At 59.3% G+C, this 55017-nt stretch carries 56 protein-coding genes, 1 tRNA gene, 1 other RNA gene and 1 riboswitch (1 of these 59 only partly in view); of the genes, 31 read left to right on the top strand and 27 right to left on the bottom strand.

Annotation, left to right across the window (positions count from 1 at the left end; translation table 11 throughout):
* Positions 1-56, bottom strand: a riboswitch (Lysine riboswitch) (it extends 109 nt beyond the left edge of the window).
* Between the two features lie 18 nt (positions 57-74).
* On the bottom strand, positions 75-845 hold the full coding sequence (locus Q6E04_RS04010) for a class I SAM-dependent methyltransferase (RefSeq protein WP_303249515.1): 771 nt from the start codon (positions 843-845) through the stop codon (positions 75-77).
* Positions 846-970: 125 nt separating this feature from the next.
* A complete protein-coding gene (locus tag Q6E04_RS04005) occupies positions 971-2665 on the bottom strand; it encodes a SulP family inorganic anion transporter (protein WP_303249514.1) in 1695 nt (564 codons plus the stop codon).
* Positions 2666-3033: 368 nt separating this feature from the next.
* Between Q6E04_RS04005 and ssrA the strand changes: the two genes are divergently transcribed.
* Positions 3034-3401: a transfer-messenger RNA gene (gene ssrA, locus Q6E04_RS04000) on the top strand.
* Between the two features lie 140 nt (positions 3402-3541).
* Here ssrA and Q6E04_RS03995 read toward each other — a convergent pair.
* Positions 3542-4666, bottom strand: coding sequence for a hypothetical protein (locus tag Q6E04_RS03995; RefSeq protein WP_303249513.1), 1125 nt, complete (start codon positions 4664-4666; stop codon positions 3542-3544).
* Between the two features lie 335 nt (positions 4667-5001).
* Between Q6E04_RS03995 and murI the strand changes: the two genes are divergently transcribed.
* From murI to rdgB, 3 genes are all read left to right on the top strand, one after another.
* A complete protein-coding gene (gene murI, locus Q6E04_RS03990) occupies positions 5002-5910 on the top strand; it encodes a glutamate racemase (RefSeq protein WP_303249512.1) in 909 nt (302 codons plus the stop codon).
* Positions 5911-6151: 241 nt separating this feature from the next.
* Entirely contained in the window at positions 6152-6880 is a 729-nt protein-coding gene (rph, locus tag Q6E04_RS03985; RefSeq protein WP_303249511.1) for a ribonuclease PH, read from the top strand.
* A gap of 23 nt (positions 6881-6903) precedes the next feature.
* Positions 6904-7494 carry an RdgB/HAM1 family non-canonical purine NTP pyrophosphatase gene (rdgB, locus tag Q6E04_RS03980; RefSeq protein WP_123197713.1) on the top strand — a complete coding sequence of 197 codons (591 nt, stop codon included), beginning with the start codon at positions 6904-6906 and terminating at the stop codon, positions 7492-7494.
* 98 nt (positions 7495-7592) lie between these two features.
* Here the strand turns inward: rdgB and Q6E04_RS03975 are convergent, their stop codons facing one another.
* The gene (locus tag Q6E04_RS03975; RefSeq protein ID WP_303249510.1) at positions 7593-7871 is read right to left on the bottom strand and encodes a hypothetical protein; all 279 of its coding nucleotides are present in this window, start codon (positions 7869-7871) and stop codon (positions 7593-7595) included.
* 124 nt (positions 7872-7995) lie between these two features.
* A complete protein-coding gene (locus Q6E04_RS03970) occupies positions 7996-9321 on the bottom strand; it encodes a DNA repair protein (protein WP_303249509.1) in 1326 nt (441 codons plus the stop codon).
* 234 nt (positions 9322-9555) lie between these two features.
* Here Q6E04_RS03970 and Q6E04_RS03965 point away from each other — a divergent pair, with 234 nt between their 5' ends.
* Entirely contained in the window at positions 9556-11514 is a 1959-nt protein-coding gene (locus Q6E04_RS03965) for a fructose-1,6-bisphosphatase (RefSeq protein WP_303249508.1), read from the top strand.
* A 172-nt stretch (positions 11515-11686) separates the two neighbouring features.
* Here Q6E04_RS03965 and Q6E04_RS03960 read toward each other — a convergent pair whose 3' ends face one another.
* Both Q6E04_RS03960 and guaA read right to left on the bottom strand, forming a co-directional pair.
* Positions 11687-11983, bottom strand: a complete 297-nt coding sequence (locus Q6E04_RS03960) for a hypothetical protein (RefSeq protein ID WP_303249507.1) — start codon at positions 11981-11983, stop codon at positions 11687-11689.
* Positions 11984-12061: 78 nt separating this feature from the next.
* Positions 12062-13045 (bottom strand): glutamine-hydrolyzing GMP synthase, encoded by a 984-nt coding sequence (guaA, locus tag Q6E04_RS03955; protein ID WP_123197709.1) that lies wholly within the window; start codon positions 13043-13045, stop codon positions 12062-12064.
* 314 nt (positions 13046-13359) lie between these two features.
* Here guaA and Q6E04_RS03950 point away from each other — a divergent pair.
* The 3 genes from Q6E04_RS03950 (at position 13360) to Q6E04_RS03940 (ending at position 17642) form a co-directional block, all read left to right on the top strand.
* Positions 13360-13436 (top strand) — tRNA-Pro (locus Q6E04_RS03950).
* Positions 13437-13709: 273 nt separating this feature from the next.
* Positions 13710-14450, top strand: coding sequence for a hypothetical protein (locus Q6E04_RS03945; protein ID WP_303249506.1), 741 nt, complete (start codon positions 13710-13712; stop codon positions 14448-14450).
* A 51-nt stretch (positions 14451-14501) separates the two neighbouring features.
* Positions 14502-17642, top strand: a complete 3141-nt coding sequence (locus Q6E04_RS03940) for a discoidin domain-containing protein (RefSeq protein ID WP_303249505.1) — start codon at positions 14502-14504, stop codon at positions 17640-17642.
* A gap of 113 nt (positions 17643-17755) precedes the next feature.
* On the opposite strand, the gene Q6E04_RS03935 is transcribed toward Q6E04_RS03940, so the two are convergent.
* The 3 genes from Q6E04_RS03935 to Q6E04_RS03925 all read right to left on the bottom strand — a co-directional run bounded on the left by Q6E04_RS03935 (position 17756) and on the right by Q6E04_RS03925 (position 19913).
* On the bottom strand, positions 17756-18889 hold the full coding sequence (locus Q6E04_RS03935) for a DUF1648 domain-containing protein (RefSeq protein ID WP_303249504.1): 1134 nt from the start codon (positions 18887-18889) through the stop codon (positions 17756-17758).
* Positions 18886-19308: a GntR family transcriptional regulator gene (locus Q6E04_RS03930; protein ID WP_303249503.1), complete on the bottom strand. Its 423-nt coding sequence runs from the start codon at positions 19306-19308 to the stop codon at positions 18886-18888. Before Q6E04_RS03930 ends, Q6E04_RS03935 begins: the two co-directional genes overlap by 4 nt.
* 179 nt (positions 19309-19487) lie before the next feature.
* Positions 19488-19913 carry a molybdopterin-binding protein gene (locus Q6E04_RS03925; protein WP_303249502.1) on the bottom strand — a complete coding sequence of 142 codons (426 nt, stop codon included), beginning with the start codon at positions 19911-19913 and terminating at the stop codon, positions 19488-19490.
* A 258-nt stretch (positions 19914-20171) separates the two neighbouring features.
* On the opposite strand from Q6E04_RS03925, the gene Q6E04_RS03920 reads away from it, so the two are divergent.
* From Q6E04_RS03920 to Q6E04_RS03905, 4 genes are all read left to right on the top strand, one after another.
* Entirely contained in the window at positions 20172-21125 is a 954-nt protein-coding gene (locus Q6E04_RS03920) for a helix-turn-helix transcriptional regulator (protein WP_303249501.1), read from the top strand.
* 93 nt (positions 21126-21218) lie between these two features.
* On the top strand, positions 21219-22205 hold the full coding sequence (locus tag Q6E04_RS03915) for a YafY family protein (RefSeq protein WP_303249500.1): 987 nt from the start codon (positions 21219-21221) through the stop codon (positions 22203-22205).
* Between the two features lie 168 nt (positions 22206-22373).
* Positions 22374-23234: a 4Fe-4S binding protein gene (locus Q6E04_RS03910; RefSeq protein WP_303249499.1), complete on the top strand. Its 861-nt coding sequence runs from the start codon at positions 22374-22376 to the stop codon at positions 23232-23234.
* Between the two features lie 74 nt (positions 23235-23308).
* On the top strand, positions 23309-23656 hold the full coding sequence (locus Q6E04_RS03905) for a helix-turn-helix transcriptional regulator (RefSeq protein WP_303249498.1): 348 nt from the start codon (positions 23309-23311) through the stop codon (positions 23654-23656).
* On the opposite strand, the gene Q6E04_RS03900 is transcribed toward Q6E04_RS03905, so the two are convergent.
* The 3 genes from Q6E04_RS03900 to Q6E04_RS03890 form a co-directional block, all read right to left on the bottom strand.
* Positions 23653-24357, bottom strand: coding sequence for a TetR/AcrR family transcriptional regulator (locus Q6E04_RS03900; RefSeq protein WP_303249497.1), 705 nt, complete (start codon positions 24355-24357; stop codon positions 23653-23655). The genes Q6E04_RS03905 and Q6E04_RS03900 overlap by 4 nt on opposite strands.
* A 71-nt stretch (positions 24358-24428) precedes the next feature.
* On the bottom strand, positions 24429-25388 hold the full coding sequence (locus tag Q6E04_RS03895; protein ID WP_303249496.1) for a DUF5692 family protein: 960 nt from the start codon (positions 25386-25388) through the stop codon (positions 24429-24431).
* A gap of 66 nt (positions 25389-25454) precedes the next feature.
* Positions 25455-26477, bottom strand: coding sequence for a DUF5692 family protein (locus Q6E04_RS03890; RefSeq protein ID WP_303249495.1), 1023 nt, complete (start codon positions 26475-26477; stop codon positions 25455-25457).
* A gap of 268 nt (positions 26478-26745) precedes the next feature.
* Here Q6E04_RS03890 and modD point away from each other — a divergent pair, with 268 nt between their 5' ends.
* Positions 26746-27642, top strand: coding sequence for a ModD protein (gene modD / locus Q6E04_RS03885; protein ID WP_303249494.1), 897 nt, complete (start codon positions 26746-26748; stop codon positions 27640-27642).
* A 510-nt stretch (positions 27643-28152) separates the two neighbouring features.
* On the opposite strand, the gene Q6E04_RS03880 is transcribed toward modD, so the two are convergent.
* The 4 genes from Q6E04_RS03880 to Q6E04_RS03865 are packed head-to-tail and all read right to left on the bottom strand — an operon-like array spanning position 28153 to position 31235.
* Positions 28153-28794 carry a ferric reductase-like transmembrane domain-containing protein gene (locus tag Q6E04_RS03880; RefSeq protein ID WP_303249493.1) on the bottom strand — a complete coding sequence of 214 codons (642 nt, stop codon included), beginning with the start codon at positions 28792-28794 and terminating at the stop codon, positions 28153-28155.
* A complete protein-coding gene (locus tag Q6E04_RS03875; RefSeq protein WP_303249492.1) occupies positions 28794-29603 on the bottom strand; it encodes a cytochrome b/b6 domain-containing protein in 810 nt (269 codons plus the stop codon). Before Q6E04_RS03875 ends, Q6E04_RS03880 begins: the two co-directional genes overlap by 1 nt.
* Positions 29604-29612: 9 nt before the next feature.
* On the bottom strand, positions 29613-30029 hold the full coding sequence (locus Q6E04_RS03870; RefSeq protein ID WP_303249491.1) for an iron hydrogenase small subunit: 417 nt from the start codon (positions 30027-30029) through the stop codon (positions 29613-29615).
* 9 nt (positions 30030-30038) lie between these two features.
* Complete coding sequence (locus Q6E04_RS03865; RefSeq protein WP_303249490.1) at positions 30039-31235, bottom strand: [FeFe] hydrogenase, group A; 1197 nt, start codon at positions 31233-31235, stop codon at positions 30039-30041.
* Between the two features lie 324 nt (positions 31236-31559).
* On the opposite strand from Q6E04_RS03865, the gene Q6E04_RS03860 reads away from it, so the two are divergent.
* Positions 31560-32240, top strand: a complete 681-nt coding sequence (locus tag Q6E04_RS03860) for a cyclase family protein (RefSeq protein WP_303249489.1) — start codon at positions 31560-31562, stop codon at positions 32238-32240.
* Here the strand turns inward: Q6E04_RS03860 and Q6E04_RS03855 are convergent.
* The 5 genes from Q6E04_RS03855 to Q6E04_RS03835 all read right to left on the bottom strand — a co-directional run bounded on the left by Q6E04_RS03855 (position 32218) and on the right by Q6E04_RS03835 (position 36686).
* Positions 32218-33273 carry an alcohol dehydrogenase gene (locus Q6E04_RS03855; RefSeq protein WP_303249488.1) on the bottom strand — a complete coding sequence of 352 codons (1056 nt, stop codon included), beginning with the start codon at positions 33271-33273 and terminating at the stop codon, positions 32218-32220. The genes Q6E04_RS03860 and Q6E04_RS03855 overlap by 23 nt on opposite strands.
* Positions 33274-33328: 55 nt before the next feature.
* Positions 33329-33865: an RNA 2',3'-cyclic phosphodiesterase gene (gene thpR, locus Q6E04_RS03850; RefSeq protein WP_303249487.1), complete on the bottom strand. Its 537-nt coding sequence runs from the start codon at positions 33863-33865 to the stop codon at positions 33329-33331.
* A 48-nt stretch (positions 33866-33913) separates the two neighbouring features.
* Complete coding sequence (locus Q6E04_RS03845; protein ID WP_303249486.1) at positions 33914-34783, bottom strand: EamA family transporter; 870 nt, start codon at positions 34781-34783, stop codon at positions 33914-33916.
* Between the two features lie 78 nt (positions 34784-34861).
* Complete coding sequence (gene bsh / locus Q6E04_RS03840) at positions 34862-35818, bottom strand: choloylglycine hydrolase (RefSeq protein WP_303249485.1); 957 nt, start codon at positions 35816-35818, stop codon at positions 34862-34864.
* Positions 35819-35924: 106 nt separating this feature from the next.
* Positions 35925-36686, bottom strand: a complete 762-nt coding sequence (locus Q6E04_RS03835; protein WP_303249484.1) for a metallophosphoesterase — start codon at positions 36684-36686, stop codon at positions 35925-35927.
* Between the two features lie 277 nt (positions 36687-36963).
* Between Q6E04_RS03835 and psiE the strand changes: the two genes are divergently transcribed.
* A complete protein-coding gene (gene psiE, locus Q6E04_RS03830; protein WP_303249483.1) occupies positions 36964-37401 on the top strand; it encodes a phosphate-starvation-inducible protein PsiE in 438 nt (145 codons plus the stop codon).
* On the opposite strand, the gene Q6E04_RS03825 is transcribed toward psiE, so the two are convergent.
* Positions 37388-37831: a hypothetical protein gene (locus Q6E04_RS03825; RefSeq protein WP_303249482.1), complete on the bottom strand. Its 444-nt coding sequence runs from the start codon at positions 37829-37831 to the stop codon at positions 37388-37390. The two genes, psiE and Q6E04_RS03825, sit on opposite strands and share 14 nt — an antisense overlap.
* 300 nt (positions 37832-38131) lie before the next feature.
* Here Q6E04_RS03825 and Q6E04_RS03820 point away from each other — a divergent pair, with 300 nt between their 5' ends.
* From Q6E04_RS03820 to dcm, 8 genes are all read left to right on the top strand, one after another.
* Positions 38132-38641, top strand: a complete 510-nt coding sequence (locus Q6E04_RS03820; RefSeq protein ID WP_303249481.1) for a hypothetical protein — start codon at positions 38132-38134, stop codon at positions 38639-38641.
* Between the two features lie 81 nt (positions 38642-38722).
* On the top strand, positions 38723-39169 hold the full coding sequence (locus Q6E04_RS03815; protein WP_303249480.1) for a hypothetical protein: 447 nt from the start codon (positions 38723-38725) through the stop codon (positions 39167-39169).
* Positions 39170-39324: 155 nt separating this feature from the next.
* On the top strand, positions 39325-40032 hold the full coding sequence (locus tag Q6E04_RS03810) for a hypothetical protein (RefSeq protein WP_303249479.1): 708 nt from the start codon (positions 39325-39327) through the stop codon (positions 40030-40032).
* Positions 40029-40322, top strand: a complete 294-nt coding sequence (locus Q6E04_RS03805) for a hypothetical protein (protein WP_303249478.1) — start codon at positions 40029-40031, stop codon at positions 40320-40322. Before Q6E04_RS03810 ends, Q6E04_RS03805 begins: the two co-directional genes overlap by 4 nt.
* A 105-nt stretch (positions 40323-40427) precedes the next feature.
* Positions 40428-40787, top strand: coding sequence for a hypothetical protein (locus Q6E04_RS03800; RefSeq protein WP_303249477.1), 360 nt, complete (start codon positions 40428-40430; stop codon positions 40785-40787).
* A 110-nt stretch (positions 40788-40897) separates the two neighbouring features.
* Complete coding sequence (locus tag Q6E04_RS03795; RefSeq protein ID WP_368656400.1) at positions 40898-41299, top strand: arsenate reductase ArsC; 402 nt, start codon at positions 40898-40900, stop codon at positions 41297-41299.
* Positions 41300-41555: 256 nt separating this feature from the next.
* The gene (locus Q6E04_RS03790) at positions 41556-43022 is read left to right on the top strand and encodes a MutH/Sau3AI family endonuclease (RefSeq protein WP_303249475.1); all 1467 of its coding nucleotides are present in this window, start codon (positions 41556-41558) and stop codon (positions 43020-43022) included.
* 102 nt (positions 43023-43124) lie between these two features.
* Complete coding sequence (dcm, locus tag Q6E04_RS03785) at positions 43125-44411, top strand: DNA (cytosine-5-)-methyltransferase (RefSeq protein WP_303249474.1); 1287 nt, start codon at positions 43125-43127, stop codon at positions 44409-44411.
* A 93-nt stretch (positions 44412-44504) separates the two neighbouring features.
* Here dcm and Q6E04_RS03780 read toward each other — a convergent pair whose 3' ends face one another.
* The 3 genes from Q6E04_RS03780 to Q6E04_RS03770 form a co-directional block, all read right to left on the bottom strand.
* The gene (locus tag Q6E04_RS03780; RefSeq protein ID WP_303249473.1) at positions 44505-45053 is read right to left on the bottom strand and encodes a transposase; all 549 of its coding nucleotides are present in this window, start codon (positions 45051-45053) and stop codon (positions 44505-44507) included.
* A 447-nt stretch (positions 45054-45500) separates the two neighbouring features.
* Complete coding sequence (locus tag Q6E04_RS03775) at positions 45501-47609, bottom strand: AAA family ATPase (RefSeq protein WP_303249472.1); 2109 nt, start codon at positions 47607-47609, stop codon at positions 45501-45503.
* 13 nt (positions 47610-47622) lie between these two features.
* Entirely contained in the window at positions 47623-48078 is a 456-nt protein-coding gene (locus tag Q6E04_RS03770; protein WP_303249471.1) for a helix-turn-helix domain-containing protein, read from the bottom strand.
* A gap of 217 nt (positions 48079-48295) precedes the next feature.
* Between Q6E04_RS03770 and Q6E04_RS03765 the strand changes: the two genes are divergently transcribed.
* The 5 genes from Q6E04_RS03765 to Q6E04_RS03745 all read left to right on the top strand — a co-directional run bounded on the left by Q6E04_RS03765 (position 48296) and on the right by Q6E04_RS03745 (position 50919).
* Positions 48296-48565, top strand: coding sequence for a hypothetical protein (locus tag Q6E04_RS03765; protein ID WP_303249470.1), 270 nt, complete (start codon positions 48296-48298; stop codon positions 48563-48565).
* Positions 48511-48870 carry an integrase core domain-containing protein gene (locus Q6E04_RS03760; protein WP_303249469.1) on the top strand — a complete coding sequence of 120 codons (360 nt, stop codon included), beginning with the start codon at positions 48511-48513 and terminating at the stop codon, positions 48868-48870. Before Q6E04_RS03765 ends, Q6E04_RS03760 begins: the two co-directional genes overlap by 55 nt.
* Positions 48871-48888: 18 nt before the next feature.
* Positions 48889-49509 (top strand): hypothetical protein, encoded by a 621-nt coding sequence (locus Q6E04_RS03755; RefSeq protein ID WP_303249468.1) that lies wholly within the window; start codon positions 48889-48891, stop codon positions 49507-49509.
* A complete protein-coding gene (locus Q6E04_RS03750) occupies positions 49488-50012 on the top strand; it encodes a hypothetical protein (protein WP_303249467.1) in 525 nt (174 codons plus the stop codon). Before Q6E04_RS03755 ends, Q6E04_RS03750 begins: the two co-directional genes overlap by 22 nt.
* A 388-nt stretch (positions 50013-50400) precedes the next feature.
* The gene (locus tag Q6E04_RS03745; RefSeq protein WP_303249466.1) at positions 50401-50919 is read left to right on the top strand and encodes a hypothetical protein; all 519 of its coding nucleotides are present in this window, start codon (positions 50401-50403) and stop codon (positions 50917-50919) included.
* A 12-nt stretch (positions 50920-50931) separates the two neighbouring features.
* Here Q6E04_RS03745 and Q6E04_RS03740 read toward each other — a convergent pair whose 3' ends face one another.
* Positions 50932-51168, bottom strand: coding sequence for a hypothetical protein (locus Q6E04_RS03740; protein WP_303249465.1), 237 nt, complete (start codon positions 51166-51168; stop codon positions 50932-50934).
* 397 nt (positions 51169-51565) lie between these two features.
* Between Q6E04_RS03740 and Q6E04_RS03735 the strand changes: the two genes are divergently transcribed.
* From Q6E04_RS03735 to Q6E04_RS03725, 3 genes are all read left to right on the top strand, one after another.
* Entirely contained in the window at positions 51566-52609 is a 1044-nt protein-coding gene (locus Q6E04_RS03735; RefSeq protein WP_303249464.1) for a hypothetical protein, read from the top strand.
* Positions 52606-54222, top strand: coding sequence for a hypothetical protein (locus tag Q6E04_RS03730; RefSeq protein ID WP_303249463.1), 1617 nt, complete (start codon positions 52606-52608; stop codon positions 54220-54222). The genes Q6E04_RS03735 and Q6E04_RS03730 overlap by 4 nt, the downstream gene beginning before the upstream one ends.
* A 568-nt stretch (positions 54223-54790) precedes the next feature.
* On the top strand, positions 54791-55009 hold the full coding sequence (locus Q6E04_RS03725) for an excisionase family DNA-binding protein (RefSeq protein WP_303249462.1): 219 nt from the start codon (positions 54791-54793) through the stop codon (positions 55007-55009).
* Positions 55010-55017: the final 8 nt, after the last annotated feature.

The raw sequence follows: 55017 nt of genomic DNA, 5'->3' as shown, positions 1-55017 counted from the left end.
GCGCCGCCCCGGCGCCGGGAGGGGCTACTGATGAAAGGCGCGCCTCTACCAACGCGCGCTATAGTACCGGATTTTTAGCGCACGTGTCCGAAACCGGCGCGATTCGGGAGCGTTCTTTTGATTTTTCGAGGTCGAAGGCGTTTTTTATAGGCGGGCGGCGCTATGCGGAGGCGCCAGGCGCCGGGGTCGTAGCGCCAGATCGAGAAATGCTGCGGATGGTCGTAGACGTGGAACGAGCGTCCCGAGGCGGTGCGGTATGAATGGAATTCGCCCTCGCGCACGAGGCTCCAGCCCGTGCGTCCTATATACGAGTACGTCTCGCCGTTGTCGGACATGTGGACCACGGTCATTTCCCGCGCGGCGTCCTGCTCGATCTTCATGATGAACCGCTCGAGCAGGTTCGTGTCGAAGGGGTTGAAAAGATAGAGGTGGCTGTAGGGGGCAAGCGGAATCTCAAGCGCGTTTCCTTCGATGACGTCGACGCCTTCGAAGGACGAGGTCCACGATGCGGCGAACGCCGCGATCTCGGGGTCGAGTTCGATGCCTGTTGCCCGGCCGCGCAGACGCGTTTCCAGGAAATAGGCCAGCACGCGGCCCGTGCCGCATCCGACGTCGAGGAGATGCGAATCATCCTCGAAGCGCAGGCCCTCGAAGAGGTCTTCCAGGATGAAATACGGGGTGGGCGTCGGGTCGTGGGCGCCGAGTTTGGCGAACCGGGTTTTTCCGGGCTCGGCGAGCGAACGTCCGCATTGCGCGATATCGCGCTGCTCGTCGGCGGCCATCAGGCGGTCTTTGTTCGCTACGTCAAGGCGCTTCGGCGCGACGCCGTGCTTCGTTGCGGCCATGGGTTCCTCCATTCGTGCGGGCGGCTGGGTCGTGCGGAATCGCGAAGGGCGCGCGGTTCGGATTCCGCGCGCCCTTCGGCTGTTCGGTCGGTTCGGTTCGGCGGCGGGTCCGTTTTCGGACGGTATTATCGCGCGCTTTTCTCGCCGCTGCGGTCTTCTTTTTCGAGCAGCGTGCGGGCGTGCGCGATGGCGTCGTCGATGTTGGCGCGGAAGTTGTCCCTGCCGACCAGGTCGACGAAGCCTGCGCGCTCCATGGTCTTCATGGGCTGGTCGTTGACGTGCGAGAAGATGAGGCTCACGCCGTTCTCGTGGCAATATGCGTGCAGATCTTCGAGCGCATTCATGCCGGTGGAGTCGAGCGAGGGCACGCCGCGCATGCGGATGATCAGGTACTTCGTGAACTCCTTCACCGAGATGTCGGCGATGCGGTCGGCCATGCCGAAGAACATGGGGCCGTTGATTTCATACACGCGCACGCTCTTGGGCAGTTCGCGCAGGTGCGTGACCTCGGAGTTCTCATCGCAATAGTAACGCCAGCCTCGCACCTCGGTTTCGTCGCCGACCATCTTCATGAACAGCACCACGGTGATGAGCATGCCGACGGCGATCGCGGATACCAGGTCGAACACGACGGTCAGCGCGAAGGTGACGAGCAGCGTCGCCACGGCGCCGCGCGAGGCGGTCTTGCACAGATGCGCGAAGTTGCGCCAGCCCGACATGTTATAGGCCACGTGCAGCAGGATGGCCGCGATGGTGGGCATGGGAATGAGCGCCGCGTAGGGCATGAAGAACGCCAGCACGGCCAGCAGCACCACGGCGTGCGTCATGGCGGCGATCGGCGTGCGGCCGCCGTTCTTGACGTTGGCGGCGGTGCGGGCGATGGCGCCCGTGGCGGGGATGCCGCCGAAGAGCACCGATGCGATATTGCCGCCGCCCTGGGCGACGAGCTCCATGTTGCAGCGGTGATGCGAGCTGATCATAGAGTCGGCCACCACGCAGGAGAGCAGCGATTCGATGGCGGCCAGGATGGCGATGGTGATGCCGTTCGCCAGCTGATCGCGGAACAGCTCGATGTCGAGCTGGGGAATGTGGAGCTGGGGCATGCCGCCGTTGATGGTGTACAGGTCTCCGATGGTGTTCACATTCATGCCGAAGATGCTCACCATGGCGACGCCCGCGATGAGCGCGATGAGCGAACTGGGGATGCGGTCGTTGATGCGCGGCCAGGCGAACAGGATGAACAGGCATACCGCGCCTACCAGGAAGGCCTCCCAGTTCACCGTGGAGATATTGGAGACGACCGCCTGCAGCTTGTCCATGGTCTCGACCGTAGGGGTGCCCTCGGGGAAGGCGAGCCCCAGGAAGTCTTTCGCCTGACCGATCACGAGCGTGGCGGCGATGCCCGCGGTGAAGCCCGTGGTGATGGTGTAGGGCACGAATCGGATGATGGTGCCCAGCTTCAGAAGGCCCATTAGGATGAGCAGGCCGCCTGCGATGATGGTGGCGGCAATCAAGCCGTCGATGCCATCGGTCGCCACGATGCCTGCAACGATGGCGGCGAAGGCGGCGGTGGGGCCGGATACCTGCACGCGGCTTCCGCCGAACAGCGCGATGAAGAAGCCTGCCACGATCGCGGTGTAAAGGCCCTGTTCGGGGCCGACGCCCGATGCGATGCCCAGCGCGATAGAGAGAGGAAGGGCCACTACGGCAACCATGATGCCCGATACGATGTCGCGGGGGATTTGGCGCTTCAGTTCCTCTTTCGGCGTGTGTTTGATGACGCTGAAAAGAATCGGCTTGATCTTGTCGCGCTGTTGCATGGGGCTCCTGTCTGCTTCGGCACGCGAAGACGAAGCCCCGGGCCGCGCTCGCGCGGCGGAGAGACGTCCTGCGTATTCGGTTGGATGTGTATTGCGAGACGATGATCGTTCGAGGATCGAGACGCGAAGTTCATCAGTATACGCTTCATGTGGGCATATGGCGTGCCGATGTTCGAGGCTTCATGATGACGGTACGAGAAGGGTGCGTCGTGTATGGCGCCTGCGGACGGCGCGGGTTTGACTTCGATGCCATGAAGGATATAATGAAGCGTCCGATGCGCGTGCGCATCGAGGGTATCTTGAAAACCCAGACCGGTGGAGACATTCGCCATGAAGCCCGCGGTTCGGCAAGGCCGACGCGCGCATACGGGGGCGACTGGTTTCGACATGGTACGTTTGAACTGAGGAGCAGGTCGTGGTCTCCTCGCCACGTTAAACAGGGGTACCGTCAAGTTAATTGGCAAATCTAACACTCAGAGCGCTCCGGCGCTCGCCATGGCTGCTTAATTAACGCGGCCCGTCAACCCCGGGATGTTCCCGACTCGGGCGCGACGTCATTTTAGGGAACTGCGACAAGGCACGTAGTCTGTATGGCCTTGGCTAAGATCGAACGGGCTAGAATCGCCTACGCGTGTCCGCGAGCCGCAGCGATTCGAATCCTGACCGCGGAATAAGCTTGTAGAGCCTGAGGGATTGCGTAGTATGGACCGGAGTTCGATTCTCCGCGCCTCCACCATGAATTCCAAAGCCCTCCGAACAGCAATGTACCTGTTCGGAGGGCTTTTTGTTTACCCTGTCCTCTGGATCGATGCAGCTATTGTGCGAGCGGCCTCGGAGCAACGACGCGTTCCGAGGCCGCTCGAGGTTCTGCGGTTGTTAGCCGACGATCGCGGCGCTGCGCGTGCAGTTGGGTTGGCCAACGGGCACGCTTACGTCGGACGGCCAGTACGACATTTCGGGGTCGATCGATACGGCGATGCGTGCGCCGTCCTTGCCGCTCCATGTGGAGGATGCGCCTTGGGGCGAATGCTCGAGAAGCAGCAAGCGTGCGTTGTTCGTGTAGACGCCGGGGCTGCCGTCGCCAGGTCGAGCGGTCACCTGCTGTTCGCCGCCCAGGTCCAGCACCACGTAGGTCGAGCCGTCGTTCGCGCCGGGATAGGGGAGCTGCTCGCCCAGAAGGTCGCAGACGCCCTGGGCGTCCAGGATGCGAAGGGTGCCCGTATGCACTTCGAGGCCCGCCGCGCGTGCGGCCGCAGCGGCGTCGGATGCCTCAGACGCGGCAGATGCCGCAGGGGCTTCGGCGACCGCCGTGGTCTGCCATTCGCCGGCCTTAAGCGTATCGAGCGCCGAGGGGTCGGCCACGTCGATCCAGGTTATCTCGCGGCTCTCTTCCTGCAGGCGTGCGGACTCGGCGGTTTCGCGTCCGATTGAGACGGGGGCGACGAACGTTTCGTCGATGCGGTGGCCGTCGACCGTGATGCGTTTGGCTTCGCCTTCGCCTGTGCCTGCGGAGAACTCGCTGTGGAGCAGCCCGTCGCCGTAGGCGGAATAGGCCAGCGACCCGCGGTAGCCGCCGGCCCCCGCGACGCCGATTTGAATGTCGTGGCCGGGATCGACGAGCGTGTCTTCCTCGGCGTCGTAGAGAACGACGCGCACGATTTCGATGCCGTTCCAGACGGCGGGGTCGCCCGATGCCTTCAGCAGCAGCTGGGGAATTTCGTCTTCGTTCATGTTGACGAATGCATACGAGAACGTCGCCGATGCCGACATCGCTTCTTCGAGCTCGAAGAAAAACGACGGACTTGCCAGAGCCGCATGGTATGCCGACGCTGCGCGCTGGGCCGGGGTTTCGACGGCGGGCGCTTCTTCTTCCGGCACGCTCTCTTCGGCGGCCTCCGCAGGCGCTTCTTCCGGTTTTTCCTGTTCGGAGGCGCATCCCGTGGCGCCGAGCGCAAGCGCGGCCGCAAGGAGCGCGGTTGCTGTCAGATGAGTTCGCTTCATGCGATGTCCTTTCAAGCCGATGGAGGGGCGGTTCGGGGCCGTCGCGTTCGGTTGCGCGCGCGGTTTCGTCGCCTCGTGTCGGGCGGCGTTTTCTGTGGGAGAAATTATAGGGCTCTCTCGTTCGCCGCAGCATGCGCGCCTTTGGCGTTCGGTCCCTTCTCGGCCAACGGCGTCTTTGCCTGCTGGAGCTCATGCGGTTTGCGGCGCATTTCGACATGGCAACGGTTTTATACCGGTTGCTTTCGTCGGGTTTCGGGCTTGCGGGGAAATGGGGTATGCTTGAATGCATGCAGAACTTGAATGAAGACATATCCGAGCGCCCCTGTTCCGAAGGCATGCCTGAAACCGAGGGCGCCAGCGCGATCGATTGCGCGCATGGTCCGTTCGACAACGCTCCGATCGGCATCTTCGATTCCGGCTTCGGCGGCTTGACCGTCGCGCGCGAAATCGTCGAAGAGCTGCCGAACGAATCGATCATCTATTTCGGCGACACGGCGCGCTGCCCGTACGGCCCGCGTTCCCAGGAGGAAGTGGACGGCTTTGTGCAGCAGATCTGCACCTGGCTGGTCGATCGCGGCGTGAAACTGCTGGTCATTGCCTGCAATACCGCCACAGCCGCCGGTCTCGAGCATGCTCAGCGCACGTTTTCCGTGCCCGTTATGGGCGCTGTCGAGGCGGGCGCCCGCGCGGCTGCCCGCGCAACCAAGAACCGCCGCGTCGGCGTGATCGCCACTAAGGGCACCGTGGAAAGCGAATGCTATCCGCGTGCCATTCGCCACATCGACGCTGGCATTACGGTGTTTTCCACGGCCACGCCGAAATTCGTCGATATCGTCGAACAGGGGCTTCGTATCAGCAACGGCCCGATCGAGGACCTGACGAGCAAGGCTTCGAAGGTCTACATTCGCCCGGCTTTCCAGGAAATCGCCCAGGATTATCTGGAACCCTTGCGTCGTTGCGAGGTGGATACGCTGGTTTTGGGCTGCACCCACTATCCCATGCTCAAGGCGTTGATCGGCGGCGTGATGGGGCATGGCGTGCTGTTGGTGTCTTCGGCCGAAGAGATGGCCAAAGACGTGCGCGAGACGCTGGCGTTGCGTGGTCAGCTTGCCGCGCCCGACAACGAGCCGACGCATGAATTTTTCACGTCGTCGAACGCGGTCGAGGATTTCCAGTCGTTCGGTTCGCGCGTGTTCAATCGCGAAATCGGTCGCCCTGTGCACGTCGATCTGCCCGAACTGTAGCGCTTCGTCGCGTAATCGCATGCGTTTTATCGCCCGGTCGCTTCGCGGCCGGGTTCTTTTTGTCCCATTCGCGGCGCGGCGTCGGCGCGGTTTGCATGTTCGTATATCATGCGCAGCGGGCAGGCTCCTGCAGGCCTGCGCACCAATGCGATTCTGCGCGCTTTGCGGCGCATAGCATCCTTGCATAGAAGAACTACCCAAGAACTACCCCGGGCGTATTCGCCCTTGAAGGAGGAATGCCATGTTCGGCACCCGTACCGACCATCGTAAAGACCGCGCGCTGCGCCTCGTTTCGATCGAGCGCAACGTGATGAAGAACGCCTCAGGCAGCTGCCTGGTGAAGTTCGGCGATACGCATGTGCTGTGCAGCGCCACGATCGAAGAGCGCGTCGGCGCCTGGCGCAAGGGAAGCGGCATGGGCTGGCTGACTGCCGAATACGCCATGCTGCCCGCGTCCACCGCGAAGCGCACCCCGCGCGAGACCAAGGGCCGCAAGGGCCGCAGCCAGGAAATCGAGCGCCTCATCGGACGTTCGCTGCGCAATGTGTGCGACATGTCGGCCATGGGCGGCGAAATCACGATGACGATCGACTGCGACGTGCTGCAGGCCGATGGCGGCACCCGCACCGCGGCTATCACGGGCGCCTGGGTTGCCGCCCATGACGCGTTCGAGATGTGGCGTGCGGCGGGCAAGGTGAAAACCAACCCGCTGTTCGGCCAGGTCGCGGCTGTGAGCGTGGGCCTGGTGGGCGGCAGGCTGCTGCTCGACCTGGACTATCGCGAAGATTCCCAGGCTGAAATCGACATGAATGTGGTCATGAATGCGAAGGGCGAATTCGTCGAGGTGCAGGGCACGGGCGAGCAGGTCAGCTTCTCGCGTGAGCGCTTGAACGAGATGCTCGATATGGCTCAGGAAGGCATCGAGGAGCTGCTGCGCCTGCAGCGCGAGGCCCTCGAAGCCGTGAAATAGGCTCGAAGGAAACGAGGTGCTTCATGAAGAAGGTCGTTATCGCCACGAACAACGCGCATAAGGTGGAAGAAATCCGCACCGCGCTCGATTTCGAGGGCTGGGAGTTTCTGACGCTTTCCCAGTGCGAGCCCTATGACGAGCCCGCCGAGGATGCCGATACGTTCGAAGGCAATGCGCTCATCAAAGCGCTCGCCGCGCACGAGCATACGGGCTTGGCCGCTTTGGCGGACGATTCGGGCCTGGCGGTGGATGCGCTCGACGGCGCGCCCGGCGTGTATTCCGCGCGTTATGCGGGCGTGCATGGCGACGACGCCGCCAACAATGAGAAGCTTCTGCGCGAGCTCGAGGGTGTTTCCGACGACCGTCGCACGGCGCGTTTCGTGTGCTCGCTGGCGTTCGTCGATGAAGACGGCACGCAGACTTTCGCTTCGGGCACGATCGAGGGCCGCATCGCCCACGGCCTGTCGGGCGAGGGCGGTTTCGGATACGACCCGCTGTTTCTGCCCGACGAATTCGCGGGCGCGAAAAGCCTTGCCGAAGTGACGCAGGACGAAAAGAACGCCATCTCTCATCGCGGCAACGCGCTGCGAGAGCTGAAAGAAAAGCTGTCGTAGCATTTCAATACGCGCGCTGACGTGCCGCGATGCGGCGGTGTGCCGGCGCGATTCAGGTACGAACGCCGTCGGCCACGCTGCCGACGGCGTTCGCGTGTCTACGCGGGCTCGATCGATTCGATGTCTGCGAACGCGATATCGGCCGTGCCGACGCGTATCGTGCGCAGCGATTCGTCTTTGTATGCGACAGGCCCCTCGGTTACGCGGTGCGCTCCTTGGTCGTACCAGGTTACGCGCACGACATCGCCCTTGGCAAGTTCGGACACGGTGTCTGAGAAGGCGCGCGCCTCTTCTGCTGTAAGCTCGTGCTTGGGGATGGCTGCGAATTCGCGGCCATGGGCCATGGCTTCGTAGCCCTTCAATGCTGCGAACGGCATGAATTGACGGGCTCGGTCGGCATGGGGCTGCGCTCGGTGTTCGCCGTGAAGGGCGACTCGCTGTTCTATATCGCGTAGGATGGAGCGCCGGTATGCTTGCTCGAACGGATCGAAGGCTGCGTTTTCATGCACGATGTCCTCCTACCTGCCTGTTGCGTTCTTGCGCCGTTGCCTTTTCATGCAGGCTGGTCGCCTTCAGCATGGCGTTTTTTCCGAATTTCGCGCGCACGTCGACGATGGCCTGCTGCAAGTCGCGTTCGGCTTTATCGGTTTCGGGGTCGTCGAAAAGCGTGTACGTGGCGAATTCTTCGTCGTCGAGCCCGGCAAGGCAGATGGAGAGGCGTTTGATGGGCGTGTCTTTGCGGGTCGTTTCGTCGAACAGCTCGAAAAAGCGGTCCATGAGATAGCGCCGCGAATTCGTACGTCGTCCGAGCTTGCGCCCGCCTCCCGTTCGGTCGTGGTAGGCATCTTCGCTGACGGGCCTTTTGCCGTGGCCTCCGTCGAAGAAATCGGTTCGGTCGCGCGGCGTGTCGCGGGCGTATCCGACGTACAGCGATATGTGGTCGCAGGAAAGCCCCTGTTCGACCAGGTCGAGCACGCTGGCGTCGACCATTTCGCCGAGCACCATGCGGGCTTCGTCGAAACGGTATGTTCCGGGTAGAACCTGGCCGTTCACGATAGAGCGCCCCTCGGGCCGATAGGCCTGTATTTCCGCGATCGTGCACGGCTCCTGGCCCCAGGCGTGGTCGATGAGGTATTCGGCATTTTTGCCGAACTCGCGGTAGAGCACGTCGGGATTGGCCGCCGCGACGCCCGCCAGGTCGTGGATTCCATGCCGTTCGAGCCGGCGCGCGATTCCCGGTCCGATGCCCCATATGTCGGTGATGGGGCGGTGGAACCAGACCTCTTGTCTGAAAGAGCGCTCATCGAGCATGCCGATATTGTCGCGGTCGTGTTTCGCGGTCACATCGAGCGCCACCTTCGCCAGGAACAGATTGCTGCCGATGCCCGCCGTCGCCCTGATGCCGGTGCGTTCGAGCACCGTGCTCATGAGCAGGTCGGCGAATTCGCGCGCCGTTTTGCGATAGAGCGTCAGATACGGCGTGGCGTCGATGAAGCATTCGTCGATCGAGTAGATATGGACGTCTTCGGGCGAGACGAACTGCAGGTAGATCGCGTAGATATCGGACGACACTTCCATATAGCGTTTCATGCGGGGCACGGCGGCCGTGTAGGGAATGCCTTCGGGGATTTCGAAGAGGCGGCAGCGGTTGCGCACGCCGAGCTTTTTGAGGGCGGGCGTGATAGCGAGGCAGATCGTGGTTCGTCCCCGCGATTCGTCGGCCACCACGAGGTTGGTCGTGAACGGATTGAGGCCGCGGTCGGCGCACTCCACCGAGGCGTAGAACGTTTTCAGGTCGATGCAGAGATATGTGCGCTCTGATTTCACGCGGCTCCTTTCTATGAGAACATTTGTTCTATTTTATATCACAAAACGCGGCGTTCGGGTGTATGGTTCGGGAAGACGAACGAAGGCTGCACGCCTGGGTGCTGTTTTCGCCTCCGTCGCTGAGGCGCAGCGGCCCTTCGGCCGATTGGCCGAATGATGCGGCATTCGCTCCGTAGTATCCTTTTGGCGAAGACTGTCATGCGGCGCGTAAGCGCAGGTCCAAGGAGGCTGAACATGGAAAGAGCGGAAAAGCGATACCTGGAGCTTCTCTCCCAGTCGTTTCCCTCTGCCGCCAAGGCGTCGGCGGAAATCATCAATCTGAGCGCCGTGCTGAACCTTCCGAAGGGAACCGAGTTCTTCGCGTCCGACATTCACGGCGAATACGAGGCGTTCTCGCATATCCTGCGTAACGGCTCGGGCTCCATCCGACTCAAGATCGAAGACGTGTTCGGCGATACCCTTACGGCCGCCGAAAAGCGCTCGCTCGCATCGCTTATCTATTATCCGCGCGAGCGTATGGAGCTGATGCTGGCCGATGCCGACGATGCGGCTTCCCAGGCCTGGTATGCCGAGGTGCTTCCGCGTCTCGTCTCGGTATGCAAGCGCGCCGCTCAGAAATACACGCGCTCCAAGGTGCGCAAGGCGCTGCCTGAAAACTTCGCCTACATCATCGAAGAACTGATGACCGAAGACCGCGACGGCGTCGATAAGAAAGCCTATTACGCGGCGATTATCGAGGCCATCATCCGTACGGGCCGCGGCGGCGATCTGATCGAAGAGCTGTGTCTGCTTATCCAGCGTCTTTCCATCGACCACCTGCATATCGTGGGCGACATTTACGATCGAGGCCCGTATCCGCACGTCATCATGGATACGCTCATGGGCTATCACGCGCTCGACATCCAGTGGGGCAATCACGACATCGTCTGGATGGGCGCTTCGCTCGGCCAGCGCGGATGCATCGCCCACGTGGTGCGCAATTGCGCTCGTTACGGCAATCTCTCCATTCTGGAAGATGCGTACGGCATCAATATTCTGCCGCTGGCATCGTTCGCGCAGACCGCATACGCCGACGACCCATGCGTGGCATTCGGATTGAAGGGCGACCCCGACCTGTCCGACGCCGAGCGTGAGCTCAACGTGAAGATTCAGAAGGCCATGGCCATCATCCAGTTCAAGGTGGAGGCCCGGCTGATCGACGAAAATCCCAGCTTCGGCCTGCAGGACCGCAAGTTGCTGCACCGCATCGATTACGACAAGGGAACCGTGACGGTCGACGGAATCGAATACGAGCTCACCGACACCGTGTTTCCTACGGTCGATCCCCGCGACCCGTATCGCCTGACCCCCGAAGAAGAAGAGGTCATGCAGCGCCTCGAGCAGGCGTTCGTCAATTGCGAGAAGCTGCAGCGCCACATGCATTTCTTCCTGGAGGCGGGAAGCTTGTACAAGGTGTACAACGGCAATCTTCTCTTCCATGCCTGCGTGCCGCTGAACGCCGACGGCACGCTCATGGAAACCGACGTGTACGGAACGAAGTTCAAGGGCCGCGCGCTCTATGACGAAATGGAGCGCTACGTGCGCGCCGCGTTCTTCGACGCCGATCCCGCCATGCGCAAGCGCGGGCGCGACCTGATGTGGTATCTGTGGCTGGGCCAGGGTTCGCCGCTGTTTGCGAAGAGCAAGATGGCCACGTTCGAGCTGTACCTGATCGCCGACAAGGCGGCGCGTAAAGAGGTCAAGAACCCGTTCTACACGTTCCTCAACGACGAAGCGGTCATGGCGGGCATCTTCGAAGATTTCGGTCTCGACCCCAAGACGTCTCGCATCGTGTGCGGCCATGTTCCGGTGAAGGTGAAAGACGGCGAGGACCCCGTGAAATGCGGCGGCCGCGTGCTTACGATCGACGGCGGCTTCTCGAAGGCATATCAGCCTACGACGGGCATCGCCGGCTATACGCTTATCTCCAACTCGTACGAGCTGATTCTGGCGGCGCACGAGCCGCTCGAGTCGACGCGCGCTGCGGTGCTCAAGGAGCTCGACATCCATTCGTCGCGCAGCGTCATCGCATGGATGGAAAATCGCATGCTCGTGGCCGATACCGATAAGGGCAAGATGATCAAAGAGCGCATCGCCGACCTTGAAGCATTGCTCGAGGCATATCGTCGCGGCGAAATCGCCGAGAAGGAATAACGGCTTCCGATACCGCATTCGGCACCGCATTGGGCAAGAACAAGCAAACGGCCCTCGTTTCCTTCGTTGGGAAGCGAGGGCCGTTTTGTCTGCTAAGTCTTTTGTACGGTCTGCGCAGCGAGCGCTGCGGTTTCGTGCGGCTCCGATGAAGCGAAGCCCGTCTTGAACATGCCTATCGTTCGCGGAAGATGCGCACGTAAGCGCAGCCTTCCGGCAGATGGTCGGCGAAGAGCGCATGGCGCAGGGTCACCTTGTTGCAGCGCTCGCATGCCTCGAAGCGGCGTTCGTATACCGTGCACTGCCTGGTGGCCACGTCGAGGAATTCGCATGGAGCCGCATAATCGATGATCACATCGCCGTCCTCGTCCACTTCGCGCATGAAGCAGCAACGGCCGCACTGGTCGCAGAGGCTGTCCCAAGACGAGCGGTATTTCAGATAGCGGGAGACGATGGTCCACGGTGGAAGCATGACGGGTCTTTCTAGAGAGAAACGGCCCCGTCGGTGCGGGGCCGTGTTCCGGTTGATTCGATTGCGAAGTTGCGAGTTTTATTCGAACTCGATGGTGCCGCAGGGCTTCGGGGTCAGGTCGTAGAGGACGCGGCAGATGCCGTCGACCTCGGCGGAGATGCGGTCGCCGATCTTCTTCAGCAGCGCCCAATCCAGCTCGGGCACCTCGGCGGTCATAGCATCGACGGTGTTGACCGCGCGGATGAACGCCGGCCACTCGTAGAGGCGCTTATCGTCCTTCACGCCCGTGACGCGGAAGTCGGGAACGCTGACGAAGTACTGCCACACCTTGCCTTCGAGGCCGGCGGCGGCGAACTCTTCGCGCAGGATGGCGTCGGCCTCGCGCAGCGCCTCGAGGCGATCGCGGGTGATGGCGCCGAGGCAGCGCACGCCCAGGCCGGGGCCGGGGAAGGGCTGGCGCTCGACCATGTTCTCGGGCAGGCCGAGTTCGCGGCCGATGACGCGAACTTCGTCCTTATAGAGCAGCTTGACCGGCTCGCACAGCTCGAACTGCAGGTCGTCAGGCAGGCCGCCCACGTTGTGATGCGCCTTCACGCCGTCGGACTCGAGGATGTCGGGATAGATGGTGCCCTGGGCGAGGAAGCTTACTTCGTCGCCCACCTTGCGGGCCTCTTCCTCGAACACGCGGATGAACTCCGCACCGATGATTTTACGCTTCGCCTCGGGCTCGGCCACGCCGTCGAGCAGGCCGAGGAAGCGATCGGTGGCATCGACGTAGACCAGATTCGCGTCGAGCTGGTTGCGGAACACGTCGACGACCTGCTCGCTTTCGCCCTTGCGCATGAGGCCGTGGTTCACATGCACGCAGATGAGCTGCTTGCCGATGGCCTTGATCAGCAGCGCTGCGACGACGGAGCTGTCGACGCCGCCGGAAAGCGCCAAAAGGACCTTCTTGTCGCCGATCATCTCTTTGGCCTCGGCGACCTTCTCGTCGATGAAGGCCTGAGCGAGCTCGGGGGTGGTGATGCGTACCATGTCGTCAGGGCGCTTGTTGGAATCCATGCGTCGTTTCCTTTCGGTTCGTCTCGGTGCGGCGATCGCGTCGCTTTAATGTCGGGTAGCATTATGCCTTTATTCGGGGCATATGTGCGAGGGCAATAGAGCACCTTGGATGCTTTTCTCCATGTGATTTGCATGCGAAGGCCGTTTTTCGAGCGTTGCGAGCGGGAAAAAGACGAGCCGGGGCCGCAAGCGAGTCCGATGCCGTCCTGTTTTCGGCGCATCGTCGTGATCGCACGCCCTTGCCAGAGCGGCGGCGTTCGTCTACTATATTGAACTCGTTATCGGCGGGTTCGTATTTTCAGGCCTGATGGAATCGGGATGTGGCGCAGTTTGGTAGCGCGCCTGCTTTGGGAGCAGGATGTCGCAGGTTCGAATCCTGTCATCCCGACCATGCTTTATCGAGCCGGCCTCGCAGGGCCGGCTTTTTGCTTTCCGGCCGAAGGGTCGTCTGCTCTGCGTTTCGGCGTTTTCCCGGTCGCTTTTACGCGGTCGGCATCTTGTGCTTCTCCCCGGATTCTTCGGGGTAGAGGTTTTTTCTCCATCCTCTTTTTTGTTGCGGCTTCGAACGAACTTTTCCCCTTATAATGCGGCGTCCGTTTATTTCGAGCGGATGGGGCATGCCCGCGACGCCGGCGAATCGGCGACGCGGACGAAAGGGGAACAAGTGAAACATTGCATGGGGAAAGCCACGCGCATTTTCATCGCGGCGTGTGCGGCCACGCTCGTATTCGCATGCGCTGCTGCGTTGCCTGAGCGCGCTTTTGCCGCGCCTGGGGCGTTGCAGACGGTCGAGGCCCTCGACGGCCGAATCAAGGATGCTGCGACGCCCGAGGAATGGTCGCTCGCCGTGGCGTCGGGTTCTTTGGCCGAAGACCGCGAGTTGCTTGTGCTGCAGCGCAATCTGGTGTCCGAAATCGGCTACGAAAAACTTGCCGCCTATGCGGACGAATCGGTCGAGAAGGCTGATTTCCTCGCATGGTTCCTGAGCGATCTTCCTGCGTTGCGTTATTACGTCACGGGCGGCGAGCCCAATGTGCGCGACGGCAGGGCGAGCGCCGACCAGCATGTGGGAGCGCTCGATATTCTGCGCCGCTTGCGCGCCGCGCATCCCGAAGACCTTGCGGGTGCCGAAGCGGACGTGCATCTGCGCATGATGGTGTCGGCGTCGCTGGCGCAATCGGGCCGTTCGCGACTGTGGTCGGGAGACCCGGGATTCGTGTCCGACCCGCTCGTGCGCTACGAGACGATCAAGATTTTCCGCGACAACGACGAGCGCTATCGCTTCCAGAAAGACCTGTTCGACGAACTGACGGTCGAGAACATGCGCTGGGTATTCGAAAACCAGATCACCGATTCCGAGCTGCCGTGGCTTGCCAACTACACGCTGGCCATAAAGCCCGATTAAGCGCACGAGAAAGATCGCCTGAACGCGTACACGTATATATGGTACGGCGGCGTGAACGGCAACTGGACGAGCGATGGCACCTACTCCTATAAGGGCTTCTACGATGCATCGCAGTTCGACGGACCCGTCACCGAAATCAAGCCGTCGGGCGAAAACGGCGCATACCGCCAGTGGCGGGGCGGCTGGAAAGAGAAGTACAAGCTCGATTACGAGGACGAGAACTTCCCCAACCGTTCGCAGGACGATCCCTTCTATATCGGCTGCGGGCAGATTTCCAGCGCGCCCGGTGCCACGACCGACCCCGCGCAGTATCACCGTCTTTGGATGGTGTTCGAAAAAGGCGGCGTATGCGGCGCGTTGGCGAAGACCTTTTCGAACCTCAACTGCATGGTGGGCGTTCCGTCGGCGGTCATGGGTCAGCCCGGCCATGCGGCTACGATGACCTATGAGCTGCGCGCGGATGCTGCGGGCGAGCAGAAGGGCGCCTATCGCATTCAGAACGACGTGTCGGGATGGTCGAATTCCGACGTGCCCTCGGCCGCGCACTATCTGAATAACTGGAACCAGCAGCGCAAAAGCCAGGAGGAATACATCAGGAGCGGCACCTATACCGTATACGCCCAGGATGCGCTTAACGATTTCGATTCGTACGTGCAGAGCTATGAACTGCGCCTGCTGGCCGACAGCTTCGCATCGCTCGAAGACAAGCAGGCGCTTCTGGATGCCTCGCTCGCCGCTCAGGACCTCAATTACGATGCCATCACGGCGAAGATCGGCCTGTACGAGCAGAAGGGCGCGGGCAAAGAAGAGTGGCTTGCGCTTGCACAGCATGTGGCCGATGCTCTTGCGTACTATCCGCTGCCGATGCACGACTTCATGAAGGTGATCGACGAGCGCACCAAGGGTGCCTACGTGGTCGAGCTGGAGGACCTTCGCGTGCGTACGCTGCAGAAGGCGTCGAAGGCGGCGGCCGGCGACGTGCTCCAGCCCGAGGTCTCCAAGGCCATGGCCAATGCGCTGCTCGGTAAATCCGACGGCTATTTGGCCACGTTCTCGTTCGACGGGGCCGATGCGAATACGATCAAGCTTGGCGCGCAGTTCGCTTCCGGCGGAACGCCGTGGGAATACAGCCTGGATGGCGGGTCGTCGTGGAAGCAGCTGGTGGGCGGTCAGGTGAAAGAGAAGCTGACCGACGAACAGGTAGCCTCGATCACGCCGGAGAACGACATCTTGGTCAGATTCATCGGTTCGAATACGATCAATGCGATCGATATCGGCATCGCGTCGAAGGAGCTTCCGCGGCATTTCCTCAACGACAGGACGAATGCCCTGTATTTCGAGGACTCCGCGATGCCGGCGAAAATCGAGACGCGCATAGGCGACGGTGCATGGACGCGTCTGACCGAGCGTAACCTTTTTCCAGGCGATGTCGACGTGCAGGTGAGGCGTGCGGCGTCGGGGACGATGCTTCCGTCCGATCCGATGACGCTCTCGTTCAGCGAGGACGCCGAGACGGGCATGACGTTCGTTCCGTACGGCGAGTTGAACGTGAATTCGTATTCGTCGTCGCAAAACGGCGAGGACGGCGCGAGAAGGGTACTTGACGCAAGCGCGCTTTCGTATTGGCATAATGCCTGGTCGGGTAACGATTACGACGGTTGGATCGTAATCGATCTGGGGCGTGAGCGCGATATCGCCGCGTTCGATTTCTGGCCGCGTCCCGACCACGGCAACGGCACGCCGCGCAACAAGGTGATCGTCTCGGCCGCGCCCGATGCCGGCGCCGCCGCGGGCGTGGCGGTCGATGCCGACGCGTTCAGCGAGGTCAAAGAAGCGTCGGGCTTTTCGTGGAAGGCCGGCAAGCCCGCGCGCGTAGCGTTCGACGAACCCGTGACGGCGCGCTATATCAAGCTGCAGACGCAGGGCGACAAATTCTTCTCGTGTTCGTTGCTCGACTTTTTCGAGGATGCTTCCGAGGTTCCTATCTTGCAGGCGTCGGCCGTCGACCTGGGCAGCGTTCAGTACGGATCAAGCGCGCCCTCTGCGGCGTTGACGCTGGCGAATGCAGGCACGGCGCGGGCGTTCGTCGACGGGGTGCGCATCGCTTCGAGCGAAGACGGCGCGCCGGCCGACGCGTTCTCGGTTTCTGCGGGGGCTGCGGAGATAGCGCCTGGAGCGCAGGATGCCGGCTGGTCGATCGCGGCGAAGCCGAAGCTTGCGGCAGGAGTGTATGCCGCGACGGCGGTCGTGTCGTATCATGCCGATGGCGAGGAAGCGGGGGCGCGCGAGGCTCGGGCCGAAGTGGTGCTCGAGGTGACGAAGAAGGTCGAGCACGACTTGGCGCTTTTCGTCGAAATGGATGGATCGACGGCACGCTTGTCCCCTTCCGGCGCCGATGACGCCAAGGTCCAGTATGCGCTTTGTACCATTCCTGAGCATCCTGCAGACGATGCGGCGAGCGTGGCGGCGACCGCCGTGCTCGACACGTGGACGTTCGAATCGGAGTTTTCGGGCTTAAGCCCCGATGTCGAATACCATGCGTTCGCTCGCACCTTGGAGGACGCCAACCATGCGCAGACCGTTATGCAGACGCCCGTGAAGGTGGTCGTGCCGCAGCCGGATGGCGGCGGTGCGGGCCAGGGCGGCGAGTCGAACGGCGGTTCCGACGGCAATGATCAAGCGCCCGACGAAAACGGCCAGGGTCAGGTTCCCGACGGAAACGGCGGCCAAGGCGGCCAGAATCCTGACGGCGGCGGGAACGGCTCGGGCGGCGATGCCCCGGACGTCGATGGTGGCGGCCAGGGCTCCGGTCCGGATGATGGCGGCCTGGATCCCGATGGCGGCCAGGGCGGCGGCGATTCGACGGAGACGCCTGATGAAGGCGGCGGCTCGAACGATGACGGAACCGCGCCTGATTCGAACGGCGAATCGGGCGGATCCCAGCCGGGCCAGGGCGGTTCGACGCAGGCGCCGGGTGCGGCGGCGGATCCGCAAGGCGCGTCTTCTGCGTACGGAAAGCAGCCTGGTTCCGATGTCCTTCCCGAAGGCGGCGATCCTGAGCGATTCGTTCCCGCGATGTCGGATGCAACGGCGCCTTTGGTGGTCGGGCTGTCCATGACGGCGCTCGTATCGCTGACCGCAGCCGTCGTGGCCCTGCGCATGCGCGGGCCCCGTCGCGCGGAGGGTCTGTAGGCCTGTATCGCTTCGCGGCTTTTACATCGTGACATGAAAACACCCCGCAGCCGGGCTCGACGCCCTGAGGCTGCGGGGTGTTTTTCGTAAAGGGCTTCCAGTCGGCGTCTTTCTTACGCGACCAGGCTCATCGTCAGCGCGATGAAGGCAGCGGTGAGGATGAGGAATCCGACCATGATCGCCCATGCGGCGGGGCGGGCGAGGTTGATCGTCCAGCCGACGCCGAAGCGCTCGGGCAAGAAGAGGCTCGCGTCATCGCGATTGAAATAGAAGATGCCTAGCTTCCAGTGCTCGTCGTCGTCCATGAGAAGTTCGGATCCGCCTTGCATGCGCATGAAGACGCGCGAACCCGCCTGGCCGTAGACGACCGATAGGGCGATGCTGCCCAGCACGACCGGGACGGTCAGAAGCACGATGATCGCGCCCGCCTGGCCCAGGCCGATGAAACCCGCCGAAGACAGCAGGAACAGAATGCCGATGCCGCCGCTTAAGCCAAGGCCGACGACCAGGAGGAAAATGCTCTGGGCTCGGGCGAAAAGACCGTAGGCGAGCGCCGATGCCGAAGGGGCGGACGGGTCGACGGGGCGCTTCGAGCGAAGGATCGACCAATGCGAGAAGGTAAGGCATGCGGCTAGGGACGCTTCGAAGAGCACGGGAAATCCGATGGCGCTGCCGATCGATTTGGGCGCGTATTCGTTCACGTTACCCGAGAAATCGGCATGCATAGGCAGCATGTCGGGCATGGACGGGTACAGGGCGAGACCGATGCCTATCGTGGCAAGGATGAGAGGGATGTAGAGCAGGTTCCATGCCAGAGGCAGGGCGGCGGGCAAGTCTTGCTCGGCGGCCAAGGCGACCGTCTGCCTGCTTTGCGCCTGCCAGCCACGCTCGCGCTTGAGGGCGACGACCTTGCGGCGGTTCGCCAGCATGAGCGCGAACGACGCGACGATCGGGGCGGTTACGGCGATGCATTCGAGCACCGTGCCGAGCGTCTCGTCTCCAGAAACGATCAGGAGGCCCGCGCCTGCGGAAAGAGCGGTGCAGGCGATCGTGAACGCGACCATGGCCGCGGCGTAGCGCTTCTTCAGCGCGCGCAGGGCCGGGTCATCGTGCGCGGCGGCAGGTACGGTGGTTGCGAAGCATTCGTTGCGGCGCATGAGATACGGAGTGAAGGCGAGCAGCAGGCCCGCGGAAAGAGTCGTCAGGGCGAACATGCCCACGGTTGCGGCGGCGACCACGGCGATCACGCTCCTTCGGTCGATGTGTCGGAAACGGCTGCGTCGAAGACGCGTTTCGCCTGCTCTGAGGCGATGGCGAGGAAGGACTTGCAGCTGCCTCCCTGGGCGCGGTGCTCCAGGGCCAGCCGATACAGGGCCTCTTCGATCTTCTCGGCGCCGGCTGCTTGATGCTCGGGCGAGGCGGCGTGTCGGAAATCGGCGATCACGGCGCCCGCTCGGCCGCGCATCATCAGGAATCCCTCGTCGCGTAGCACGGCGTAGGCTTTGTTCACCGTGTGCAGATTCACGCCCAGGTCGCTTGCCAGCGCGCGTACGCTGGGCAGCCTGTCGGATGCTTCGAGTTCCCCGTGCGCGATCGCCGCGACGATTTGGTTGCGAATCTGCAGGTAGACGGGCTCGGGGCTCGTCTGGTCTATGCGGATAATCACGGCGGCCTCCTTTCGTCGTCTTAATGTTCTATTTGTTATAGATTAAATATAACAAAAGAAAGGCGATAGGGGAAGCCCTTATCCAGCATGGGCGCGATCGGTCTTGAAACGAAAAGGTCCTCCGCACGTCTGCCGTGCGGAGGACCTTCGATGAAACATCGCTTTTCGCGAAGGTTCGCTTATTCGATGCCTACGATCACGTCGGTGGACTTGACGATGGCAAGGGCGGCCGCGCCTTCGGTCAGGCCCAGCTCGTCGATGGCGTCGTTGGTGATGGAGCCCTTGATGACGGAGCCGTCGGAAAGCTTGAGGGCCACGTGGCCGTTGACGGCGCCTTTCTTGACGCTTTCGACGGTGCCCGCGAGCTGGTTGCGCGCGGAGATGCCGGCGATGCGCTCGGATCCGGCGGCGAACATCACGCTGGTTGCCTTGATGACGACGTAGGCGGTAATGCCCTCCTTGATGCCCAGGTCTTTGATGGCCTCCATGGTGATGGACGCCTTCACGGTGTCCTCGCCCAGGTCGATGGCGACGATGCCGTTGACGGCGCCTTCGGAGACGGAGGAGACGATGCCTTTGAGCTGGTTGCGTGCAGAAATCTTCATGGCGTTCCTTTCGTGGATGCGCCGTCCGTTCGCGACGGCGATTCGGTGACGGCTCCCAGTATGGCCGCATCGGCGGGGCGGGGGAAGGGTTGCGGTGGAAAGCGCGTCGCCAGGCGCCGTTTCGTCTTGTTTCGCACAACCCGCGTCGTCGTTTGTGCGAAGGGTCGGCTTCGGCCGACTTGCGGTGTACCCTGTATTTATTCTTGATTGAGTATATACTTGTGTTCGAATGGAGCCGCGTCGAACGAGGGGGAAGGCGTGTCCGAAAGCGGGGCCTTGACGGCCGACGAGGTGGCCGCGATTCTGCGGGTCAGCAAGAATACCGTATACAACCTGGTCAAGCGCGAAGAGCTTGCTGCATATCACGTCGGTCGGAAGATGCGCTTCTCGCGCGATGACGTAGCGAACTATGTCGCACGTCGTACGGGGCCTCGCTCCGAACTCCTCGAGGGCTCCGTCCGCATGCCGTCCGTGCGTTCCGAGGCGTCCGCATTCGCTGTCCGGGCCCGTGCTGCATCGTTCGTTATCGCGGGCAACGACATATTGGGCGATATGCTGGCGAACTACTTGGGATCGGTGGCCGCAGGTTCGACGTTCGAGCGGGTCTACGAGGGAAGCTATGCGGCATTGTGCGACCTGTATGCAGGTCGTGCCCATGCGGCGCTCGTGCACTTCTACGACCGTCTTTCGTACAACCTGCCCTTCGTCGAGCGCCTGGTGCCGGGCGTTCCTGTGCGCATGGTCCGTCTGGTGGGGCGCCGCCAGGGGCTTATCGTGGCGAAGGGGAATCCGCGCGGTCTGCGCGCATGGGAAGACCTCGCCCGCGAAGGCGTGCGGCTCGTCAACCGCGAGCGCGGCTGCGGCTCGCGCGTGCTGTTCGACGAGAAGATGCGCGAGTTCGGCCTGAACGTGCGTGCAGTGAACGGCTACGATCGCGAGGTGTCGTCGGCTTTGACGGCCGCGTCGCTCGTGGCGCGCGGCGCGGCCGATGTCTGTATCGGGTCCGAGCGCGTGTTCCATCAGGTGGAAGGCGTCGACTTCCTCCCCTTGCAAGACGAGTGGCTCGACATCGCGTTTCTCGAGAACGAGCGCAGCATTCCCGTCGTGGATGCCGCGGTTCGGCTGATCCGGTCGCGTGCTTTCAAAGAAGAGGCTTCGCGCATCGTGGGATACTCGACGGAGCATATGGGGGAAACAGTTTATAAACGTTAATTTACACGAGTGCGGCTATGGTGCAGACCATCGGTTCTTCGTCTGTTAGAATGCGGGCTTGGCATAAGCCCGTTAAGGAAAGCTGCGTGAATCATGGCGAATAATAAAACCTCGAAAATCAAGGTTTTGTACCTGCTCAAGATTCTTCAAGAGGAGACCGATGCCGAACATGGCGTGACCATGGCAGGCATCATCGAGCGTCTCGGCGAATACAAGGTAAGCGCCGAGCGTAAGAGCGTTTACAAGGATATCAAGACGCTGCGCGAGTTCGGCGTCGATGTCAAAACCTACCAGCGCAATCCCGTGGAATACGGTCTGGACACGCGTAATCTGAGCGCCGCCGAGCTCATGCTGATCGCAGACGCCGTGCAGTCATGCCGCGCTATCAGCGACAGGCAGGCGAAGCTTCTGATCGACAAGGTGAAGACCCTGGCGATGAAGCTCGACCGCCCGAAGCTCAATCGCACCATCCATGTGGTCGGCCGCGTCAAAACGTCTCACGAATGCGTCTTGAAAACGGTCGACGCTGTTCACGAGGCCATTCGCCTGAAATGCAAGGTGTCTTTCGTCTACATGTATATGGGGGCCGACGGCAAGCGCCGTGCCGCGCACCAGGGAGAACCGCGCGTTGTCACGCCCGTCGCCGTTTCCTACGACAACGGATTCTATTACCTTTCGGCCTATAGCGACGAGCACGCCATGATCGTCGAGTATCGCCTCGACCGCATGAAGAATTTCGCCGTTCTGGAAGATGAGCCCGCCGCTGACAATGACGCGGTGAAGAGCTACAAGCCCGAGGACGGTACGGTCGCGATTTTCGGTCGCTTCACAGGCAACGAGCAGCAGGCCGTGCTGAAGGCTGCGCCCAGCAAGCTCGAAATCATCACCGACCGTTTCGGCGCTGCGGTGGTTTCGACCGAGGCGCAGGAGGACGAAAGCGCCCTGGCCAACGTCAGGGTATGCGTGAGCCAGCAATTCTTCGGATGGGTCGCAGGCATGGGCGGGGCGGTGACGATCGCGGGTCCCCAGAACCTGGTCGACGAATATCGCGCGTACCTGCGCAGTCTGCTGGAAGAGTAGGCGTCTCCAAGGCATTCACGGGGGCGGCCGCGATGCGTCGAACAAAACGGTTTCGATGCGTCGCGGCCGCCGTTATTTTTTATTGCCAAACTTGACGTGCTTGGATATCATTCGTTCCCATACAATTAAGTAATTGCTTAAATACTTACAAACAAGAAGGGGATGATGATGGCGAAGCGTGCTGTTGTGGGACATGAATGCGTCGCGTGCGGAACGTGTGCGAAGACCTGTCCGTTTTCTGCGATATCGGTGCCGGACGGCAGGTTCGCCGTGGTCGATCCCGACCGATGCGTCGGATGCGGCACGTGCGCGAAGGTGTGTCCTGCCGAGGTCGTTTCGATCGAGAAGACGGATGAGAAGCGCGACCCGGGCAAGCCGCGTCCCAAGCCCGTCAAGCGCGAGCGCAAATGGCACGACCACCTCTACGTTGTCACGCCGATCTATCTGACCTTGGGATTCTTCAACATCCTCTTCGCGTGGATCGGCCTGCTGTTCTTCTTCCTTCCGTTGATCTTCGCGGCGGCGGGCAAGGGCAAGCTGTACTGCAACCGCTACTGCGACCGCGGCCAGTTCCTCGATCTTCTGGGCGAGCGATTCGGCATCTCGCGCAGGGTCGCGCTGCCGCGCTGGATCCGCAGCAAGGCGTTTCGCTACGGGTTCCTGACGTTTTTCATGGTCATGTTCATTAATATGCTGGTGGTGACCTGGCTTGTTCTGACCGGCTCGCAGGAGCTCGGCACCACGGTGCAGCTGCTGTGGACGTTCCAGCTGCCGTGGCATTGGGCCTACCCGGTCGCGGTGGCGCCGGGCGTGGCGCAGTTCGCCTTCGGATTCTACGGCGTCATGCTGACGTCGACGGTGATCGGCCTGTTCTCCATGCTGCTGTTCAGGCCGCGTTCGTGGTGCGTGTTCTGCCCCATGGGAACGATGACGCAGCTGATTTCGTCCGCTCGCGCGAAGGGTTCTTCGTGCGCCGGATGCGGCGCAGGACGCGGCGCCGGCTGCGAAGCGGGATGCAATATCGAATAAACGAGCGCGGCCCTTCCCGCAGCCTCGATCGGGGCGCGGGAAGGGCTGCTTGGGGAAAGGAGAAGGATACGGATATGTCGAAGCAAGAACGAGCCGACGATGCGGCCGGATGCGCGGCGGGATCCGATGCGGTGCAGCTCGAGGAGCATGCGGCCCAGGTGGCGGCCCTGTTCAAGGCGCTGTCGAACCAGAAGCGCCTGTTGATCGTCTGCTCGCTGCTCGACGGGCCGCGCATGGTGGCGCAGATCGCCGAGCATGTTCCGGGCATTTCGCTGCCGGGCCTGTCGCAGCATCTGGCCGCATTGAAGGCGGCGGGGATTCTGTCGTCGGAAAAGCAGGGGCAGCACGTGGCATATGCCCTGGCCGATGAGCGGATCGCCCGCTTGATGGAGCAGGTGCGCCGCGATTTCTGCAGCGCCTAGCTTGCCTGCAGGACGGGCGCGTCGGGGTGCTCGGGCCACGGCGGCGGGTCGAGCACCGTCATGTCAAGGCGAAGCGTCTGCACGATCAGTTCGGCGAGCTCTTCGTCGGTGATGTCGGGTTTCGCCTTCATCATGCCCGCCAGCCCGAAAAGCAGAAGCCCGAACGTTTCGGGAACCAAGCGGATTTCGATGGTGCGATATGCGGTGTATTCGGACACGATGTAATCCTGGATGCAGGCCACGACCTCGCGGACGGCCTGCGTGGCGAACCGATCGCGCAGGCCCAGCTCTTCCAGCACGGCGAACATAGGGCGCGGCTTGCCCGACGCGGTGTAGAGCGTGCGTCGGAACGCCGACACGCAGTTCTTCAGTTCGGCTGGCATGTCGCCGAAGACGCGTAGCTCGTTCCAGGTGGACACGCTTTCCAGCAGGTCTTCGAGGTAGTCGTCGAGCACGGCGTCGGTGACGGCCTGCTTGTCGGGGAAATAGTAGTACACGAGGCTGCGCGCCACGCCCGCCTTGCGCGCGATCGCGGCCATGCTCGTGGCGGCCACCCCTTCGGTTTCGTACAGCTCGCGCGCGGCCAGCATGATGTCGCCGGCCGCTCCGTTCAGCCGCGCACTGCGCCTGACCTGCCGCGTAACGGGGTGCGGCAGGTCAGGATCGAATTCCGGCATGGCCGCGCTTGTTCTGGCACGCATGACGGCTCCTTCGCTCTCCCATGAAGCCGCCGCGCCTTCCGCATCATGCCGGCAACGGCGTTCGCTGCCGATCAACGGTTCTCTTCGACGACCTCTCGATAGCTCTTGGCGTCAGTATAGAGTTCGTCTTTGAGCGGGTTAAGGCGCTGTGTACGGATTCGGTGCAGCTGGTAGGCGGCCAGCGCCACGTTGGATGTCAGGGCCACGAGGCTCACGACGAAAAACGCGGTGGGGTTGTGGGTCGTGGGGATCTCGGCGAAGGTGTAGAACTGCGGGACGGCCATAGCGAACATGGCGTAGAGCCCCAGCGTCTGGGCTCGATGCTGAAGCCACGCGCCGCGCTTCGTGAAGAAGGTGGGCACGGTGCAGGCGATCAGCAGGGCCAGGCCCGTGTAGGTGGAATGGTCCGACATGCAGTTGTAGGTGTAGGCGAAGTTCCACAGGTCGTAGGCGATGATCCACATCCAGATCATGTCGGGCCAGATCATGTCGCGCGATTTGTCCTTCGAGATGAAGATGCCGAACCAGCCGCAGATGGTGACGATGTTCAGGATGCCGGCGATAGCGTTCATGATGTTCCACGGCCCCGAAATCATCCACACGTGGTCGACGACCGCGCCGTCCCAAAGCCCGAAGCTATACATCTGCAGGTCGCGCACGACGGCTTCGGCGATGTTGATGGCCAAGATCAGCGGCGGGAAGCACAGCGCCCATCGCTTTTCGTACAGATGATGCACGCAGCCGTCGGAGCCGCGCCATGTCACGAAGCGCAGCGCCATGAAGCCGACGCATCCGGCCAGCGCCGAATAGGTTTTCGCCCAGTTGAACCAATTGCCGGTGCCGTAGCCGTTGTCAGGCGCCGCGGTGACGGGCCAGACGAAGATCGACATGACGATCGGCGCGACGATGAACAGGGCCACGCCGCCCCAGACGCTCGTGCGGCCGAACTCGTTGAAAGCCATGAGGGCGAACACGACGAAAAGCCAGATCGCCCATACCAGAGGGTCGGATGCTTGGTACAGGATGCCCATGGGGTCCCTCCTCGGGTCGTGGGCGCCGCCGCGCACGCTGCTGCGGCGGCGCATAAGCTGCGGACGTTACGGACGCGTGACCATGGTGTCGACGCGGCCTTTCTTATCCCAAGCCGCTTCGTAGCCGAACTCTTCCAGATTGGCCAAGGCCGCTTCGCGCCGATCTTCGGGAACGTCGATGTTCTCGAGGTACACCTTGCGGAATCCGGGGTTGTCGATGTAGAGCTCCTGCTTGAACGGGTTGCGCCTCTTCTTGATGATCGTGTATGCCTGGTAGACGAATACGCCGATGTTGAACAGCAGGGCGATGACCGAGATCGTCATGTGCGCCGCCGGGGCGTTCGTGGAGTGCACGACGAAGGCCGGATGCAGGTAGAACCAAGGAATCGTCATGGTGATGATCATGTTCACGGCAAGCGTGCGGACGCGATGCTGCGCGTAGGCGCCGCGCTTGATGAAGAACGCGGGGATAGTGCAGGCGGCCAGAAGCACCAGGCCGCAATACATCGAGCGGTCGGAGACGCTGTTGTAGGTGTAGGCGAAGTTCCACAGGTCGTAGCCGATGATCCAGAACCACAGCTGGTCGGGCCAGACGAAATCCTTCTTCTTGCCGCGGCTGACGATGATGCCGAAGAAGCCGCAGATGCACAGCGCGTTCAGGATGCCCGCGATGCCGTTGATGATGTTCCACGGGCCGCCGACTACCATGTAGCCGTCGACGATGCCGTTGACGCCTGCGAGCTGGAAGTCGCGAATGCAGGCCTCGAGGATGTTGATGGCGAAGATGACGGGCGGAATGCAGACGATGTATTTCTTCTGGAAGGCGGGGAAGTAGACGATCAGCCAGCCCAGGATGGCGCCCGCCAGGCACGAATACGTCTTCACCCACTGGAACCACGTGCCCGCGCCGGTGCCTTCCACCGCGGTATGGGGCCAGACGAATACGGTCAAGACGAGCGGCAGGGCGATGAAGATGGCGCCGCCGATCCATTTGTTGATGCGCGACAGCTCGTTCATGCCGATGAGGAACGCCAGATACAGCAGGACGCTCACCCATGCCGTCGCCGAAAGCGGCTCGTAGAAGAACATGATGACTCCCTTCCCCTGATATGCCGCGAACCTGCCGAGGAAGGCGTGCGATGCTGCCGTCGCCCTTGCGCTCGGCCGGTTCGCTTCCTTGCGCGGAAGTGTAGCAAGGGGATTTTTCGTCGGTTTGACGTTTGATGCTTGATACGTCAGGGGCGTGGGCGGCGCCGGGTTTCGGCCGGGGTGGCGGGGATGGTTTATCATCGGAAGCGCGCCGTGTTCGGGGAGGGGCGGGGCGCTGTATTCGTTTCGCCGTGTGTCAGGGGGCCTCATGGTTACCGTATCCGATGAATTGATCGACCGCATCATTGCAGAAGACGTGCCGTATTTCGATTTGACGAGCCATGCGCTGGGCGTCGCCGAGCAGCAGGGAGCGATGGAGTATTTCACGCGCGAGGCGTGCGTGCTTGCGGGCGTCGAGGTCGCCGAGCGTATCGCGTGCAAGCTGGGGTGCCGCGTGACGGGCCATGCGGCGTCGGGCGATGTTTTGCAGGCGGGGGAGTCGTTCATGACGATGGAGGGAAGCGCCGCCGCGCTGCATCAAGCGTGGAAGGTGTGTCTGAATGTGTTCGATCATTGCTCGGCGGTGGCCACGAAGACGCGCGCCATGGTAGACGCCGCCCATGCCGTGAATCCCGCGTGCGAGATTTTGACCACGCGCAAGAGCATGCCCGGCGTGAAAAGCCTGCTGATCGACGCGGTTCTTGCGGGCGGGGCGTTTCCTCACCGTCTGGGCCTATCGGAAACGGTGCTCGTGTTCGACCATCATCTGACGTTCATGGGCGGCTTCGAGAAGTTCGTCGAGCAGCTGCCGGCGATCAGGCGTCGATGCGTCGAAAAGAAGCTGTTCGTCGAGGTGGATGCCAAGCGCGCGCTGCAGCTTGCGCGCGTGAACGCCGAAAGCGCGCGTGCGTGCGCCGAATCGGGCGGCCGCGTGCCGTGGGCGGGCGTCGACGGCGTGCAGGTGGATAAGCTTGCCGTCGACGAGCTGGCCGACCTGGTGGAGCAGCTGCGCGCGATCGACCCGCGCCTGACGATCGTGGCTGCAGGCGGCGTGAACGATAAAAACGTCGCCGATTATGCAAGAACCGGCGTCGACGGCCTGGCCACCACGGCGCCCTATACCGCCAAGCCCATCGACATGAGCGTGCGTATGCGGATGGCATAGTGATTCGAACGCAAAGGAGTCGGATTGCCGAATGCGGCGGTCCGACTCCTTTATTTTTTTTGCAGGGGCCTCTTCGATGCTTAGCGGGCTCCGAGGGAAAGCGCCAGGTCTTCGTCGGGGTCGGGGTTTCCCATGCATGGGCAATGGGAGTCGTAGACCCGTCCGATGTATGAGCCGTTCTCGGCACGGTAGTCTGGATGGCGGGAAGGGTGTCGCCGTCGTTTTGCCGGACGTCATCCAGGAAAAAATGCAGGGATTCTGCCGTCATCGAACGGCGCGACGGTCGCTCTGTCTGTCGGATTCATCGGCTCCACCTCCAAATGACGGCTCGGTTTCCAATGGGCTATTCCACCCCCTTATTCGCCGTGCGTACGATACGTGGCACAGAGGAGCGCTTTTGATCGCGGCCGTCGTTGCAGGCGTCGCTAATGCCATGTGCAGAAACGAAGCTGGCCGCACGGGGTGTTTCCGTGCGGCTGGGGTGGATGGGGGTCGGATTTTGAGGGGGCGCTAACGATGTCGGCGCTTGCGATGGCCGCGCCAGGCGTACAGGCGCGCTGCGGCGTAGGCGATGCCTGCTGTGCCGTAGAAGAGGCCTGGAGCGAATTCGCCCGTCGCCGCCGTCGCGTAGACGCCGTGGATGCATGCTGCGGGGAAGAACACGTAGGCGAGCCTGTGCGTCTTCTTCCAACGAGCCATGCCCATGCGCTCTCTGATCGAAGAAAGCGACGTGGTTGCCAAGATGGTCAGGAGAACCGCCTGCATGATGCAAATGCCCACGAATGCCGCGCCGAGTCTCGGATCGATGTCGTGGACGAATCCGATGAACAGGATGTGTCCGAGCGCCAGGATCGACGCGGTGTTCGCCAGAGGTTCGCGCACCTGCATGAGGCGCATGCGCACCTTCGAACCAGGTTTGAAGCACCCCGTGAACATGACCGCGGCGAACAGGCAGAACGACAGCAGCCCGTTGCCGACGAATGCGGCAAGCGCCTGCGAGACCGCGCCATCTCGCGCCAGCACAAGCGCGGCGAGCTGGATCGCGCAGAACGCCGCGGCCGCCCCGTAGAAGATCGCGGGGCGGTTTTTGAGCGGCGCAGCAAGGTCCCACGAAACGACGAGCGCTGCGACCGAGCACAGAAGGTACGCCATTACTTCTCCTGTGCCGCACCGGCTGCGGCCTGTTTCGCCTCGGGATGCTGCGCGAGGTATTCGGGCGTGTCCTCCACGACTTCCTCGTCAATCACTTCGAGCGACTGCAGCCACTTGCCGTGCTTCTTCTTCGTGTACGCGTAGTCGGCCGTGCCGTCCCTGAACATGGTGCCGAACTCCACGTTGGTCTCTTTATAGATGGCTCCCAGGAAGAAATGCACCGCGAACACGGCCAGCATGAGCAGGGCCATGATGTAGTGCAGCGTCCAGATGAGCCAGGTTCCGCCGGGACCGATGTTGATCTTGACCAGGCCGAAGATACCTTCGCCCGCATTCGCCCACATCAAAAAGCCGGTGATTGCGAGCATGACGCCGCCGAGAACCAGGCAGATGCCGGCAAGCTTTTGGCCGGTGTTGTACTTCTCCTGCGGCGGAACGTAGTGCGGCGGCTTGTTGCGGAACAGGTACGGGTCGAGGTATCCGCCCATGGGAGCGGTGATCCAGCCCACGTCGTCTCTGTCGTAATGGAAGATCGTGCCCATGAAGCGGCTGAACGATCGGAAGTTCGCCACGACGTAGACCGTCGGCGCCGAGATAAACAGCACGCCCAGCAGGCAGTGGGAAAGCGCCACGAACGAACGCGGCACGGGCGCGCCGAAGAACAGCAGCAATCCCGTGACGCCGCAGTACATGAAGCCGATCGCGACGCAAAGATGCATGATGCGCGTGGACAGGTTGTGTTTGAAGATCTTCAGTTCGAGGCCCGGCTGCTCTTGCGCGGCGGGGTTCGTGATGGTCATTTCGCTCATGAATTCCCCCTAGGCCTTGAACGTTTCCATGTATTCGTGCGTTTCCTGCTCGGCGCTTTCGAGCGAATGGCTCTTCAGCTCGGCCACGTGCGCTTCGACGTTCTTACCGTACACGGTGTGGCACAGGCGATGCGACAGCTCGGTGCGCGAAGGCGCCACGGCGCCGGGCGAGAGATACTGCTCGTACAGCGCGACGATTTCGGGGTTCGAATGCGACGTGCGCAGCGGTCGTGCCTGGTCATTGGCGTACAGGACGCCTTTGCGCTTGGCGATGTATTCGTAGACCTTCTTGTAGGTTCCCACGAAGATGCCGCCGATGGCGGTGGCTGCGAGAACCGACCCGATGGCCGTGGCGGCGCCGATCAGCGCCTCGCGACGCGTGATGCCTTTGGGGTCGCCGATGGTTCGTTGGGTATGGGTGGACATGGCGCCTCCTTACAGAATCTCGTGGTTGATCGGCTGGCCGCCGCCGTTGACGCATCCGCCCGGGCAGTTCATGACCTCGATGAAGTGGTAGGGGCTCGTGCCCGCGGCCACTTCCTCCATGAGGCCCGTCACGTTCTGGCTGCCGCTGACGACCGCCACGTTCAGGTCGAGCTGCTCGAGGCCGGTGGCCGCCTTCCATTCGTCGGAAAGGGGGATGGTCACGGTGGCGCTGCGCACCGCATCCTCTCCGCGCACGGCGGTTATCTCGAAGGTTCCCAGCTCCTCGCCCGAAAGCGCGGCGTAGGCCGTGCGCAGGGCCGCTTCCATGACGCCGCCCGTGTTGCCGAAGATGACGCCCGCGCCGCTGCCCTGGCCGAGCAGGCTTTCGGGCTCGCTGGGCGCGAGGGAGGTCAGATCGATGCCGGCTTCTTCGATCATCTGCGCCAGTTCGCGCGTGGTGATGACCGCGTCGATGTCGCGGTATCCGCTGGAAATGAACTCGGGGCGCGAGGATTCGTATTTCTTGCTGGTGCACGGCATGACGGCGACGCTGAACATGTCGGCGGGGTCGACGCCCAACTGCTGCGCGCCGTACGTCTTGGTGACGGCGGCCTGCATCATCATGGGGGATTTCGCGGTGGAAAGATGTTCCAGCATGTCGGGGTAGTTCAGCTCGGCATAGCGCACCCATCCGGGGCAACACGAGGTGAACTGGGGAATCTTGCCCTCGACGGCCTCGTAGCCGGGCACGCCCATGTCGCGCATGAGACGGCCGATGAGCTCGTGGCCTTCTTCCATGATCGTCATGTCTGCGCCGAAGACGGTGTCGTAGACGTGGTCGAAGCCCAGCTGCTGCAGGGCCGCGATCATCTGGCCTTCGACGTCGGTGCCGGTTTCCAGGCCGAAAGCTTCGCCGAGGCCCGCGCGGACGGCGGGCGCTTCCTGTACCACGACCACCTTGTTGCCGGCCAGGGCTTCTTTGACCTCGTCGACCATGCTTTTGTCTTCGATCCTGCCGAACGGGCACGTGATCAGGCATTGCCCGCAGCTCAGGCATTTCGTGGGGTCGATGACGTGTTTCGTGCCGAGGCCGTTCACCGTGATGGCGTTGTTCGGGCACACTTTGACGCAGTCGTCGCATCCTTTGCAATCATCTCTGATCGAAATGACTCCCTCTGCGAGAATCAACTCTCTGATGCTGCTCAAGACACACCTCCTTGGGGGGTTGTGCGGTTCGAGCCCGCGCACGGCGCCTGTCGTGTGGCGCGGCGCGTGGGTACGGCTCGCGTGAATAACGGGCGATATGCTCCGAATAAGCCGACTATCTATGTCGGAATTAGACATATGCGCCTGCGGATTCTATGGGAAAGGAAGGTGTCTGTCGATAAGAATTGTTACGAAGGACAAAAGGAATATTATTTTGCGGTCGCGATTGCGTGGGCGTCGGGGTTCGTAAAGCTGGCGGTATGATGAGCTTCGTCGGCTTTGACTGGATTTTCGAGTAGTGCGCGCTCGTTCAAGGAGGGCTTTATGAGAGTGATCGATCTGACGCATACGATTCGCGAAGACATGCCCGTGTTTCCCGGCGACGATGCGCCGCGGCTTACGCAGGCGGGGTCGTATGATGCGGACGGGTATCGCGCCACTATGCTGTGCATGTCCACGCACGTGGGAACGCATATGGATGCGCCGGCTCACATTTTCGCGGACGGCACGACGATCGATATGCTTCCCGTAAGCCATTTCATGGGTAAGGCGATCGTGGTTGATTGTCGTGATTTGCGCGAGGGTGATGCTATCACGATGGAGCAGGTCAGAGCCTGCGGCCAGGCGGCCGAGCAGGCCGATTTCCTACTGTTCAACTTGGGATGGGATGCGCGGTGGGGCTCTCCCGAGTATTTCGGCGACTATCCCTGCGTCGATGACGAGGTTCTCGATTTCGTGATCGAGCGCGGCTTCAAGGGCATCGGCTTCGACGTGTTGGGGATCGATCCTATCTGGGACGAAAGCCTTCCGCGGCACAAGAAACTGTTTGCGGGCCGCGACGTCGTCAACATCGAGAACCTGACGAATCTCGATCAATGCGGCCGCGGACTCTTCGATTTCGGCTGCTTCCCTCTGAAAGTACAGAATGGCGACGGTTCGCCTTGCCGAGCCGTCGCCTGGTTTGAAGATGAGGCCCTGTCGTCTAGCGTTCTTCCCACGGCGTGATGACCATTTTCAGGCAGTCGTCTTCGCGGGCTTCGAATGCGCGGTATGCTTCCAGGATATCGTTGAGGGCGTAGCGCTTCGAAATAAGGCAGCTCGTGTCGATGCGGCCTTCTTCGACGAGCTTCATGGTCTCGTCCAGGTTCGCGGCGTCGACGCCGCCCGTTTTGAACACGAGGTTCTTGCCGTACATCTCGTGCAGGGGGAGCGTCTGCGGGCCTTCGTACATGGCGGAAATCACTATGGCGGCATTGGGGCGGGCGACGCGCCATGCCATTTCGAAGGTGTTCGGTCCGCCGGCGGCCTCCACCACGGCATCGGCGCCGCGACCGTCGGTCATGTCGCGCACGGCCGCTTCGACGGCATCGAGGTCCATCGTGCTTGCGTCGATCGTCTCGTCGGCAAGGCCGTGCTCTTTCGCCAGCGCGAGCCGCTTCGCGTCGATGTCGATCGCCACGATACGACCCGGCTCGGCAAGCTTCGCGCACATCATGGTGGCAAGGCCGACCGGGCCCGCGCCGACCACCGCCACGCTGCAGCCGCGCTCGAGCTCGGCGATTTCGGCGCCCCATTGGCCCGTCGCCACGATATCGCCCAGGAACAGCGCATCTTCGTCGGTCACGCCGTCGGGAATGACGCTGCAGGTCTGATCGGCGAAGGGGACGCGCACGAATTCCGCTTGGCAGCCGTCCATGCGGCAACCCAGCTCCCATCCGCCCTGGATGCAGTTGTTCACCCAGCCGCGCTTGCAGTAGAAGCATTCGCCGCAGAAGGTCTCGCAGCTCACGGCAACGCGGTCGTCTGCGGCCAGCTTGGCCACGCCTGCTCCCACTGAATCGACGACGCCTACGAACTCGTGGCCCAGCACCGTGTTCGGCAAAGCGCGAGGGACGGCTCCGTGGATGATATGCAAGTCGCTGGTGCAGATGGTCGAGCGCGTGACGCGCACGACGACGTCGCCGGGGTCGATGGGCTCGGGTTTGGGGCGGTCTTCGATCGAGATGGCTCCGTTTCCGTCATGCACCAGTGCTTTCATGCTGCTCTCCTTTATCGCGAGGTCGGTGGTTCTGTTCGTGCGCGGCTTGCGGGCTTCAGCGCGCGGGTTCGAGGTCTATGCCGTACATCTCTTCATACGAGGCGCCTTCGCGCGAGAGGGTGCTCTTGAACACCGCGACGCGCGTCGCGAGCGCCGGCCCAGGGAAGGGCAGGGGCGGCAAGTCGCCTTTGGGGATGCGCGCCCTTCGTGCGAGGGTTATGTGCGGCAGAAACGGCTTGTCGTCGAAGGGGAACTCCCGTCTGCGCAGCTCTTCGCGCAAGCGAGCGGCCAATGCGCTCAGATGAGGGTCGTCGGCCAGCCCGAGCCACAACGACGCATCGGCGCTGCGTCCGAATTTCCCCAGTCGGTCGGGGACAAGCGTGATGCGTCCGATGCCTTTCGCCGCTTCGTCCAACGCGTCTTCGATGTCGGGCAGGCATGCTTCGGGTACGTCGCCCAGAAACGCCAGGGTGACGTGCCAGTTCTCGCGAGGAATGAAGCGTCCTGGCACGGAGGCGCGCAAAGGCCTGACCAGCCCCGCCAGTTCGTCTTGCATGAGCGAAGGTATTTCGAGTGCGATGAAGATTCTCATGTCCCTATTGTAGTCCCATCGTTTCGGGTCGGTACGGGTTTTCGGCGGCTAGGTCCACCATGCCATCGCAGCGGTGCCAAGCACGATGAGCACCAGGCCCGCGGCGCTTTTCTTCGTGAGCTTTTCGCCGAACGCGAAGAAGGCGAACAGGACCGATACCAGAACGGACAGCTTGTCGATCTGCACGACGACGCTCACTTGGCCTGCGGATATGGCGTAGTAGTAGAACAGCCACGATGCGCCCGTCGCCAGGCCCGACGCCGTCAGGAATCCCAATTCGCCGCGACGCACGCTGCGTACCTGGCCGAGTTTTCCTTTCATGGCCACGATAGCCCACGCCATGGCGAGCACCACGCAGGTGCGGATGGCGGTCGCGAGGTTCGATTCCACGCCCTCGATGCCGACTTTTGCTAAGAGCGAGGTGAGCGCGGCGAATACGGCGGCGCCGATCGCCCATATGAGCCACGTGCGGTCGTTCGATTCGCTTACGCCCTGCTTTTTCTCGATCATCATGAAGGTGCCCAGCGCGACGGCTGCGGTGCCTGCGAGCTTCACGCCCAGGTTGCTCGTCTCGCCGAATAGCACGATGGCCAGCAGGGTGGCAAGCACCGTGCTCGATTTGTCGACGGGTACCACCTTGTTCACGTCGCCGGCGGAAAGCGCTTTGAAGTAGCAGATCCACGATGCTCCCGTGGCCAGGCCCGACAGCACGAGGAAAAGCCACGAGCGAGCGCTGATGGCGCCGACGGCGTCGAGCGGGCCCGAAAGCGCCGCCACGATCCATGCGAACACGAGCACCACGCAGGTGCGCAGGGCCGTGGCCACGTCGGAATCGGTGGTTTTGATGCCGCATTTGGCGAGGATGGATGTAATGCCTGCGAAAAACGCCGAAGCGAATGCTGCTGCGATCCAGGACAAAAGGCGCCTCCGTTCGATCGAGCGGCGTCATTCGGCTCGATGGGTCGGGCGCCGTTGTGCGGGTGTGCGTGGTCGCGTTCAGTATAGCGCCCGCGTCTGCAGGGCGCTGCCGTCCATGTCGAAGCTATCGAACGGGAAGGCTCGTATTTCGAAGCTGTCGTAGGTGTTCGCGTAATAGGTGTTCGTCGCGCCGGAGAAACCGCTGGTGAAGATGGTTTTCTCGAAGCGCCCGCCGGTGGATTTCACGGTACCTTCCGTCACCTGCACGGACGCGAGCGTGCGGAAGAGGCGCGCCACGTTTTCGCGTTCCGTTGTTTTGGCGGGGTGGTGCGCATTGGCGTAGGCCGCGCGCACGAAGCGCGAAGGCGATCCCGGGTCGCCTGGAATGCCCTGCATGCCTGCGCCCATGCCCCATGCGCGCAGCTCTTGCGTGCCCCATGCGACGGGTTGCGGGTTTTCGCTGCTCGTGTGCAGGTAGTTGTCCAGATTGGCTATGTGCCATGGCAGTTCCGGCGAATTGGCCAGCACGTCGGCGCGGTTCTCGTAGACATGCAGCCCGGTCGCGGTGCATTCCACCACGATACTGCGCGCGCCGTCGGCAATAATCCAGTGCAGCAGCGATTCGGGCTGCCCTTGTTGCACGAGCGATACGATCCGCACGTCGGCCAGCGCACGCTCCGCTTCGTCGGTCGAGGCGAAGTTACGCGCTACCCACAAGGGGAATTCGAAGGTGGCAACGTTGCACATGCCTTCGGCGGGTTCGTGCGGGAACGCTCCGCAGCGCGGGAAGTTGAGGCCCGCCACGGCGAGGCCTGTTTCGTTGGCGCAGTCGAAATACATCGGCCTGCCGCCCATGACGCAGCCGACGCCCAAAACGGCATGGGGCTCTTCGGCATGCGCTGCCCCCAGCGCGTAGTCATAGGCGAAGCCGCGCGGCGTGGCCAGGATTTCTTCGCCGTAGGATTCCGTCCAGTCGAGGTTGCGCCCGAAAAACAGGGCTCCGTTTTGGTCGGCGAATCTGACGGCGGTGCACATGGCGGTCTCCTTTTCTGCCGGGGTCGTTGCACCCCGATTGTGCCACGTTCGCGGCGCAATCGGGGCACAGCTTGACGGCCGCTACCGTGCCGTTTTTTTGAGGCGGCTACAGCCCGGGACCTGAATACGTGCCGGTTGCTTCGTCGTATTTCAAAACGGGAATGCGTCCGCTTACGACGGTCTGGCCGTCGATGTAATAGTGGGACGCTCCGTCGAACCAGATGTCGTGGTAGCTGGGAATCTCGGAGACGAATTCTGTGCTGATGTGGCCGGCGATGACGTCGAGTTCGAAATGCTTGCCCGTGTAATACGGCGACATAGACGTGAAGTATTCTTTGGGCGTTCCGACGCGCCACAGGTCGCCCGCTTCTTCGTCGATCCCCGCATGGCAGAACACTTGCTTGAATTCCGTTTCGTAGTAATAGGGAAGGCGGCGGATCCAGCGGATGACGTCGGCGTGGCGCGTTTTCATGTAATCGGTCGTCAGAAGATACGCATCCTCGAATTTCCTGCGCATGAGCAGGTGTTTCACTTCGGCGAAAGCATCTTCGTCCAGAAAGCTTTGCGCGGTTTTCAGGTTGACGTCTGCAAGGATCCAACCTTGCGTGAACCCCAGGTCGGAGGGTGCCATGTCGATGTATTCCAGCAGCATTTCCTCGTGGTTGCCGCGCAAGGCGATCACCTGGCCGGGAAATTCTTCCTGAAGCCCCATGATCCTGCGGTAGACGTCGAGGCTTGCGGGGCCGCGATCGCAGTAGTCGCCCAGCAACACCAGCCGCGACGTTTCGTCGCTCAGGTCGACCTGCGCGAGGGCTTCTTCGAAGGGTTCGATGAATCCGTGGATGTCGCTCATAGCGTAGATGGCCATAATGCTCCTATCGCTTGATTCTGCGGTACATATTTCAGTACATCGCATCGAGTTTCTTGTCAATGGGAAATCGAGCGGCGCGCTGCGGCATTTCGTGCTTTAAAATGCTATTGATATAGTATCATTTACAAGCGTTGCAGAGAGGCGCCAAGGGGAAGACGACGCAGCGCACGCGGCATCAGGCCGCTTCGCTTGCGATCAGGCGCTCTGCGCACGCTTCGCGCGTCCGACGCCCATGCGTTCGGCGCGCCCGCACGAATCGTTGGAGGGTGGAGACATGGAAGATAAGGCGACGAAGGACCAGATTGCGTTCAAGGGGCTGGTGGACCCTGAATTGCTTTCGAGGCTCATGCAGCTGTTTTTGTCAGGCGTGCTATTCATTCTGGGCGGCATTCTTTCGGTGCTGCTCTTGATGAGCACCTGGAACCTCATCTCGCTCGTATTCGTCGCACACGAGTTGAGCGGGGCGGAAATCCTGGGCTCGATCGTGACTTGGTTCCTCTATTTCGAGTTTCTTGCGCTGATCGCCAAGTATTACCAGTCGGGCCTTCATTTCCCGCTGCGCTACTTCATCTACATCGGCATCACCGCCATCATAAGGCTGATCATTTTGTACCACGACGATCCCATGCACACGCTCATCTTCTCCGTTTCGATCCTCGTGCTGGTCGTGGCTCTCTATCTTGCGAACACGAAGCTGCTCAAGCGCGAGTAGCTTTTCTGCGAGCGTCGTCGATCGATTCGGGGGCGACCGCGCCGGCGACGACCGCGCCGTCGTTCGTCAGCTGCAGATTCCGGGGGCCTGACAGCACCATGCATGGCTCGACGGTGGCGGCGCGATTGCTTCGGTCGGTGCGCACGTCTTCGTCGAGCGACCAGGTTCCTTCCGGTGAATAGCAGGAATTCAAGCCCGTCAGGGGGTCGGTCCAGGAGGCCACGTCGCCTTCGTCGTTTCGGTAGGGCGCGGTGGTTTCCAGGGGCCGTCCGCCCGAGGCTAGAATCGAGCTCACGGCATCGATGGAGTAGCAGCCGGCGTTAAGCGGATATGCGTCGTCCATTGCTGGAGTGCCTTCGCCTGTCTGGGATGCGGCGCCGAACAGCGGAAGCGTTTTCTTAGGCATGGCCGTGTGGGAGAAATAGGCCAAGAAGGTTCGGAGAGATCGGGGGCTTCTTGGCTTTCGGCTTGGACCTCGTTCGCATCGATGCCGCCTGTCCGCATGAACAGGTTGCTTTCCATGATGGAAACGATGCCGAACGCCCAGCACGAACCCCACGGATTCTACGACTTCACAGGCGTGACGTAGCTTTTACCGTTCACGTTGCGCAGGTTGGCTGCTTCAATGATACTGTCCGATGTTTTCGCTTGCGCTATGCTAGGCACGGGGCGGTGCCCTCGACGGTTTCCGCTTGTCTGCAATTAGAAGCTCATGCGGAAAGGAGCGCTCATGGACGGTCGAGAAGAATCAGGGTTGACCCGCCGAGGATTTATCGTGTTGGCCACATCGGCTTTCGGTGCTTTCTTTATCAAGCCCTCGTTTGCCAAGGCTTCCGATTCTGGCAAGAAGTACCTCGTTAGCGTTCAGACAATAGGATACGGTTATCTTTGGCCTAAGGAATGGATTGACGAAGACGACGAGTCTATCTTCGGCCCTGATCCCGTCGAGATGCAGCGTGAGGCGTTGGGTCCTGGTTCGATTTTGTATTTCGAACGGGATTCGAGCATTCCGGAAGACGCGGCCTGGCTCGATGTGGTTACCTCGGATGGCGATAAACTTTGCGATATTCCCTGGCGTGCTACTCCAGAAGAGGAAGAGGCCGTCATGTTGATCGTCGATAAGATCAACGATGGCTACGAGGTATGGGCCGAAGTGACCGATGCCGACCATGCCACCATCGATGCTGGATCGGACGACGCGCAAATTCACCACATTGAATTCGACGTATTCTATAAATGACGAGCGAGAAGGGCTCTCTGTGTGCTTTATCGTCGCGGTTCGCCAGGCGACGGCGAGGAGGGCGTCATTTGCGTGCGGTCAATGCCAGACCTTGCCGCTCCAGCTATTTTGTCGCTTGATGTTGAAAGGGGTGCGTGCCTTGTGAGCCTGGGATATGGAGGTGCGGCCCGTCTTGTGCTGAGCGACGGCGAAAGCGCCATCTACGCGTATGCATGCACGAACCTGAACAGGCGGGACAACGACCCCCGCGAAGACGGCGAGATATACATCGAACTACGGCCGATCGCGTCCGCATACGTTCCGAAGAAAACGAAGCGCTATCCGAACGGGGTCCCTATAAGGTCGGCGGAAAACGTCGATTATGAAAAGATGATCGCCGCGGGGTCTTTGAAGGTGACGAACTGTTCGAACGCTACTTGCTTTGACGGCGATGGGATAGACGTGCAGGCGTGGGAACTCATTCGCAGAGTCGCTTTGCGAATTCAATTGGACGGGGAGTTCCCTGCGGAAGTCGGGTATTTCAAGTAAGGCGTCCGATGCGGTGCGTGGAGGCGGGGCTTTCGGGCGAGGGTCGCCGCATGCAGGGAATAGCTGCAGATGCCATTCGGGGCGCCGCGTCCTATTCGCGATTTTTACACAGCGCTTTATGGTTAAATTAAGGGACAGTTTCAAAGGGGGCTCATATGGCGCTGAAAACCAACCGTAAGAAAATTGCAGAGGGGCTGACCAAGAGCGCGTCGAATGCGAAGGGCGCAATTGCCGAGGCGGCAGGGGCGGTCAAAGGCAAAGCCGTAGTTGCGGCGGGCGCTGCAGGCACTGCCATATCTTCCGGTGCTGCGGCCGCATCCGAAAAGGCGGCGCGTGCGATCAGGGGTCAAAAAGAACGGTTGTACAACCCTTTGTTCGCAGAGGATTATTTCTCGACGGATTTCGACATGCCGAAGCTCGTCGTGATCGCGGACGAGGACATTCGAAAGGGAGTCGAGGTTTGCGACGGGGCGATCGGCTGGCTCAACACGCGCCGTATACCCGAAATCATTTTCATGTACGAAGAGTTCGTTCCCAGGAGCAATGTCAGGTTCAGCCCGAGGCCTATGTGCGGCGGCGTTTATTACCGCCATCCCTTTGAATCGGACCTTTATCTTCAGGTGAAAGACTATTTGAAGATATGCAAGCGCGACCAGCTGACGGAGCTGAAGAACATCGCGTGCCTTCTGGGCGCGTTCACTGCAGCGTCGAGGTGCATCAGGAAAAGGGGTTGTTCGGTTCCGTGGGCGCTTCGAGGAATTCTCATGTGCAGGCGAAAGTCGGCAAGGAGCGGGCTTCCACGGATGTCTCTCAATCGCTCGATGCGAACTGCACCTCCAGCGAGACGCTTAATATCGTCATGAGCGAGTCGTTCGAGCCCGGGGCAACGCCCCGAAGGCCGGAATTGAAATGGTTTGCTCACGACAACGAGATTCTTTCTCTTATCGAGAAGCGCTGCAATCCCAATGCGGGCGGGGTTTTGAACTCGTATAGCATCGACATCACCGCCTCGACTTCTTCGTCGATCAGCATCGACCTTGCCAGCTCGATCGATGCGAGCCTTGGTGCTGCGAAGGTGAAGGCGGGCGGTTCGCTTTCTTCCGGTCTCAAGAAAGAGGAAAAGAAGCACTTCGTATATAAGATCGAGTTCTAGGCTTAATTGGAGCCGCGTGCGGCCCTGCGGATATCAGGGCTGTTCGCAGCCGTCGAGCGGAAGAGGGCGGTTGCGAACTGCGGGAGGCGGGCCCTGCGCGGCCGTATGCTGTGGTTCGAATGCGGATTCGGACGCGGAACGTTTTTGGAGGCGGTCATGTTCAACTGGCTATTCAGGCGCGACCATTGCCCCGAAGAGGAAGAAGACGACGGCGTGGACCAGCTGGTCCTGGACGTCCATGCGCGATGCATTCGCAACAGGGAGGCGCTGCAGCGCGTCGACAGGTGCGGATGCTTTTATTGCCTGGCAATCTTCGACCCGCAAGAAATAGAGGAGTGGATCGAGGACGAAGGTGGCGACACGGCGCTCTGCCCCCGCTGCGGCATCGATTCCGTCCTCCCCGAATCGGACGAGTACCCGCTGACGAAGAGCTTCCTGCGGCGCATGTACGACCATTGGTTCTAGGGGAGCCGCCTGCTCGGCGGCGTCGGCGATGCGCGGCGTGGCGGCATCGTTCGCTCGCGAGCGTACAATCCTGAGAAAACGGCGAATGAATCGAAAGCGTGGTTTACGAAATGAAGAAGGTCGCATTCATCTGTGTTCACAACTCCTGCCGAAGCCAGATCGCCGAGGCGCTCGGGCGGCGCTTCGCGGGCGATGCGTTCGAAAGCTATTCCGCCGGAACCGAAACGAAGCCGCAGATCAACCGGGACGCGGTTCGCTTGATGAAGGAAATCTACGGCATCGACATGGAGGCGGAAGGGCAGCGCAGCAAGCTGATCTGCGACATTCCCGACCCTGACATTGCGATTTCCATGGGCTGCAATGTGGGCTGCCCGTTCATCGGAAGGCCGTTCGACGACAACTGGGGCCTGGAAGACCCGACGGGAAAGAGCGACGAGGAGTTTCGCAAGGTCATTGCTGAAATTGAGTCGCGGGTAAAGGCGCTGACGGACATCGCGGGAGGACTTGTCTGATATCGATGAACCTGATTGTATTTTGCGTTAGCCCCGCCAAACCCTTTAACTTCCGAGGGAGTTGCGGTTGGTGCCTGCTTTTGGCCTTCGTCTGTTTAGGTCTGCGTTAAATTGCAATCGATTGAGGTCATAAGCGGCTGTAACGTGCTGGCCGATTATGCCAAGCGAGAGTGCTCGAACGCTCATCATCCGCGAATGGGTTTACCGAACTTTTCTTCTCGGGCCTTAGAATATGAATTGTTCTAAGGAGGAGACATTGGGTACGTGCCAGTATCATACAACGTGGACCGACCTTGAGGAGAAGCTCGAGCGTAGCCTCGAGAAGACTCTGGGGGAGGTCGATATCGCCGATGTTTTTGCGATTACGAAAACTAATCCCAAGGTTACTGGTATCGCTGGCGACGTGATTGAGCAGTCGGTGATCGGATACCCTGCTAACTCAGCTCAGGAGCCGGATTTGGTCATCGATGGCAGGGAGACGGAATTGAAAACTACGGGCCTCAGGCTTTCGAAGAAGACGTCGGGTTTTGAGGCAAAGGAGCCGATGTCTATTACGGCCGTCTCTCTTGGCAGCATTGCCGACGAAGAGTTCGAGACTTCCAATTTTTGGCACAAAGCAGAGCGGATGCTCATCGTTTATTACCTCTATGACTCGGAGGAGACCGTGCCAGCATCTGGATATGCCGACTTTCCAATTAAGGGGTATCAGCTCCATGAGTTCACGGACGATGAGCGCGAGACGTTGAAAAACGACTGGACGCTTGTGAGGAGTTTCGTGAGGCGGGTTCGAGATGAATTTCCCGATGAGGAGTCCCGGAAAGAACGTTATCCGAAGCTGTCGAGCGCCCTGAGGAAAGACCTGCTTCTCATTGATACTGCCCCCAAGTATCCAAACCCTCCTCGATTCAGACTCAAGAGGTCAACCGTTACTTCTATGGTTCGTAAGAATTTCGGAGAAGGTCTCACTCAGCTTCCGAAAAGTTATACGAGCTACGCTGCCATTGACTTAAAGCTGCATGAGATTGCCGAGCAGTATCGTGGTAAGAGGCTCGGTGACATGGCGGAGCAGATGGGTGTTCATTACGACCCCAAGAAGTCCAACAAGAATCTCGCGGAGCAATTCGTGACCAGGGCCTTCGGCGCGAGCGGAAAGATGGGCTCTATCGAGCTTTTTGCGACGATCGGCCTCAAGCCGAAGACCATCGCGCTGACCGAATCGGGCGCTCGTACAGAAGACATGAAACTTTTCACTATCGACTTTGAGGAATTTACGCCCGAAGCCGATTTCGACGAATCCCTGTTCCTTGAGTACTTTGCCAACAACCAGCTTCTCTGCATGGTTTTCGAGGAGCCGAGCATTTCCGCGCCGCTTACGGAAAATGTGTTTTTGGGCTTTAAACGCATGGCGTTCGATGATGCCTTCATCGAAAACGAGGTCGAGCGGGTTTGGTGTCGAATCAAGCAGCTCATTGTGGAAGATGAGCTTATCGACGTGGTTTCCTATGATAAGAGGACCGGGCAGCCTATCGTTAATAGGACGGGCGTCGTGAAGAGTGCGCCAAACTTTCCAAAGTCGAGGGAGGGGCTCGTTTTCGTGCGCGGCACCAGTGGCGATAGCACCCATAAACCTGAGTGCGTAAATGGCGTGAGGATGTACAAGCAGCAGGTTTGGGTCAAAGGGTCCTATGTTGCCATGCGCATGGCGGAGGAGGATTGGATTTAAGGATCTTTCCAGAGATGCACCGACGGCAAAGTCAATATTGATCATTCGTCCGCACTGTGAGAAAATGTCATCTTTTGGTTCATTGAATGCGAAGGAGCACCCATGACCACAGGAAAGATTAGAGTTGCCGAGCTTTTTGCCGGCGTAGGCGGCTTTCGTCTGGGGCTGGACGGATACCATGACCCCGAACACCCGGAATTCGATATGCCCGCAGCCGGTCCGTTCGAGACCATTTGGGCCAATCAATGGGAGCCGGACGGTTCCGATGCTAAGCAGTTCGCCTGGCGTTGCTATGAAGCGCGGTTCGGAGTCGGTAGCTGCATCAACGAAGACATCAACAAGGTGATCAACCAATACGAGATGGGTGAGCGCGAGATTCCCGATTTCGATATGCTCGTCGGCGGCTTTCCGTGCCAGGATTACAGTGTTGCGAAGCCTCTTTCGCGCTCTGGGGGCATTGAGGGGAAAAAAGGTGTTCTGTGGTGGGATATCTATCGTATGCTGCACCTTAAGAAGCCTAAATATTTGTTGCTTGAAAATGTTGATAGGCTCCTTAAAAGCCCCGTTAAGCAGCGCGGCCGCGACTTCGCGATTATCCTTTCTTGCCTTGCGGACGAAGGCTATTCTGTTGAGTGGCGAGTTATAAACGCCGCTGAGTACGGCATGCCCCAGAAGCGACGTAGAACCTATATCTACGGCGTTTTAACTGATGACAAATGGGATCTCGAGGAGCGAGTGGTGTCTTCGGGTATCCTTGCTAAAGCATTCCCTGTTCTTCCCGGCGCTACCCGCAAAACTGTCGTGGATGTCACTCCCGAGCCATATGAGATTTCTCGTGACTTTGGTGTCGGCAAGAAGGAAAGCCCGTTCCAAAATGCTGGCTGCATGCAGGGCGGCGAGGTGTTTAGCTGTAAGGTTCACTCTAGTTATGATGGCCCGCAGATGACGCTTGCCGACATTCGCGTTCCCGACAGCGAGGTTCCAAGCCAGTTCTTTATCGATGAAGCGGATTTGCCGAAGTGGGAGTACCAGCGATCCGCTAAGAAGGAAAAGCGCACTACTTCCGAAGGCTTTGTCTACAACTACACCGAAGGCGCAATGGCATGGCCCGACCCTCTTCATTCGCCGGCTCGAACCATTCTTACTGGTGAAGGGGGTAGGGGCGCCAGTAGGACGAAGCATGCCATTTATGCTGAAAACGGCAGGATTAGACGCCTTGTTCCTGACGAACTCGACCAGATTCAGATGTTTCCTAGAGGGTGGACGGCTGACGAAGTGGGTGGAAAGAAAATGACCGATGGCCATCGTGCTTTTTGCATGGGTAACGCCTTGGTTGTTGGCATCCCCCATGCAATTGGCCTTCAGATCGCAAAAGAAAAGATGTGCTAGCTTCTTGATGCCAAGCCATTGCTTGCATCCAAGTGGTGACAAATAGGGGTCCCGCATGCTGTGAGTTGTCTACGCTTGCGGGGCCCTCATTCCCTAGCGCCCTAGCGCAAAACTGCGCTTGACCTGGCAGAACGCGTGAAAGACGCACCTCTGCACCCTGGTGCGGGGCCATTCGGCCGCGACGGCCTTGGCGAATCCGCTGCCGCCGTCGGTGACGACGACGTCGGGCGGCGCCACCCTCGAGAGCAGCGACCTCCACGCGGCGCTCGTCTCGGCGCGCGCGAGGTGCCAGGAGAGGACGTGGCGCTCCGTGCAGGCGATCAGCACCACCGCGTCCCGGGCCACCCATATCCCGTCCACGAACACGACGCGGTGCACCTCGTCGACCGCTTCGGGCATCGGCCATATCCCCCAGAACGCCGCCGTCCTCCTGCGGAACGTCCGGCCGCGACCCGGCATGTCGCCCTGCGAGTCCTTCGACAGCAGCCAGGAGACGAACGCCGCGAGGTCGCGCGCCGAGGTGTCGTTGCGGTGGACGGAGGACGCCCCGCAGCTCCCGCAGCGCCATCTCTGCGACCCCGCCTTGGTCCTCCCGTTCCTCTTCATCGCCGACCCGCAGGACGGGCGTCTCTTGTTATCCATGGCACTCCTTCGGAAAAACCGACTTTTTGCCATGGTTTTCACTACATGACCTGGTGATACGTCAATATCCAGACACACTTTTTGTCCGAGCGGGAAAGTCGACTCCCACGACTTTTTCCATAAAAAACGGGCGCTGACCTGCGTCAACGCCCGAAATCGGACACACTTTTTGTCCTATAGCCCGAAAAGCCTCCGTCCTAACTCGGGACGGAGGCTCGATAATCGAGTTTAATCGCCAATGTCGCTGGCGGTTTTACCGTGAGTCATATGCGAAACGAACCTCAGCACTACGGCGTGATACTCAAAAGTGCAGGTCAAAGCACTGTCGGCTTACTCCCACTCGATGCAGTTTATATAGTTTGCTCTAGTGGTGGATACTTTCGTCTGGTTTGGAACCAAATGGGTACCGGCTCCCTTGTGAGCCAAAAACCGTTACCGTGGCTAATGTCAGTCTGATTGGGACAGAAGGTCTTCGCAGCGATGGATGATGCTATCGGACACGGTCTCGAAGTCTCTCGGGTCGAGCTGAAAAATATAACCATTGTCCACATGCAGAGTCTCGTCGAGCATCTTTTTTGAAACCCTGTCGACATTCTCTCCATCTAGGGCGATTCGAGCAATCTGTAGTTTTTCGTAGCGGCACGAGCACTTCTGAAAGGCTTCCAGCATGGCTTGCTTACTGGTCACCTGTTGAATCAACGAAGTATAGTTGGGCGATTCTCCCGTTAGCTGCTCGACTTTCGCCGCTGCCGCTTTAGTCTCCTCTTCGTTGAGCAACGTTCCGTCCTTCTTGGCTGGAGCATTTCTGTGATGGAACAGGGACGAAAGATAGTCCCATTCAAGTCCTTTGGAGTCATCGAGCTCGATTAGCTTTCTTGCATAAGCGAGACGTGCAAGCGGGTGATGCGAGCTCCTCGCCAGCTCTTGGTACAGGGTGCGCACCGGTTTCATATCGTCTTTTTCGACAATCGTTTCACTTATGGTGTCGTTTGCAATGTGCAGTAGCGTTGTTTTTGCCAAGGGCTGAAGTTCGCTTTTCAATGTGTGTTCAACATCGAATACCACACCATATTCGTGGGTGAGGAGAATAACCGTTCTACCCTTCAGAGAGTTCGGGCTGCAGTCGTCTTTCAGGAACAGCATATGCAACAGTGCGAATCTTTTGTGCCCGTCGAACGAAGTGATGGGGTCATCCAAAATTATGAGATCTGGGTTATTTGATAATGCTGAGTACATAAAGAAGACCAACGCAAGAGCATTTCTTTCTCCGTAGCTCAAGGTATTGCCAGCGTTCTTAATTTGGTATGAGGATGTGTGAATCAAGCTCACACTGCACTGTCCTTCATCGGACACTACGATGCTTACCGTATACGGATAACCAGCACTCGTGAAAAAGGTATTAATCTCAGCTTCGTATCCGGCCAGGGCGTCAGCCAACTTTTTCTTTTGTTTGTTGATTACGCCAAATAGAACCTTTGCTTCTTTCGCTGCGTTTGCCAGCGCTTCGTTGTAGCCTTTAACGAGCTGCCTCATCTCGTCAGAGTTGAAATGTGCTAGCAATTCGAGGTCAATCGCGCAATCCGCAATAGTCTCTGCGAGATTTCCTCCAGCTTTTGCGAGATTGAAGTACGATGAAAGACTCCTTGCTTTCCTTAGGCTGTCGGCAATCGTGTTGGCTTGGATTGCGACCTCAGAGAGGTATTTTCCCTGTGCTGTGGTGAGAGGCTGGTTGGTTTGAATGATGTTTTCGAGCATTTCGATAGTATCGTTGTGAAGATAATCGTTGGCAGCAACAATTCCGGCTGTTGCCTTGTCAAGGTTGTCTGCATTCGCCGCGACATACTCGTTCTTTACGGCCGAAAGCAAAGAACTCAGCTCCTTTATTTCCTGCCCGCAAAATGGGCAACGATCGTCGGTTTCGAGAAGAATTTTGTGACCATTCGCGTGCCACTTTGTCCATTGAGACAGTCTGTCAGAATCGATATAGGCGCGGAAGACTTCGAACTGCGCCGGAATATCAACTCTAGGATTTCCCTTTTGTAACCCTTTCTTTGCGGGAGCCGTAGCGCGAAGCTGATTGCTGTTGGTCAGGCCGCTGTTTCCGCATACGTTGGTCGAGAAGACCCCTAGTGCATTTCCAAGGTCTCGAAGAGCGTCTCCATTGAGCTTTTCTTGAACTTGGCCAAGAAGCTCATCAATCCGTTTTAGCGTTTCCTCGTACTCAGGGGATTTCACAAATACTTCGAATCCTGACGAAAACAATTCATTTTGGGCGAACACGACATCGCTAACGTAGGATTCATCAAACACCTCAACGCTGTTAAAGACGTCAAGACCTGATGATTCGAAAGCAGGACTGTCGGGATTATTTCTGTGCTTGAAGGGGGTAATGGATTCAAGCAAAGCAGGATTATTCGTAATTGCGTAACGAATACCATCTGCGATAGATGACTTGCCCGTTCCGTTGGGTGCGTATTTGATGTTGAGTCTTCCTTGCTCGATGCAAAATGTCGCTGAATCGAAGTTCTTGCAATTGCGAAGGGAAATCGTATTCATTGGACGGATCACCTTAACCTTCGTAATGGTCTTGCCAGTCTAGGTACTTCTCGGCATCGCCGGTTTCCTTGAGTTCGATCCAGGCGAAATGCCAGCCTTTGAACAGTTTCATGAGGCTTGGCCTCTTAGGCAAGCCAGAGGTAGGTAGATTCCCGTCCTCCGTAATAATCGGACTAATGTTGTCCATTTGCGGAGCCAGCTGGTAGATGTGCGCGAACTCCCTAATGAAATGGAATGCCTCGTTGGAGTTCGTGATGCCGGGGTCGGTAAGCACTTCGGGCGGCACGCCTGGAACCTTGGCAATGGCAGCGCGCTGCTCGTCGTTGGGATTACGCTTGCCCTGGTCGTAGCCGCGAACGATGAAGACGCTTACGCCGGCAGCCTTGGCAAGGTCGTCCTGGGTGAGCCTGGAAGCCTTCCTAAGCCGCTTGATGGGGTAGGTGGCCAGAGGTGCTATACGGTGTCGCATAGCCGAACTCAAGCTTGCAGAGTTCACGGTAGGAGCGCTCTGCAATCCTGTCCCTGATGGCGGTCTCAATCTTTGACTTGCTGCCGATGCCGTCCTTCATGGTGTTGCGGTTGTCGGCTTCTGCGGGCCTACCCATTCAGTGAGGGCGTATTCGATGTGGCCGCTATTGCCAGCAAGGGTTGTGAGTTGTCTAGGTTCATAGCGAAGGAGACCTCTCGTGGAACAGCATCCTACCGCAAAACTCACCCCGAAGGGGCGCGAGACACTCGTCTCGCGCATAAGATCCGGCCTCGGCGTCGCCGAGGCCGTCCGCCGCCGCGGCTCCGCGCGGGGCGCGGGCGCGTCCTGCCTACGCGTCGCCGTCGACGACTTCAGCAGGGTCGCCTACGCCGAGCTGCTGCCCGACGAGCGCAAGGGCCCTGCGCGGCGTTCATGGGCCGTTGCCTGCGCTTCTTCGAGGGCGTGGGCGTGCGGGTCGAGCGCGTGATGACCGACGGCGGCCCGGGCTACCGCAGCGGCGAGTTCAACGCGCTGCTCGAATCCGAGGGCGCCCGCCATGTCTGCACGAGGGCCTACGGCCCTTGGCAGAACGGCAAGGTCGAGCGCATGAACCGCACGCTGGCCCAGGAATGGCAGTACGCCAGGGCGCGGGACGGCGAGGCGGGCAGGGCCGATGCCCTGCCCGCCTTCATGGAGCACTATAATTGGGAGCCCCCGCACGGCGCGTGCGGGGGCCTGCCCTCCATGTCGCGCATCGTCGGTGTAAACAACCTATCGGCACACAACAGCTAGGAAAAGGGAGGATTAACGATGAGAAAAGCAGCGCCTGCAATCATTGCCGCCATGATGGCCGTAACACTTGCTGGATGCGCAAGCGAATCGACAGAGACTAATGGCGTCGAACAGCCCAAGCAAAAGCAAGAGCTTAATGCTCCGATCATTAGCGCAAACATAACCAAGGATTTTTCGTTCGCAGGCGTAAGCATGAAGGTCTCGCCCGAATGGAAGGCGGTAAACGAAGACGGGAAAGTGGGCTACTCTTTCAGGCCGTCGCCATCGTCTGTGTTTTCGATCCATGTATATAACGACGATAGGTGCAGCAACGTCGAAGAGTTTATCGCGGGGCCGACAATCCTCGGTGCCGAGTACCAAACGGAGAAGACATGGTCGGACGGCGGCACAACATACACTCTTATGTCCACAACGACGAAAGAAGGTGGGTCATACACTCACCTGGTTGGATACAACGACCAGGGATATTCGATTGATCTGTTTATAAACTACGGACCGCGTGAGACGGAAGATTCAGTGTGTGCCGACGTCAAGGATGCCGTAATCAATAGTATTTCATTTAATCCAGATGCCGTCGGCGATGCGTTTTGGGCGAACTCGATAAGGTTCTTAATTCTATGGGCAACTTCGAGCCTGTAACCATAGATGGGTCTGGCGATGACGTTATCGACATACCGTGTGCCGGTAGCCCTTGCATCATGAATGTAAGCAACAACGGAGGCGGTCACTTCGCCGTAAAGACGATGGATGCATCTGGAAAACAGGTCGATTTGCTCGTTAATGAAATTGCCCCATATGCAGGAATTGTCACCGATTATCTCAATTACAAGAACGCAAGCATGATTCAGGTGAGCGCAAGCGGTCCGTGGAGCATAACCTTCTCGCCTATGCTATCCATGAACAGGGCCGAAAGCGGAAGCGCGTTCACTGGCGACAGCGTTGTAGGCATAGATGCGGAGGCAATTTCAAAAGTCAAATTCACCCATGATGGCGAATCGAATTTTGTTGTGAAGGCCATCGGCATGAACAAATCGGACCTTCTCGTCAACGAAATTGGAGCATACGACGGAACGGTTATATGGAACGAACCGAAGGCGTTCTTCATTGTCAGCGCCGACGGAACATGGACGATAACGTACTAGATGTTATGTGCCAAGACGTTGTTTGCATCCGCTGGTAACAAATAGGGAGGGTTTCCGCATGCTGTGAGTTGTCTAGATTCATAGCATGCGGGATTTTGCCCATTTGCCGCCGTCTGGGTGCAAGCAGTGTCTAGGCGTTAAACATCTAAAGGCTCGGCACCAGCCGATCGGCTGCTTCTGCCAGGGGCGCGTCGGGGCGGGCGCCAACGCCGACAGGCTCTTCAGGGCAATTTCCGCCCATGGGTACCTTTCCTTCGGTTGGTTTTGAGCCCGGAACTTCGAGAGGGCGATTCACAGAGATGGGCTTCCCTCCTGTGCCTGGGAAGGCCTCATGCTTTATGATTCTTCACATTGCAGGACTTGCTGCACTGGTTGGAGAATGACGGTCATGACCAACTCGTTTGAGGCCATTTCGCTGCGCGGACGCATGGCCTACGTGATTATGTGTGCTGAGCGCTATGCTCTGGCGAAGAGGCCGAATGCCGAGTGGCGGCCGGTGTTTAAGGACCTTTGGAGCATCGCCGAAGACGTTATGTGGGGTGATTGGTCTGACCGTGTAATGGACCTGCTTCCCGAATGCATTTACAAATTTGATGCCTATGACCCCGATGAGTTCTCTTGGCTGGACGAGGATGGTTTCAAGCAGTTAAAGAAGCTCTATGCCGACATGGGCGATGATTGGGCGCATATCCTTAGAAACCTGATAGACATGGAAGAGGTTTACGCATATACCTCGATTCCTGGTGCTGGTTCCGAGAGCATTGTGCTTGTCGAAGAGGTAGTCGAACTGATGCATAATTGCGGCATCGATGTTCCCGATGCTGACCAGGTTTCATTCTCGAGTTTTGACGACAATGGTGGTCGTGGTAAACCGTTCGATGCCAAGCGTCTGTCGCTCGTTCTTTAAAATAGGTGAATCCTATTCGTTCTTTGCTTCTGAAAGCGTGGTTCGGGCAATTTGGGCGCAGCTTGTGATGGCGCCAGAGCGCTTGCTGTGATCGTTTAGGTAAAAAGAGCCTTGCAGGCGATTTCCGCAAGGCTCTGAACTGGGGTTTTGTGTTCGGAAAACCCTGAAATCTATTTCCATTCTTTTACGCTCGTTTGCCGTGGCGTCATTCCGGTCTACTCCAGTTGGGCCATCGATTTTGACCGCCATATCGCCAAATCCTGCCGCGTCACTTCGTGTAGGTGTTTGGGAGAAAACGTGGGACAACACATAAAACTATTCGGCACCCGAAAGCCCGCAGTTTCGTTTTTGTCCCGGGGGTAAAAACGGGATGGTTTTGAGGCTCAAAACACTCAAATACGGGAGCCAGATCCATCGAATAATCGATTTGACGACCGCGGCCCGAGATGAATCGTAGCCAGTGGCTTTGCAGCCTTGCGTTTCCGCAGGTCAGAAATGATACAAAATAGATATGACCAATAGAATTGTCGCAAGTGGCTAGCTCTCGTCAAAGGTTCGGTGGCGTCCTTTCGTCTCTCCAGTATTGTGCCGTATCGCTCCGTTATAATACGCTCAAGGCACGTCAACTAACTAGCAGGTAATTGAAATGACGTATAAATTCATCTCGACAGAAAGAGGGACTCCCAGTGGCAACAGGGCGGAAACCTGCGCTTTGTTGCATATGATGTGTTTTGCCCCTGAACGCGATGAAATCGACTTGTTCGCCATCGACTGCTTTAATGACGTTACAGGAATGGACAACTCATGCATTACCCTTCATGATGTGCAGTCAAAGGGCGAAACTAAAATAACCCCAGCAAGGCTGGGCGAGTATCTAGCTACGCTTTTCGAAAACAGAGCAAGCGATTTCTCAAAGTACTTCGACACGCTTACCCTGTTTGTCGGGGGCATATCACCAACCACGCTCGAGGATCCGACGCTTACGGAATTTCGATTTCATCATCTGAAGCCAAAATCGCAGGCGAGCGTCCGTGGGCATCTCATCGAGGCGTGCAAAAAGAGACGCAACGACATTCCCGACGAGCTGATCGATGACGACACCATTGACGACTTTTTGAGCTGTGTTAGATTCGTTGTAGCAAAGAAGGACGAGACCGAGTACATCCGCGCTCTTGCGCACAACTCTTCTGTCCTTTTAACGGACAAGCGGACCCTTCTTGGTATTTTTGGAGCGATACGCGACCAACAGTCATCGCTCAAAAACCGTGCCGGAATAGCTGGAAGAGTCATAGATAGACCTGATGCTGTCATGGATTTCGGACGTACCATGTCAACTCGTCAGATTCGTCTGCTGGTAATTCAGCGTCTCCTCAATATGAGCTTTCTGACAGAAGAATCTCCCGACAGTTTCCGACCTTATCTCAATTCGCTTCCACCGGAAATGCGAATTGAAGACGTGGAGGAAGACTGCAGAAATGAACTTTGCCTTCAGTATTTTGATAAAAACAACCTTGCTGCTTTCTGGCATCTTCTGGACGTAATTGTAGGCATCATTCAAGATGACCCCGAAGCTGATATACAGCAGATTTATAGCAAAATCGACGAAGGTTCCTTAACCTCCTGTACTCAGCTGACCAGGAGATCTCACCTCTACTTTATTGCGACCATTAAGGATGGACTTCGCCCATGATTAGCATCAAAACCGTATACATAGGCAACGAGACTGAATCCTATATCCAGGATGATTTCGCAATCACTGGCGTGAACATCATTTCTAGTGATGAAAACCATGTTGGTAAGACCATCGTTATGCAGGCAATAATGTATGCACTTGGATCTGAAGCACGCTTCCCTCCAAGCTTCAAAAGCAAAGAATATCTCTTTATTGTTGATCTCGAAGTTGATGGACGCGAGCTTTCCATACTGAGAAGCAGGGATTCGTTTGTCGTCCTGGATGGAGAAACGATTACCCCAATCGAAAGCTCAGGTGACTTTGATGTTTTCTGGAACGACCATATCTCACCTTTACCCACTATTATTAAGGATGGTGGTCAAACAATAGTGGGGCTTCCTCTCTATACTCAAATTGCCTTCGTTCCTCAGGCGGGCAGAAGCACTGCACGTACTAGCACAAGCTATTTCAACAAAGACGACTTCAAGGAAATGGTTTATGCCTTAAAGGGCTTAGATGCTCGTACCTTAGATAAGAAATCTATTGCCGACCTCAAGAGCAAGAGGAGTACTCTTAAAACTAGAAGAGAAGAGCTTGCCAAGCAGGCATCGTCACTACGTAAAATTGGAACCTCGCTTGCCGTGGTTAGCCCAACAGCAAATAGAGAAGAGACCGCTCGTTTTATCGAGCAACTCAATTTCCTGAAGAATTCGATAGTCAGCCTCACGAATGAGCGCAACCATGCTCATACTCGCCGAGCCAAAAATCAGGCGATAAAGAAGGAGTTAAATTCCTTAAATCGGGAAATCAAGGTCGGCTCCGTGATTTGCATGAACTGCGGATCGGATGAGATTGGTTACAAGCTTCCGGGATCAGATTATGTATTTGACATAACGACGAGTGAGATGAGGTCGCAAATCCTCCTGAGCATCGAGCGCAAAATCGACGCATATCAAAAAGAGATTGAAGAGCTCGACCTGGAAATTCGTGAGCTTCAGGATCAATTCAATAACCTTGCGGATTCTAGGGAAATAACCCTAGAGGATATTTTTGCCGCACGTCAGGACTACGCCGACCTTGAAACAATTGATCGAGAAATAACCGATATCTCGGATCAAATTGACAGTATCGACGAACAGCTCAAAGAGGCAAAAACTGTCGATAAAGAGCTTAGCGAGGACAGGGCAGCTTTCAATGCGACACTGCTTGCCACCATGAATGATGTGCGCCGCACGATCAATGAAAGTGATGTCGTCGAAGATTACACGGACCTATTTACCACCAACAACAGCCCCTATATCGGAAGCGAGGCCACCGAGTTCTTCCTCGCAAAATCCTATTCACTCGCCAAGCACATACATCACGGATTGCCTATTGTTATTGACTCTTTTCGTGCTGAAGAACTATCGACTGGGAGAGAGGAGCGCGTGCTTTCTCTGTTTGTAGATCTTCCCAATCAGGTAATTTTCAGTGCCACCCTGAAGGGTGAGGAAGCTGGCAAGTATCGCGGACGTGAAGAAATAAACAGTATTGAATATGCAGGTTATACGCAAAATAAGCTTCTCTCCACTCATGATAACGAGAGATTCTTGTCGAGAGTTGCTGATTTCGGCATCAAGCTCAATGTTTAGACTCTATTCAGTGCGAGGATCGTCCTGTTTTGCGCGTGTCTATATGAATGCGACATGCTACTGAAACGTTAATAGAATCATCCGAAATAGTTTGGATGGGCGGTATAAAACCAGTTTCGCCGTTCGTCCATCCCTCCGCAGCATAAACACCCTATTAGCCACACTACGTCTCAACGGATGGGTACCATTTATCCGGGTGTACTTGAGGCAACGGGTTGAAGAACCTGCGCGAGGTCGCTCGCAGAACACGCAACAGCAAACACGACAGAAGGGGCGAACGACAGATGCCGGACCCCGGACGACAGCACCGCGGAAGACGAGCATTTCGACCACAACCGAACAACTCCAGCTACTAGGCAGGCGCCCGCATGGGCGCCTCTTATTTTTCAGGGACTTAGCAGCCAGCTAAGGCGTGCGGCTCATGGCCGTTTCATGAAGGCCCGACCAGCTCGACCCGTCTCCGTTCCCGTCAGGCGCGCAAATCGCCGTCAGGCGGTTCAATCGTCGCGCAGACGAAAACGCACACGGGACCGCGCAGGCGCATGGCGCGGAAAGATTGGAGGCAGCCATGGCGAACGCGACGAAATGCGCCGCGCCCGAGGGCAACCGGGGCCGCGACGAGTGGATGGCGGTGGTCGAGATGCGGGAGTACATGGGGGCGAGCCGGAGCAAGGCGTACGACCTCATCTGGTCGGGAGGGATCGACTCGTACAGGCTCGGAAGGAAGCTCTTGGTGTCGGGGGCGTCAGTGGACGCCTACATCGAGTCGAGGAGCGGAAGGAAATGACGGCGGCG

The organism is uncultured Slackia sp. (genome assembly GCF_959608125.1).
Classification (GTDB): Bacteria; Actinomycetota; Coriobacteriia; order Coriobacteriales; family Eggerthellaceae; genus Slackia.
The sequence above is the reverse complement of the archived record's forward strand: the minus strand, read 5'-3'. Positions and strand labels throughout refer to the sequence as shown.

What these genes read in the sequence shown, in the direction of transcription:
- Q6E04_RS04010 (WP_303249515.1), bottom strand. Translation starts at nt 845, where the DNA reads ATGGCCGCAACGAAGCACGGCGTCGCGCCGAAGCGCCTTGACGTAGCG.
- Q6E04_RS04005 (WP_303249514.1), bottom strand. Translation starts at nt 2,665, where the DNA reads ATGCAACAGCGCGACAAGATCAAGCCGATTCTTTTCAGCGTCATCAAA.
- Q6E04_RS03995 (WP_303249513.1), bottom strand. Translation starts at nt 4,666, where the DNA reads ATGAAGCGAACTCATCTGACAGCAACCGCGCTCCTTGCGGCCGCGCTT.
- murI (WP_303249512.1), top strand. Translation starts at nt 5,002, where the DNA reads ATGCCTGAAACCGAGGGCGCCAGCGCGATCGATTGCGCGCATGGTCCG.
- rph (WP_303249511.1), top strand. Translation starts at nt 6,152, where the DNA reads ATGTTCGGCACCCGTACCGACCATCGTAAAGACCGCGCGCTGCGCCTC.
- rdgB (WP_123197713.1), top strand. Translation starts at nt 6,904, where the DNA reads ATGAAGAAGGTCGTTATCGCCACGAACAACGCGCATAAGGTGGAAGAA.
- Q6E04_RS03975 (WP_303249510.1), bottom strand. Translation starts at nt 7,871, where the DNA reads ATGCCGTTCGCAGCATTGAAGGGCTACGAAGCCATGGCCCATGGCCGC.
- Q6E04_RS03965 (WP_303249508.1), top strand. Translation starts at nt 9,556, where the DNA reads ATGGAAAGAGCGGAAAAGCGATACCTGGAGCTTCTCTCCCAGTCGTTT.
- Q6E04_RS03960 (WP_303249507.1), bottom strand. Translation starts at nt 11,983, where the DNA reads ATGCTTCCACCGTGGACCATCGTCTCCCGCTATCTGAAATACCGCTCG.
- guaA (WP_123197709.1), bottom strand. Translation starts at nt 13,045, where the DNA reads ATGGATTCCAACAAGCGCCCTGACGACATGGTACGCATCACCACCCCC.
- Q6E04_RS03925 (WP_303249502.1), bottom strand. Translation starts at nt 19,913, where the DNA reads ATGAAGATTTCTGCACGCAACCAGCTCAAAGGCATCGTCTCCTCCGTC.
- Q6E04_RS03915 (WP_303249500.1), top strand. Translation starts at nt 21,219, where the DNA reads ATGGCGAATAATAAAACCTCGAAAATCAAGGTTTTGTACCTGCTCAAG.
- Q6E04_RS03910 (WP_303249499.1), top strand. Translation starts at nt 22,374, where the DNA reads ATGGCGAAGCGTGCTGTTGTGGGACATGAATGCGTCGCGTGCGGAACG.
- Q6E04_RS03905 (WP_303249498.1), top strand. Translation starts at nt 23,309, where the DNA reads ATGTCGAAGCAAGAACGAGCCGACGATGCGGCCGGATGCGCGGCGGGA.
- Q6E04_RS03900 (WP_303249497.1), bottom strand. Translation starts at nt 24,357, where the DNA reads ATGCGTGCCAGAACAAGCGCGGCCATGCCGGAATTCGATCCTGACCTG.
- Q6E04_RS03895 (WP_303249496.1), bottom strand. Translation starts at nt 25,388, where the DNA reads ATGGGCATCCTGTACCAAGCATCCGACCCTCTGGTATGGGCGATCTGG.
- Q6E04_RS03890 (WP_303249495.1), bottom strand. Translation starts at nt 26,477, where the DNA reads ATGTTCTTCTACGAGCCGCTTTCGGCGACGGCATGGGTGAGCGTCCTG.
- modD (WP_303249494.1), top strand. Translation starts at nt 26,746, where the DNA reads ATGGTTACCGTATCCGATGAATTGATCGACCGCATCATTGCAGAAGAC.
- Q6E04_RS03880 (WP_303249493.1), bottom strand. Translation starts at nt 28,794, where the DNA reads ATGGCGTACCTTCTGTGCTCGGTCGCAGCGCTCGTCGTTTCGTGGGAC.
- Q6E04_RS03875 (WP_303249492.1), bottom strand. Translation starts at nt 29,603, where the DNA reads ATGAGCGAAATGACCATCACGAACCCCGCCGCGCAAGAGCAGCCGGGC.
- Q6E04_RS03870 (WP_303249491.1), bottom strand. Translation starts at nt 30,029, where the DNA reads ATGTCCACCCATACCCAACGAACCATCGGCGACCCCAAAGGCATCACG.
- Q6E04_RS03860 (WP_303249489.1), top strand. Translation starts at nt 31,560, where the DNA reads ATGAGAGTGATCGATCTGACGCATACGATTCGCGAAGACATGCCCGTG.
- Q6E04_RS03855 (WP_303249488.1), bottom strand. Translation starts at nt 33,273, where the DNA reads ATGAAAGCACTGGTGCATGACGGAAACGGAGCCATCTCGATCGAAGAC.
- thpR (WP_303249487.1), bottom strand. Translation starts at nt 33,865, where the DNA reads ATGAGAATCTTCATCGCACTCGAAATACCTTCGCTCATGCAAGACGAA.
- bsh (WP_303249485.1), bottom strand. Translation starts at nt 35,818, where the DNA reads ATGTGCACCGCCGTCAGATTCGCCGACCAAAACGGAGCCCTGTTTTTC.
- Q6E04_RS03835 (WP_303249484.1), bottom strand. Translation starts at nt 36,686, where the DNA reads ATGGCCATCTACGCTATGAGCGACATCCACGGATTCATCGAACCCTTC.
- psiE (WP_303249483.1), top strand. Translation starts at nt 36,964, where the DNA reads ATGGAAGATAAGGCGACGAAGGACCAGATTGCGTTCAAGGGGCTGGTG.
- Q6E04_RS03820 (WP_303249481.1), top strand. Translation starts at nt 38,132, where the DNA reads ATGGACGGTCGAGAAGAATCAGGGTTGACCCGCCGAGGATTTATCGTG.
- Q6E04_RS03815 (WP_303249480.1), top strand. Translation starts at nt 38,723, where the DNA reads ATGCCAGACCTTGCCGCTCCAGCTATTTTGTCGCTTGATGTTGAAAGG.
- Q6E04_RS03810 (WP_303249479.1), top strand. Translation starts at nt 39,325, where the DNA reads ATGGCGCTGAAAACCAACCGTAAGAAAATTGCAGAGGGGCTGACCAAG.
- Q6E04_RS03805 (WP_303249478.1), top strand. Translation starts at nt 40,029, where the DNA reads ATGAGCGAGTCGTTCGAGCCCGGGGCAACGCCCCGAAGGCCGGAATTG.
- Q6E04_RS03800 (WP_303249477.1), top strand. Translation starts at nt 40,428, where the DNA reads ATGCTGTGGTTCGAATGCGGATTCGGACGCGGAACGTTTTTGGAGGCG.
- Q6E04_RS03795 (WP_368656400.1), top strand. Translation starts at nt 40,898, where the DNA reads ATGAAGAAGGTCGCATTCATCTGTGTTCACAACTCCTGCCGAAGCCAG.
- dcm (WP_303249474.1), top strand. Translation starts at nt 43,125, where the DNA reads ATGACCACAGGAAAGATTAGAGTTGCCGAGCTTTTTGCCGGCGTAGGC.
- Q6E04_RS03780 (WP_303249473.1), bottom strand. Translation starts at nt 45,053, where the DNA reads ATGGATAACAAGAGACGCCCGTCCTGCGGGTCGGCGATGAAGAGGAAC.
- Q6E04_RS03775 (WP_303249472.1), bottom strand. Translation starts at nt 47,609, where the DNA reads ATGAATACGATTTCCCTTCGCAATTGCAAGAACTTCGATTCAGCGACA.
- Q6E04_RS03770 (WP_303249471.1), bottom strand. Translation starts at nt 48,078, where the DNA reads ATGCGACACCGTATAGCACCTCTGGCCACCTACCCCATCAAGCGGCTT.
- Q6E04_RS03760 (WP_303249469.1), top strand. Translation starts at nt 48,511, where the DNA reads ATGGGCCGTTGCCTGCGCTTCTTCGAGGGCGTGGGCGTGCGGGTCGAG.
- Q6E04_RS03755 (WP_303249468.1), top strand. Translation starts at nt 48,889, where the DNA reads ATGAGAAAAGCAGCGCCTGCAATCATTGCCGCCATGATGGCCGTAACA.
- Q6E04_RS03750 (WP_303249467.1), top strand. Translation starts at nt 49,488, where the DNA reads ATGGGCAACTTCGAGCCTGTAACCATAGATGGGTCTGGCGATGACGTT.
- Q6E04_RS03745 (WP_303249466.1), top strand. Translation starts at nt 50,401, where the DNA reads ATGACCAACTCGTTTGAGGCCATTTCGCTGCGCGGACGCATGGCCTAC.
- Q6E04_RS03740 (WP_303249465.1), bottom strand. Translation starts at nt 51,168, where the DNA reads ATGGCGGTCAAAATCGATGGCCCAACTGGAGTAGACCGGAATGACGCC.
- Q6E04_RS03735 (WP_303249464.1), top strand. Translation starts at nt 51,566, where the DNA reads ATGACGTATAAATTCATCTCGACAGAAAGAGGGACTCCCAGTGGCAAC.
- Q6E04_RS03730 (WP_303249463.1), top strand. Translation starts at nt 52,606, where the DNA reads ATGATTAGCATCAAAACCGTATACATAGGCAACGAGACTGAATCCTAT.
- Q6E04_RS03725 (WP_303249462.1), top strand. Translation starts at nt 54,791, where the DNA reads ATGGCGAACGCGACGAAATGCGCCGCGCCCGAGGGCAACCGGGGCCGC.